Source organism: Kitasatospora sp. NPDC097691, from assembly GCF_040302665.1.
GTDB lineage: Bacteria > Actinomycetota > Actinomycetes > Streptomycetales > Streptomycetaceae > Kitasatospora.
This window is the reverse complement of sequence record NZ_JBEORY010000045.1, coordinates 1-57,671: the sequence shown is the minus strand read 5'-3', so window position 1 is coordinate 57,671 and position 57,671 is coordinate 1. Positions and strand designations below refer to the sequence as shown.

At 73.3% G+C, this 57,671-nt stretch carries 38 protein-coding genes (1 of these 38 running past the window's edge); 8 read left to right on the top strand and 30 right to left on the bottom strand.

Features of this window, described 5'->3' with window-relative positions:
- The 3 genes from ABTY56_RS26730 to ABTY56_RS26720 form a co-directional block, all read right to left on the bottom strand.
- Positions 1 to 2,396, bottom strand: partial view of a helix-turn-helix transcriptional regulator gene (locus ABTY56_RS26730; protein WP_350631719.1) — the 5' portion only. The gene continues 511 nt to the left of window position 1, outside the view; only the first 2,396 of its 2,907 coding nucleotides appear in the window; it begins with the start codon at positions 2,394 to 2,396; the stop codon falls past the left edge of the window.
- A gap of 126 nt (positions 2,397 to 2,522) precedes the next feature.
- Complete coding sequence (locus tag ABTY56_RS26725; RefSeq protein WP_350631718.1) at positions 2,523 to 2,729, bottom strand: hypothetical protein; 207 nt, start codon at positions 2,727 to 2,729, stop codon at positions 2,523 to 2,525.
- A 197-nt stretch (positions 2,730 to 2,926) separates the two neighbouring features.
- A complete protein-coding gene (locus ABTY56_RS26720) occupies positions 2,927 to 5,641 on the bottom strand; it encodes a type 2 lanthipeptide synthetase LanM family protein (RefSeq protein WP_350631717.1) in 2,715 nt (904 codons plus the stop codon).
- Between the two features lie 1,377 nt (positions 5,642 to 7,018).
- Here ABTY56_RS26720 and ABTY56_RS26715 point away from each other — a divergent pair.
- Entirely contained in the window at positions 7,019 to 7,642 is a 624-nt protein-coding gene (locus tag ABTY56_RS26715; RefSeq protein ID WP_350631716.1) for a phosphatase PAP2 family protein, read from the top strand.
- A 2-nt stretch (positions 7,643 to 7,644) separates the two neighbouring features.
- Here the strand turns inward: ABTY56_RS26715 and ABTY56_RS26710 are convergent, their stop codons facing one another.
- From ABTY56_RS26710 to ABTY56_RS26605, 22 genes are all read right to left on the bottom strand, one after another.
- On the bottom strand, positions 7,645 to 8,949 hold the full coding sequence (locus tag ABTY56_RS26710; RefSeq protein WP_350631729.1) for a glutamate-1-semialdehyde 2,1-aminomutase: 1,305 nt from the start codon (positions 8,947 to 8,949) through the stop codon (positions 7,645 to 7,647).
- Between the two features lie 80 nt (positions 8,950 to 9,029).
- Positions 9,030 to 9,593 carry a dTDP-4-dehydrorhamnose 3,5-epimerase gene (gene rfbC, locus ABTY56_RS26705; RefSeq protein WP_350631715.1) on the bottom strand — a complete coding sequence of 188 codons (564 nt, stop codon included), beginning with the start codon at positions 9,591 to 9,593 and terminating at the stop codon, positions 9,030 to 9,032.
- Entirely contained in the window at positions 9,590 to 10,942 is a 1,353-nt protein-coding gene (locus tag ABTY56_RS26700; RefSeq protein ID WP_350631714.1) for a polysaccharide pyruvyl transferase family protein, read from the bottom strand. The genes rfbC and ABTY56_RS26700 overlap by 4 nt, the downstream gene beginning before the upstream one ends.
- Entirely contained in the window at positions 10,939 to 11,886 is a 948-nt protein-coding gene (locus ABTY56_RS26695) for a glycosyltransferase family 2 protein (RefSeq protein WP_350631713.1), read from the bottom strand. Before ABTY56_RS26695 ends, ABTY56_RS26700 begins: the two co-directional genes overlap by 4 nt.
- Entirely contained in the window at positions 11,883 to 13,247 is a 1,365-nt protein-coding gene (locus ABTY56_RS26690) for a hypothetical protein (RefSeq protein WP_502893192.1), read from the bottom strand. Before ABTY56_RS26690 ends, ABTY56_RS26695 begins: the two co-directional genes overlap by 4 nt.
- Positions 13,244 to 14,497, bottom strand: a complete 1,254-nt coding sequence (locus tag ABTY56_RS26685; protein WP_350631727.1) for a DUF4910 domain-containing protein — start codon at positions 14,495 to 14,497, stop codon at positions 13,244 to 13,246. The genes ABTY56_RS26690 and ABTY56_RS26685 overlap by 4 nt, the downstream gene beginning before the upstream one ends.
- 17 nt (positions 14,498 to 14,514) lie before the next feature.
- A complete protein-coding gene (locus tag ABTY56_RS26680) occupies positions 14,515 to 15,540 on the bottom strand; it encodes an NAD-dependent epimerase/dehydratase family protein (protein WP_350631712.1) in 1,026 nt (341 codons plus the stop codon).
- Between the two features lie 4 nt (positions 15,541 to 15,544).
- Positions 15,545 to 16,192: a PIG-L deacetylase family protein gene (locus ABTY56_RS26675; protein WP_350631711.1), complete on the bottom strand. Its 648-nt coding sequence runs from the start codon at positions 16,190 to 16,192 to the stop codon at positions 15,545 to 15,547.
- Entirely contained in the window at positions 16,189 to 17,022 is an 834-nt protein-coding gene (locus ABTY56_RS26670) for a sugar phosphate nucleotidyltransferase (RefSeq protein WP_350631710.1), read from the bottom strand. The genes ABTY56_RS26675 and ABTY56_RS26670 overlap by 4 nt, the downstream gene beginning before the upstream one ends.
- Positions 17,019 to 18,254, bottom strand: coding sequence for a class I SAM-dependent methyltransferase (locus ABTY56_RS26665; protein ID WP_350631709.1), 1,236 nt, complete (start codon positions 18,252 to 18,254; stop codon positions 17,019 to 17,021). The genes ABTY56_RS26670 and ABTY56_RS26665 overlap by 4 nt, the downstream gene beginning before the upstream one ends.
- Positions 18,251 to 19,525: a glycosyltransferase gene (locus ABTY56_RS26660; RefSeq protein WP_350631708.1), complete on the bottom strand. Its 1,275-nt coding sequence runs from the start codon at positions 19,523 to 19,525 to the stop codon at positions 18,251 to 18,253. Before ABTY56_RS26660 ends, ABTY56_RS26665 begins: the two co-directional genes overlap by 4 nt.
- A 2-nt stretch (positions 19,526 to 19,527) precedes the next feature.
- The gene (locus ABTY56_RS26655) at positions 19,528 to 21,000 is read right to left on the bottom strand and encodes an O-antigen ligase domain-containing protein (RefSeq protein WP_502893191.1); all 1,473 of its coding nucleotides are present in this window, start codon (positions 20,998 to 21,000) and stop codon (positions 19,528 to 19,530) included.
- 1 nt (position 21,001) lies between these two features.
- A complete protein-coding gene (locus ABTY56_RS26650; RefSeq protein ID WP_350631707.1) occupies positions 21,002 to 22,489 on the bottom strand; it encodes a right-handed parallel beta-helix repeat-containing protein in 1,488 nt (495 codons plus the stop codon).
- Positions 22,490 to 22,551: 62 nt separating this feature from the next.
- Positions 22,552 to 24,513 (bottom strand): alginate lyase family protein, encoded by a 1,962-nt coding sequence (locus tag ABTY56_RS26645; RefSeq protein WP_350631706.1) that lies wholly within the window; start codon positions 24,511 to 24,513, stop codon positions 22,552 to 22,554.
- On the bottom strand, positions 24,510 to 26,720 hold the full coding sequence (locus tag ABTY56_RS26640; RefSeq protein ID WP_350631705.1) for a bi-domain-containing oxidoreductase: 2,211 nt from the start codon (positions 26,718 to 26,720) through the stop codon (positions 24,510 to 24,512). The genes ABTY56_RS26645 and ABTY56_RS26640 overlap by 4 nt, the downstream gene beginning before the upstream one ends.
- A gap of 35 nt (positions 26,721 to 26,755) precedes the next feature.
- Positions 26,756 to 28,690, bottom strand: a complete 1,935-nt coding sequence (gene asnB / locus ABTY56_RS26635) for an asparagine synthase (glutamine-hydrolyzing) (protein WP_350631704.1) — start codon at positions 28,688 to 28,690, stop codon at positions 26,756 to 26,758.
- A 3-nt stretch (positions 28,691 to 28,693) separates the two neighbouring features.
- Positions 28,694 to 30,223: a Wzz/FepE/Etk N-terminal domain-containing protein gene (locus tag ABTY56_RS26630; protein ID WP_350631703.1), complete on the bottom strand. Its 1,530-nt coding sequence runs from the start codon at positions 30,221 to 30,223 to the stop codon at positions 28,694 to 28,696.
- The gene (locus ABTY56_RS26625; RefSeq protein ID WP_350631702.1) at positions 30,220 to 31,617 is read right to left on the bottom strand and encodes a Wzz/FepE/Etk N-terminal domain-containing protein; all 1,398 of its coding nucleotides are present in this window, start codon (positions 31,615 to 31,617) and stop codon (positions 30,220 to 30,222) included. Before ABTY56_RS26625 ends, ABTY56_RS26630 begins: the two co-directional genes overlap by 4 nt.
- Positions 31,614 to 32,909 (bottom strand): glycosyltransferase family 4 protein, encoded by a 1,296-nt coding sequence (locus tag ABTY56_RS26620; RefSeq protein WP_350631701.1) that lies wholly within the window; start codon positions 32,907 to 32,909, stop codon positions 31,614 to 31,616. Before ABTY56_RS26620 ends, ABTY56_RS26625 begins: the two co-directional genes overlap by 4 nt.
- Entirely contained in the window at positions 32,899 to 34,215 is a 1,317-nt protein-coding gene (locus ABTY56_RS26615) for a nucleotide sugar dehydrogenase (protein ID WP_350631700.1), read from the bottom strand. Before ABTY56_RS26615 ends, ABTY56_RS26620 begins: the two co-directional genes overlap by 11 nt.
- A 73-nt stretch (positions 34,216 to 34,288) precedes the next feature.
- Positions 34,289 to 35,767 carry a sugar transferase gene (locus tag ABTY56_RS26610; protein WP_502893193.1) on the bottom strand — a complete coding sequence of 493 codons (1,479 nt, stop codon included), beginning with the start codon at positions 35,765 to 35,767 and terminating at the stop codon, positions 34,289 to 34,291.
- 614 nt (positions 35,768 to 36,381) lie between these two features.
- Positions 36,382 to 37,713, bottom strand: a complete 1,332-nt coding sequence (locus ABTY56_RS26605) for a cation:proton antiporter domain-containing protein (protein ID WP_350631699.1) — start codon at positions 37,711 to 37,713, stop codon at positions 36,382 to 36,384.
- Positions 37,714 to 38,058: 345 nt separating this feature from the next.
- Here ABTY56_RS26605 and ABTY56_RS26600 point away from each other — a divergent pair, with 345 nt between their 5' ends.
- Entirely contained in the window at positions 38,059 to 39,207 is a 1,149-nt protein-coding gene (locus ABTY56_RS26600; protein WP_350631698.1) for a lactonase family protein, read from the top strand.
- Positions 39,208 to 39,376: 169 nt separating this feature from the next.
- On the opposite strand, the gene ABTY56_RS26595 is transcribed toward ABTY56_RS26600, so the two are convergent.
- Positions 39,377 to 41,551, bottom strand: a complete 2,175-nt coding sequence (locus tag ABTY56_RS26595) for a beta-sandwich domain-containing protein (RefSeq protein WP_350631697.1) — start codon at positions 41,549 to 41,551, stop codon at positions 39,377 to 39,379.
- A 265-nt stretch (positions 41,552 to 41,816) separates the two neighbouring features.
- Between ABTY56_RS26595 and ABTY56_RS26590 the strand changes: the two genes are divergently transcribed.
- Positions 41,817 to 42,131, top strand: coding sequence for a GNAT family N-acetyltransferase (locus tag ABTY56_RS26590; protein WP_350631696.1), 315 nt, complete (start codon positions 41,817 to 41,819; stop codon positions 42,129 to 42,131).
- 108 nt (positions 42,132 to 42,239) lie between these two features.
- Here the strand turns inward: ABTY56_RS26590 and ABTY56_RS26585 are convergent, their stop codons facing one another.
- From ABTY56_RS26585 to ABTY56_RS26575, 3 genes are all read right to left on the bottom strand, one after another.
- Entirely contained in the window at positions 42,240 to 44,054 is a 1,815-nt protein-coding gene (locus tag ABTY56_RS26585) for an alkaline phosphatase family protein (protein ID WP_350631695.1), read from the bottom strand.
- A gap of 249 nt (positions 44,055 to 44,303) precedes the next feature.
- Complete coding sequence (locus tag ABTY56_RS26580; protein WP_350631694.1) at positions 44,304 to 46,718, bottom strand: ricin-type beta-trefoil lectin domain protein; 2,415 nt, start codon at positions 46,716 to 46,718, stop codon at positions 44,304 to 44,306.
- 103 nt (positions 46,719 to 46,821) lie between these two features.
- A complete protein-coding gene (locus ABTY56_RS26575) occupies positions 46,822 to 49,278 on the bottom strand; it encodes an RICIN domain-containing protein (RefSeq protein WP_350631693.1) in 2,457 nt (818 codons plus the stop codon).
- Positions 49,279 to 49,851: 573 nt separating this feature from the next.
- Here ABTY56_RS26575 and ABTY56_RS26570 point away from each other — a divergent pair.
- The 4 genes from ABTY56_RS26570 to ABTY56_RS26555 all read left to right on the top strand — a co-directional run bounded on the left by ABTY56_RS26570 (position 49,852) and on the right by ABTY56_RS26555 (position 54,948).
- Positions 49,852 to 50,901 (top strand): substrate-binding domain-containing protein, encoded by a 1,050-nt coding sequence (locus ABTY56_RS26570; protein WP_350631692.1) that lies wholly within the window; start codon positions 49,852 to 49,854, stop codon positions 50,899 to 50,901.
- 152 nt (positions 50,902 to 51,053) lie between these two features.
- Positions 51,054 to 52,634: a sugar ABC transporter ATP-binding protein gene (locus ABTY56_RS26565; protein ID WP_350631691.1), complete on the top strand. Its 1,581-nt coding sequence runs from the start codon at positions 51,054 to 51,056 to the stop codon at positions 52,632 to 52,634.
- Positions 52,631 to 53,671 (top strand): ABC transporter permease, encoded by a 1,041-nt coding sequence (locus ABTY56_RS26560; protein ID WP_350631690.1) that lies wholly within the window; start codon positions 52,631 to 52,633, stop codon positions 53,669 to 53,671. Before ABTY56_RS26565 ends, ABTY56_RS26560 begins: the two co-directional genes overlap by 4 nt.
- 470 nt (positions 53,672 to 54,141) lie before the next feature.
- Complete coding sequence (locus ABTY56_RS26555) at positions 54,142 to 54,948, top strand: DeoR/GlpR family DNA-binding transcription regulator (RefSeq protein WP_350631689.1); 807 nt, start codon at positions 54,142 to 54,144, stop codon at positions 54,946 to 54,948.
- Positions 54,949 to 54,973: 25 nt separating this feature from the next.
- Here ABTY56_RS26555 and galK read toward each other — a convergent pair whose 3' ends face one another.
- Complete coding sequence (galK, locus tag ABTY56_RS26550) at positions 54,974 to 56,119, bottom strand: galactokinase (protein WP_350631688.1); 1,146 nt, start codon at positions 56,117 to 56,119, stop codon at positions 54,974 to 54,976.
- A 262-nt stretch (positions 56,120 to 56,381) separates the two neighbouring features.
- Between galK and galT the strand changes: the two genes are divergently transcribed.
- A complete protein-coding gene (galT, locus tag ABTY56_RS26545) occupies positions 56,382 to 57,488 on the top strand; it encodes a galactose-1-phosphate uridylyltransferase (protein ID WP_350631687.1) in 1,107 nt (368 codons plus the stop codon).
- Positions 57,489 to 57,671 lie beyond the last annotated feature (183 nt).

Here is a 57,671-nt window from a genome sequence, read left to right as displayed (position 1 = left end):
TGCCGGTTCCACGCCAGGCCGGCGGCCGGCGCCGCCAGGACCGTCGCGTACGCCGGGCGGTCCGCGGTGCCCGCGAGGACGGCGAGCAGCGCGCCGAGACCGTACCGTCCGCTGAGGTAGAACACGTTGGGGTGCCGGTCCTCCCAGGCGGCCGCGGCGGCCAGGTCGGCCAGCGCCTGGGCGCGGTTCTCCTCCAGGAGGGCGCAGAAGGCCCGGCACAGGCCGTGCAGGACCGGCGTGAGGAAGGAGTCGGAGTCGTCGGCCTGCTCGAAGCGGAGCAGTTCCCGCTCCATCTGCCGCCGCCGGCCCTGGTGGGCGGCGAGGGTCGCGGCCACCAGCAGCAGGTAGCGGTGGATGCCGAGGTTGCGCATCCGGGCGCTCGGCTCCAGGCAGCGGTCGATGATCTCCCGGGCGGCCGCGAAGTCCGCACGCTGCAGGGCGTCCATGGCCAGCAGGCCTTCCGCGTGCTGGGCGAGGACGAGGGCGCCCAGGTCGCGGGCGGCGTCCCTGGCCTCCCGGATCCGACGCGCGTCACCGGTACGCATGAAGGCGTTCCCGCCGAGCCGCAGCAGCGCCTCCACCCGCCAGACCGGCAGGGTGTGCGTCTCCGCGACGGCGAGCATCCGCTCCAGGCAGGCGTCCGCGTCGTCGAAGCCGCGTTCCCGGGCCAGCAGGGCGAGCAACTGCCACGCCTGGCAGGCCACCACGGGGAGCTTCTCGCGCTCGGCGACCTCGGCCGCCTCGCGGGCCAGCCGCTCGGTCTCCGCCGTCGCCCCGCCGTAACCGGGCAGCAGCGCCAGGTGTCCCTCGACCACGGCCAGGGCCGCGGTCTGGCGGGGATCGCCGGCGCCGCCGAGCTGCGCGCGGGCCGCGGCGATCTGCGCCCGGGTGTCGGCGGCGCGCTCGGCGATCACCGCCGCCCAGGCGAGCCTGGTGTGCAGGGCGACGCGGCGCTCGATGTCCAGTGCGTCGGCCCCGGCCTCCGGGAGCGACTCGGCCAGCGCGAACACCCGGTCCAGCTGCCCGGCCTCGGCCAGCGCGTAGACCAGCGACTCGATGACGTCGGTACGGTCCGCCGCCCCGGCCAGCTCATGGGCCCGCTCCAGCAGCTTCACCGCGGTGGCCGACGCGCCCGCGGCGAGCGCCCGGCGGCCCGCCTCGGCGTAGAGCAGCGCCGCCCCCGGCCCGTCGCCGCCCAACTCCCGCAGCCGCGCCACCAGCTGGCAGCGCCCGTCGGCGAGTGCCGGGTCGGCCGCCAGGATCGCCTCGGCCGCCCGGCGGGCGATCACGGCCCGCTCGGCCGGCGGCAGCCCGGCGAGCAGGGCCTCCGCCGTGAGCGCGTGCCGGAAGGCGTACTGGTCGACGGCGGAGGCATCGGGGACGACGAAGCCCGAGGCGGCCGCCGCGGCCAGCTGGTCGAGCAGCAGTCGCATGCTGTGGCCGGTGATCAGCTGGAGCGTGCCCAGCGAGAAGCCGGTGCCCAGGGTGGCGGCGAGCAGCAGCAGGTCGCGCACCTGCGGATCGAGCTGCTCCAGCCGGTGCCGCAGGCCGCTGACCACGCTGGCCGGAACGGCGGCCGCCAGGTCGCCGACGACCAGCCAGCCGTCACCGTCCTGGCGCAGCGCTCCGGAGCCGACCATCTCGGTGAGCAACTCTTCGACGAGGTAGGGGTTTCCGTTGCTGATGCTGCTCAGCCGGTCGACCACGGCGGCGGGCACCTGCTCGGAGCGCAGCTCCAGGCAGCCGGCGGCGAGCGCGCCGATCTGCGGCGCGCCGAGCGGCTCCAGGGCGGCCAGCGAGGCGACCCGGCGCCGCTCACCGCCCCGGGCCAGCTCCAGGGCGGCTCCCGGCTCGGGCCGCAGCGTCGCCACCAGGAGGACGGGCAGTCCGGCCAGGTTGTCGACCAGGTAGTCCACCACGGCGATGGTGTCCGAGTCGGCCTCGTGCAGGTCCTCCAGGACGAGCAGGCAACCGCCGTCCCGGCCGAGTACGGCCAGCAGCCGCAGCACGGCCTCGGCCAGCTCGACCGCGCTCTCGGGGTAGCCGGGCACGGCGGTGTACCGCCACTGCGGGATCACCAGGCCCAGGGCCGGACGGTAGGGCTCCAGCTCCGGGTCGTCGGGGACACCGACGACCCGGAAGCGGGAGTTCAACGCCTCGATGAGCGGGCGGTACGGGATCCCGGCACTGGTCGGGCTGCCACGCCCGCGCAGCACCGGCAGACCCAGCGCCTCGGCCCGACCGGCACAGTCCCCCGCCAGCCGGGACTTGCCGATCCCCGCCTCCCCCACCAGGAAGACCGCACGGCCCGCGTGGGACTGAAGGCCGCTCAGGCTGCGGTCAAGCAGCCCGAGTTCGGTCTCGCGGCCTATGGTGGTCGGGGAAGTGTTGCGCACATTCGCAGGCTACTGTGCCGAAGTTGTGATGAATAGTGATCTCCAGAGGAAGATCATGCTGCCCGGACACGCTTCGTCGGGCGCGGTGCCTCGTACCCGCTTCGTTCGGGTGCGCTTCGTCCGGGGTCAGTGACGCTCCTCGCCCACCACCTTGCTGATGGTGGTCCACGCACTGGTGGTGCGGAAGGCCGAGGCCCCGCGCAGCAGTTGGGCGCGCCGGCCGAGCGCGCCGCCGGTCCGCAGCCGGATCTCACCCGCCGGGTGGTCGACGGTGGCGGCGCGGTGCCCGCTGGTGGGCTGCTCCAGGCGCTGCACAAGGGCGGTGGCGTTCATGAATGGTTTCCTTCCACTGCAGATGATCTCGGAGGTCGGCGTCCGACGGGCTCGGAGCCGACCGCATGCTGTGAACGTGAACGCAGGTCGGGCATGGTGGTTCGGCCTGGCACGGTGGTTCAGCCTGGCACGGTGGTTCGGCCGGGCACGGTGGTTCAGCCGGGCACGGTGGTTCGGCCGGCCGGCCGGCGGCGGGTTCAGGGGTTCGGTGCCCGCAGCAACAGCGCCGACGGGACGCGGTCGGCGAAGCCGAGCCGCAGCAGGCCGTGGCCGAGGCCGGCCAGGCCGGTGAGCAGTCCGGGCGATGTGATCCCGCCGGGGGCCGCACAGCGCGGGCCGCGCCGGACCGCGGCGGCGGCACGCTCCTGAAGTGCCGAACGGTCAGGCGTCCGGTGCAGCAGCTCCAGTGCGCCCCACTCGCCGTGGCACAGGCTGTGATCGGGCAACGGTCCGGCGCCCACGAGGCGATCGACCGCCCCGGTGACGACCTCGGCGAGCCCTGGGTCCGTCATCGCCTCGGCCCGGTCGGCGACCGCCAGCGCCACCCCGGCCAGGCCCGTGCACCAGGAGAGGTCCACCTCGACGGACGGCACCGCGGCCACGGCCGACCGCAGCGCGGCCAGCCCCGTACGGCGGAACCGCTCGCCGCCCCCGGCGGAGGCGAAGCCGAGCAGCGCCCAGCCGACCCCGGCCGCGCCGGTGGCGAAGCCCGGCGCCGCCGGGACGGGCGCGGCGGCGAGCCGGTCGGCGCAGGCGCTCGCGCCGCGCCACAGCCCGGCCGACGGGCGCACGCGGTGCGCGGCCAGCAGTGCGACCAGGCCGCCCGCGGTGCCGTCGAGCACACCGACCGGCTGCTCGGCCCCGGCGGCCCGGACGGTCAGGGCGGCCGCCGGCTCGACCAGGGCGCGCAACTCGGCGTCGTCCAGGGCGTCAGCCGTCTGCGTGAGCGCGTACAGGATGCCGCCGAGCCCGGTGAGCCCGCCCGATCCCACCGCGCCCAGGTCCTCGTCCGGGAGCGCCGCGAGCCGCTCCAGCAGCTCCGGCACCGGGTGCAGCGCGGCGAGTGCCGTGTCCGCGTAGCGGTCCGCACCGGTGACCGCGGCGAGTTGGGCGAGGAACAGGGCGACCCCCGCGTAGCCGTGCCCCAGGTCGGCACCACAGGGTCCGAGCCTGCGGTACCGCTCGCCGAGCAGCTCCAAGGCCAGCCAGTTCGCCCGCCCCGGCCCCCGGTGGGCCTGCCCGACCAGCTGGTCGCCGAGCTCCCGGGCGGCGGCGAGCAGCCGCTCGGGGGCGGGCGGTTCGCCCCTGTCACCCCGTCGGGTGGCGCGCGGGCCGGGCACCGCGGCGGGATGAGCCGGTTCCGCGGCGCGACAGGCCAGCGACGCCAGGATGATCCGCTCCTGCCCGGCGAGGTCGGCCTCGTCCATCGCCGCGAGGCGCTCCGTCACCCGGGCCAGCCCGGGCCGGTCGAGGGCGCCGGGGATGCGGGCGCCGGTGCCGCTCCACAGGTCGACGCGGCCCGGGCGAGCGGTGAACACCGGCACGTCGCCGTCCCACAGCTCGGCGACCTCGTGGTCGAGCAGTCCCGGCCAGCCCTGGTCGTCCACGGCGTCCGTACCGAGCAGCCGCAACAGCCCCTCCCGGTCGACCGACTCCCGCAGCACGTCGGGGTGGGTGGCCTCGGCGAGGACCGTCGCGTAGACCTGGGTGGCCCGGGTGACCACCCGGACCTCGTCGTCGGCGAAACGGCGCACCACGTCGCTGAACTCCCGCCGGTCTGCCAGGATCGCACGGTAGCCCGCGCGGAAACCGTCCACCAGTGCCTCGGCGTGAGCGGCGGGCTCGGCCTCGGCACCGCCCAACCGGGGGCGGTTGACGCCGCCGTCGACGACACCGGTCCGGCGGACCAACCGCATCTCGTCGGTACCGGCGGCCTCCCAACCGACCGTCTCCAGCGGCGAGCAGTGTCCGGCGCCGCCCCCAAGGCCGGAGAGGTCGAGCGCGGCCTCGTCCCCCAGCACCAGGTGCGGCAACAGGCCGGTCCGCTGGACGGACGCCTCCAGCGCCCGGCCCGCCGGGTCGTCGGCGGCGGGATCCCCGTCCTCGGGCGACGGCGGATGGAAGAGCGTCTCCACGTCCACCGGCACCGGGTGGTCGCCGCAGGCGATCAGGTTCTCGTGATGCAGGTCGGTGAGGTCGAGCACGTGCGCGATGGCGAGCAACGCACCCTGCCGCCGGTAGAACCGCTCCAGCTCGGCCGGGGAGACGCAGGGCCGGGCCTCGATGAACTCCGCCCAGCCGTACTCCGGACGGGCCAGCAGAGCAGGCGTGCGCAACCCGGGCGTCCCCGGGCGGGCGTTGAACCAGTCGACCAGGCCGCCGAAATGGCGGTCCACCGCGAGCGAACGGGGCTTGTACACCACCCGACTGCCGTCGGCGAAGCACAGGACCGCAACCCGACGGCCACCCCGGTGCGCATCACCGGCAGCCCGGTCCACCGCGACCAACGGCCCCGGGTCACGACCGCCCAACACCCGGGCGACCAGCTCCGAGCGGTCGGCCGCGTACCGGGTGAGCAACTCTGCCATCGCCGCGACGGCATCCACACAGGTCCGGCCGACCAGCAACGCCAGCACCGGGTACTCGGCGAACAGCCGGGCCAATCCGTCACGGGTACCGACACCGGCGACGAAGTCCCGGAACTTGTCCCGCGGACTCGCCCCCGTCAGCCGCCCCTCGCCGCGTGCCACCCGCAGCTCCAGCACCAACGCGCGGGCCGCCAGGCTACCGAGCGCAGCAGCGGTGGCCGCGGTGAACTCTTGTACGATTTGCGGCAGTTCGACCGACTGACCCACCACCGGATCGAGCCCGGCAAGCAGCCGCTGCCCGGCCAGACCGGCGAACGGCGCCATCACAACGGCGAAGCCCGCCGTCCCGGGAAACGGCCCGGACGGAAGTACGGGCCTGCCGGAGGCTGTGGCAAGACCGGCCTCGACGAACTCGGCCGATTCAAGGTGTCGCAGGCCTGCGGACTCCGCCGACGTGACAGTCGGCGACCACCACGGCGAGGCGACCGCATCCGCTACTGCGAGCGCATTGTCACCGATCACAGCGCAGAGACTGTCAGCCCGCGCAACAGCAGCGCAAGAGGCGGAAGACTGCCCGAATTACCCTACCCAGGAGCGGCCTTGAGCCCGTCCGCAAGCCCGCCCGAGCGGCCACCGAAGTCGATCGTTCGGCGGCGGGGCGCGTCGCCGTCCGTCGACCAGGCCCGACCAGGTCCGGCGACTCTACGCCAAGACGTCCAGCCCCCTCGAAGGAGTCGACCATCTCTCCACTCGCCCTCAACCAGCGCGTCGTCCTCCAGTACGCTTCGAGAACGCAGGACATCGCGCTGACAACCCATCCCGACACGAGGAGAGATGAAGACAGCAGATCGACTCCTCTCCGGGATCCATCCCATCGAACTGAATCAACCCAGCACCCTCTGACACCGATCACCCCAGCTCAGCAAGCGTCGGCCCCGCGCTCGCGGGGATTGCTCCAGCTGGGGGGCGGTCCGGCAGGGCAGCTGCTGGTCGGCCCCGCGCTCGCGGGGATTGCTCCGCGCTGTCGGGCGCGTACCGGCCGACAGCGCTGTCGGCCCCGCACATGCGGGGATTGCTCCTCCAAGCCGCTGCTCGGCGCGGGCCTGGCCATGTCGGCCCCGCACTCGCGGGGATTGCTCCGTTCCGGGCAGGATGCCGTCCCCGGTGTAGTGGTCGGCCCCGCGCTCGCGGGGATTGCTCCCCGTGGGTGTGTGGCGGCCTGCTCACCCTGACGTCGGCCCCGCGCTCGCGGGGATTGCTCCTGGTGCAGCGCGATCCCCAATGCCATGGTGGTGTCGGCCCCGCGCATGCGGGGATTGCTCCAGCCCGCCGGTCTGCGTGGTGAACTCAGGCGAGTCGGCCCCGCGCTCGCGGGGATAGTCCCATGCACCTGGGTTCCTACCTGGGCGGCGACCAGTCGGCCCCGCAATCGTGGGGATGGTTCCGTGTCCGGCGCCATCGTTGACGAAGTCCGTGTGTCCGGCCCCGTGTGTGTGGGGATGGTCCCATCTCGCGGAGCGCTTCGTCGTTTCGTAGCGGTCGGCCCTGCGCTCGCGGGGAGGGGCGTGGGGGTTCGGTCTTCCCGGCTTCCTTGTGGATCTCAGTTCGTGGGCGCTGTGAAACGGTATGCGGCTCACGATTTGTGACTGCCTGTCAGACTTGTGCTTGGTCGGGGTCTGTGGGGTGGGGCGGGGTGGGTGGGTGAGCGGGCGGGTGGTGGCTGCGTCGGTGCGGGGGTGGCTCGGGGTGGTGGCGGCCGTGGCTGGGGTGGTGCTGCTGGTGCTCGGGGTTCGGTATGCCGGGGAGGGTGAGCCCGGAGGGGTGGACGCTCGGGTGCAGGCGGTGGTGGAGGGGGTGGGGCAGCCGTGGCGGGGTGTCGCGCTGGTCCTGGACTTCTTGGGGGAGCCCGTGGGGGCGACGCTCCTGGTAGTAGCGGCGGTGGCCGGCTGTCTGCTGGGGCGGCGTCCTCGGGGGGCGGTGCTCGTCGTGGCCGGGGTCTGCTTGACGGTGGGGACGGCGACGGTGCTCAAGCACGTGGTGGGGCGCACCATCCACGGCGACGACAACCTGTCCTACCCGAGCGGGCACACGGCGTTCTTCACGGCGCTGGCCCTCGCGGTGGCGCTGGCCGCGACGCACCGCCGCCGCGGCCCCCTCGTGCTCGGGGCTGCGGCGGTGGCGGCGGTGGCGGCGGGCGCCGCCATGGGGTGGGCGCAGGTGGCTCTGGGCGCGCACTACCCGACCGATGTCCTCGGCGGCTGGTGCACGGCGCTGGTGGTGGTACCGGTGACCGCATGGGTGGTCGACCGGCGGGAGCGGCACTGACGTCAGGCGAAGCGCCGGAACACGGGTTTCACCGGCCGCCCGGCCAGCCAGGGGGTGGGGTCGCCGGCGTCCAGCGCCTTCCTGTACACGGCGCACGCCGCGGCCACCGCCTCCACCGTGCGCTCGATGTCGTCCTCCCCCAGTGCGCTGCTCACCACGAACGACGGGGCCAGTACGCCGCCCGCGAGGAGCCGGCGCAGGAACAGGGTGCGGTAGTGCTGTGACGGCTGTCCCTGCTCGTCGAGGGTGGCGAAGACCAGGTTGCTGGCCCGCCCCCGGACGAGGACGTGGTCGCTGACGCCCGCACCGGCCGCGGCGTCGCGGACGCCGGCGGCCAGTTGCTCGCCGAGGGCGTGCAGTCGCGCGGTGATGCCCTCGTCGACGTAGGTGGCGAGGACGGCCATGGCCGCGGCCAGCGAGTGCGTCTCGGCGCCGTGGGTGGTGGACAGCAGGAACACCCGGTCGCCGGTGTGCCGCAGCCCGCCGTGTTCCATCAGCTCGCGGCGCCCGGCCAGCGCGGAGACGGCGAAGCCGTTGCCGAGGGCCTTGCCGAAGGTGGAGAGGTCGGGGACGACGCCGTAGAGGCCTTGGGCGCCCGCCTCGGACCAGCGGAGGCCGGTGATCATCTCGTCGAAGATCAGGACGCAGCCGTGCCGGTCGGCCAGTTCGCGCAGGCCGGCCAGGTACCCGGGCGGCGGCTCGGTGTGGCCGGCGGGTTCGAGGATCAGGCAGGCGATCTCGTCGCGGTGGCGGGTGAGCAGTTCCTCGGTGGCGGTCAGGTCCCCGTACGGGAAGGCCACGGTGAGCTCGGTGGTCGCGGCCGGGATTCCGGCGGACATCGGGGTGGTGCCGATGAACCAGTCGTCGACGGAGAAGAACGGCTGGTCGGCGCAGATGGCCACCCGTGGCCGCCCGGTGACGGCGCGGGCGAGTCGCACCGCGGCGGTGGTGACGTCGGAGCCGTTCTTCGCGAACTTCACCATCTCGGCGGTCGGCACCGTGGCCAGGAACCGCTCTGCGGCCTCGACCTCCAGGATGGACGGCCGGACGAAGTTGCAGCCGCGGTCGAGTTCCCGCCGCACCGCCTCCAGGACGCGGGGGTGGGCGTGGCCGAGGCTGACCGACCGCAGGCCGGAGCCGTACTCGACGTAGCGGTTGCCGTCGACGTCCCACACGTGGGCACCGCGGCCGTGGCTGATGACCGGGGCCAGGTTCTCCGGGTACTGGTCGTCGCCCTTGGCGTAGGTGTGCGCGCCTCCGGGGATCATGGCGTGCAGCCGCTCGTTCGCCAGCCGCGACCTGGGCAGGACGAACTCCCCGGTGTCCCCGGTGTCCCCGAACTTCCCGGTCTCCCGGGCCCCTTCGGTGCCTACGGTGTTTTCGGTGCTCACGTCGGCCTCTCCTCCTCCTTGTGCTTCAGGGCCTCGGCGAGGCTCGGTGCCTCCCGGTCCCGCTTGGACATCGACACGACCGGCAGCGGCCAGGGGACGGCGAGCTCCGGGTCGTCGAAGGCGATCGTCACGTCCTCGGTCGGGTCGTGCGGACGGTCGATCCGGTACGAGACGTCGGCGGTTTCGGTCAGCGCCTGGAAGCCGTGCGCGCACCCCGCCGGGATGTACACGCTCACCTGGGTCTCGCCGGACAGCTCGAAGTGGGCCTGGTTGCGGTAGGTCGGCGAGTCGGGCCGCAGGTCCACGACGACGTCGAAGACCTTCCCGTACGAGCAGCGCACCAGCTTGGCCTCGCCGGCGCCGGAGCGCAGGTGCAGGCCGCGCAGCACGCCCTGCACCGAGCGGGACAGGCTGTGCTGGACGAAGGCGTCCGGGTCGAGGCCCACCGAGCGGATCACGTCGGCGTCGAAGGTGCGGCAGAAGAAGCCGCGTTCGTCGGCGTACGGCGTCGGCTCGAACAGGAACGCGCCGCTGATCGCCGGGACTCTGGTCACCTTCACTGTGTCTCCCGCAGGTCGTGGGCGTCGGTGTGCACGTCGGTCTGGGTGTGAACGTCGGCGCGAGCGCGGTCGGCCGCCGGGAAGAGGGCCGCGGTCAGGGCGGCGAACTGGTGCCGGCCGCGCCGGGCGGCGGTCACGTTCCGCTCGACGAGGGTCCGCCGCAGCTCCGCCGATCGCTGCTCCAGCGCCCGGAACTGTTCGATCAGCCGGTCGGCGTCGACCTCGCGCGCCGGGTGGCAGTACGCGCCGAGGCCCATCTCCGCCATGAGCGCCTCGCTCTTGGTCGCGTAGCAGAGGGCGAGCACCGGTGTGCCGGTCTTCAGCGCGCAGATCAGGTTGTGGTAGCGGACCGCCACCACGGTGTCGGCGGCGGCCATCTCCTTCATCAGGTCGGCGAGGGAGGCCGGTTCGGCGGCGGTGACCAGCGGCGAGTCCACCGCGTGGAGGATCGCGGCGACGACCGCCGTATCGCACTGGTCGCCGGTGAGCAGCCGGACCGGCCGGTCCTCCTCGACCAGCGTGCGGACGAACCGGATCGTCCCGTCGAGGTAGCGCCGGTGGATCTCGTCGGCCCGGGCCCGGTCGTCGTTGCCCCCGTGGAAGTCCATGACGCCGAGGCAGACCGGGCCCCGCGGACGGGAAGGCGTGCTCTCCGACGACGCCGCCGGCTCGCTCGCCGGCGGCGCCGGCAGGGAGAACGCGAGGTCCGGGTAGACCTCGTCGCGCGAGGTGTCCACGCCCATCGCCCGCATCGCGTCGCGCGACGGGCCGTCCCGGTACGACCGGTACGCGGCCAGCCGTGCCGACCAGCGCACCAGGGCCCGGGTCGGCCGGTTGCCGATCTCGGCGGCGCCGACGCTGACCAGCGCGACCCGGGTGCCCAGCAGCCGGCCGCTCGCGCAGAGCAGGAACAGCGCGTACGGGAAGCCCCACGGCCGCAGCGGCAGCGTGGCCTCCAGGACGCCCATGCCCGGCACGATCACCACGTCGTGGCGGCGCACCCAGGCGGCGGTGCGGACGGCGTCGACGAGTTTGCCCAGGCCCTTCGCCGCGATCGCGCCCGCCCGTGACGCGGTCCGGTACTCCGCGCGGTTCCAGTGCAGGCGCGTGGCGGGGATGCCGAACCGGGTCGTCACGGCCTCGGGCCCCCCGCACAGCGCGTCCACGACCGCGTCCGGGTGCTCGGCGCGGAGGTAGCCGAGCACGGCCTCCAGCGAGCCGTCGTTGCCGAGGTTTCCGGAGCCGAGCAGCCCGAACAGCCCGACGCGCACCGGAGTTCCGGACGCCCCGCCCCGCACCGGAGCCCCGCCCCCGCCCCGTACCGGATCGCCGCCCCGTGCGGACGTCATGCCCGCCTCCCCTCGCGGCCGGCGACGAGGGCGTCGACGGACACGGTGAGCAGGGCCGGGTCGACCGGGGAGCGGTCCTCGACCCGCTCGCCGGCGCCGGGCCGGAGCCGGCTGGTCATCCACGCGGCCAGGTGGCGGTAGCAGGCGCGCCGCTCGTCCGGGGTGAGCGGCGCCCGCCGGATCGCCGAGGCGAAGCCCCAGACGTACTCGGCGAGCAGCCGGGGCGTCGGGTGCAGCGGGCCCGCGCGGCGCGGGTCGAGGTTGACGCACCGGGAGCGCTTGGAGGGGTTCGCCCGCTCGGCGCGGGTGGGGTGGTCGCGGCGGAAGTACAGCAGCTCGGGCACCTGGTGGAAGGGCCCGTGCAGGGTGATCTCGGCGACGTAGGTGCGGTCCGCGTGGTGGTAGCTGTCCATCGGCTTCACCCGGCGCAGCACGTCGGTCCGCATGACCCCGTAGAAGTCGTCGCCGCCGGGCTCGAACAGCAGGCTGCGGAAGCGCTCGGGCGCGTACGGGGAGTCGGTGGCGAGCCCGTACTCGTACGGGACCTTGACCCGGCCGTCGCCGTCGATGACCGCCTGGCCGGTGTGCGCGAGGATGATGTCCGGCCGCTCGTCCAGGGCCTCCACGCAGCGCAGCAGGAGGTCCCGGCCGTACAGGTCGTCGTGCGAGGCCCACTTGAACAGCTCGCCGCGGGCCTCGGCGAGCACGCGGTTGTGGTTGGGCGTGGCGCCGATGTTGCGGGGCAGCCGGAGGTAGCGGATGCGCGGGTCCTTCGCGGCGTACGTGCGGCAGATCTCCTGGGTGCCGTCGGTCGACGCGTTGTCGGAGATGACGAGTTCGTAGTCCTCGTAGGTCTGGCCGAGCAGGGCGTCGAGCGACTCGGCGAGGTACTCCTCGCCGTTGTACACGGGCAGGCCGATGGTCAGCCTGGGTCGGGCGGTCATGAGGTCCTCCCTTCGGGGATGGGTGTGCGGTGGTGCTCGCGCAGGGCGGACCGCAGCTGCAGCCACCACGCGGCCGAGCCGCTGAGGGTCGCGGCGGCGACGCCCCAGGCCGAGCCGACCGTGCCGGCGGCGGCCGCCCCGCCGAGCCCGCCGCCGACGTAGCAGGCGGAGGCGAAGAGTTGGCAGCGCAGGCTGCGCCGGGCCGCGCCGAGCGCGCGCAGCCCGGCCGCCGCGCCGGTGCCGAGGCCGGCGCCGGCGACGCCGAGGGTGATCGGCACGATGAGCTGCGAGGAGGAGTGCCAGACGTCGCCGAGCGCCAGCTCGCCGAGCCGGCCGGGCATCAGCAGCAGCGCCGTGCCCCAGAGCAGCGCGCCGACGGCCTGGCCCCCGCCCAGCAGGAGGCAGAACCCGCCGAGCCGGTGCGAGGCCTGCCGCAGCACGCGTGCCGCTTCCGGGACGGTGACCAGCGAGAGCCCCATGAGGACGGCCAGGAACGGGCCGAGCAGGAGTTCGGCGCCGCGCACCGCGCCCACCGCGCCGACCCCGACGATCACGCCGAGCCCGTACGCCCGCAGCTGGCTGGCGCCGCTGAGGCTGACGTTCTCGACCAGGTACCGGTAGCCGAGGTCGCGCTGTTCGCGGAGCCACCCGCGGGCCTGGGCGATCCGGGGCCGGATGCCGGACTGGAGGTAGCCGTAGCCCGCCGCCACGGTGGCGGACGCGCCCCAGGCGAGCACGAAGGCGGCCACGGTGCCGGCCCGGGCCGCCACCACCATGGCCGGGACGAGCGCGACACCCCACACGACGTCGTTGACGAAGGCCTTCCGCCCGGCGCCGGCGGCGAAGAACGAGAACCGCCAGGCGTCCTGGAGCAGCAGCCCCGGCATCATGACGCCGAGGGCGGCGAACGCGGCCCCCACCCGGCCCCCGAGCCCGAGCCCGGCGACCAGGCACACCGCGCCGATGGCGGTGCCGACGCCGAGGGCGGTGCCCGTCGACCGGGCCACCGCCCCGCGCCAGGACGCCTCGGGCACCCCGCTGAAGCGCACCACGAGCGGGTCGGTGGCCAGCCCGCGGGAGACGTTGAGCACCACGCCGTACGTCACCCAGGCGAGGCTGAACACGCCGAAGGCGGTCACCCCGAGCGAGCGGGCCACGTAGACGCCGACCGCGAAGTTGCTCACGCTGGAGGCCGCCTGGTCGGCCAGTCCCCAGGACAGCCGGCCGACGAGGGCCCGCCGGGCGGTCCGCCGGACGTCGCCGGTCGGGGCCGCCGACGCCGGCGCCCCCTCCCCCTCAACCCCCTCGACGGTCGCTCCCGCCGTCCCTGCCGTCCCCGTCGCTCCCCCCGCCCCGGTCATGGCTTGATCAGCCCGGCCCCGTGCAGGGCGTCGGCCGCGACGGCGACGCTGTCGAACGGCAGCCCGGACCGCTCGGCGACGTCCAGCAGACTGTGCTCACCGTCGGAGAGGCTGAGCACCCAGAGCATGGCCATCTGGGCCTGTTTGGCGTCGCTGCGGCCGCCGAGCGAGTCGTACAGCCCCCGCCGGCCCAGTTGCGGCTCGCCGTACGGGCTGAGGTTGAGGTACCGCCGGTTGCGGTCGAGCACGTCGAACGCCTCGCGGCAGACGGCGAGCGTGTCCGCCATCGCCTCCGGCGAGACCAAGTCCGGGTTGTCCGCCGAGGTGTGGTACTCGGGGTACCCGGCGTACGGGGTCCGGCTGAGCGAGCCCACGCCGAGGTCGAACCCGGGCGAGCAGAACTGCCGCTCGTCGTAGCCGTACGGGGTGAACTCGGTGATGCGGTGCGGGCGTTCGGAGGCGAGCAGCACGTGCTGCAGCACCCGGTCGATCTCCGCGTCGCCGCGCCTGCTCTGCTTGTACGTCAGCCGGCCCGGGTCGCCGGCGCAGGCCAGCACCAGCCCGTGCTTGACCCGGTCCACCCGCTCCGCGTTGCGGGCCAGCCAGGTGATCGCCCCGATGGTGCCGGGCGCGAACAGGAACCGGTAGGTGTACCAGGGCGTCCGCTCCGCCAGCGCCCGGGCCAGGAACGTCGCCACCGCGATGCCCGCCAGGTTGTCGTTGGCCAGCGACGGGTGGCAGACGTGGCAGGAGACGATCACCTCGTCGGGGACCTGCCCGGGGACGACGTGCTCGGCGTAGGTGAGGTGGCCGTCCGCGAGCGTGGAGTCGATGCGCACCTCGTACTCGCCGTCCGGCAGCGCGTCCAGGGTCTCCTGGGCCAGGCAGAACCCCCACTCCGGCGTGTAGTAGCTGGTGCGGTACGGCACCCAGGTCGGGTGCTCCGGCAGGGTGTGCAGGTGTCCGCGCAGTTCGGCCAGCGGCATGGTCGCCGACACCGGCACGCTGTAGCCGAGCACGTGCAGGCTGGACGCGGCGAAGTCGACGACCCGGTTGCCGGCCGGGTCGGCGACGTACGCGTCCCGGATGTTCCACTCCTGCGGCACGGTCCAGTCGAGCACCTGCGTCCCGGTCGGCACCTCGTGCACCTGCAGCGGGACGTACTCGCCGACGATGTCCAGGGTGGCGCGCACGCCGTCGCCGGTGATGCTCCGGCAGAGCGGGTACAGCCGCTCCACCAGCGCGTGCATCTCCTCGCCGACCGTGCTCACCGGCGCCACCGCAGGGTGTCGTCGACGGTGCCGGCCTCGGAGGCCCGGCGCAGCACGGCCAGCCGGGTGAAGCGCTGCTCGAAGTCCTCCCTGGTGAGGCCGAACTCGCGGTAGGCCTGGGCGAGTTCGAGCGCGCCCCGCTGGACGGTCCACTCGCACGCGAAGTCCGGGACGGCGGCCCGGAAGCGGGAGAAGTCCACCCGGTAGGAGCGCGGGTCGGCGCCCGCCTCGCCGGTGATCCGCACCTTGGAGCCCTCCACCGCCTCGGCGACCAGCTCGGCGATCTCGGCGACGGTGACGTTGTTGGTCTCGCTGCCGATGTTGAACGCCTCGTCGTGCACCGCCTCCCGCGGCGCGACCAGCGCGGCCGCGAAGGCCCGGGCGATGTCGGCGGCGTGCACCAACGGGCGCCAGGGGGTGCCGTCGGAGAGCACCAGCACCTCGCCGGTCAGCAGTGCGTGGCCCACCAGGTTGTTCAGCACGATGTCGGCGCGCAGCCGGGGCGAGTAGCCGAAGGCGGTGGCGTTGCGCATGAACACCGGGCTGAAGTCGCCGTCGGCCAGGTCGTGCAGGTCGTCCTCCACCCGGACCTTGGACTCCGCGTACGGCGTCACCGGGCGCAGCGGGGCGTTCTCGGCGACCAGCTCGTCGCCGCCCGCGGCGCCGTAGACCGAGCAGGTGGACGCGTACAGGAAGCGCCGCACCCCGGCGTCGCGGGCCAGTTCGGCCAGCCGGACGGAGGCGTGGTGGTTGATGTCGTAGGTGAGGTCGGGGGCCAGCGAGCCCAGCGGGTCGTTGGACAGCGCGGCCAGGTGGATCACGGCGTCCACTCCGGCCACGTGCTCGGCCGTGACGTCGCGCAGGTCCACCCGGTGCCCGGCCGGGTCGGCGGGCGCCGGGCCCAGCACGCAGTCGGCGAACAGGCCGGCGTCGAGCCCGACGACCTCGTGCCCGGCGGCCGCGAGGACCGGGGCCATCACGGTGCCCAGGTACCCCTGGTGTCCGGTCAGCAGTACGCGCATTGGGTCATCCCCCCAGGTTGAGAGTCAGTTTGGTGACGGCGAACGCCTCGGCGTAGCGGGCGTGGCACTCGATGCCGCGGATCCGTGCCAGTCCGAGGAAGGCCTCCCGGTCGTACCAGGGGCGGTGGCGCTGCGAGGGGTAGTGCTCCTGCAGCAGCCGGACCTTCTCCTCGGCGGTCTCCGGGGTCAGCGGCTGGTACGCCACCGGGCGGCCGAGGTCGCCGTCCCACTTGACGATCTCGTAGCCGAGCACGAGGTGGTCGCGGAAGGCGGTGGTCATCAGCCGCGCCAGGCCCCGGTGGTCCTGGTGGGCGTCCTCGGTGCGCGGGGCGAGGACCACGTCCGGCTCGCTGCGCCCGCGCAGTTCCTCGACGGCGGCCTTGGCCTCGTCCCAGTGCGCGGGCAGCCGACCGTCCGGCAGCTTGAGCACGGTCAGCCGCAGGTCGGCGCCGGGGCAGAAGGCGGCGAGCGCGGCCTGCTCCTCCTGCTCCCGCTCGCTGCCGCCGCCGGACAGCACCAGGGCGTCGACCCGCAGGCCGGGCCGGGCCCGGCACATCGTCAGCAGGGTGCCGCCGGCGCCGATGGCGATGTCGTCGCAGTGCGCCCCCACGGCGACGGCCGCGTCCGGGCGCCCGGTCCCGAGCCGGATCACGCGGTCCCCACCCCCGCGCCGTCGCGGCCGCCGGTCGCACCCGCCGTCCGTGCGGCGTCCCGCTCCCACACGGCCCACGGGCGGTCGCCCCGCGCGTAGGCGGCGTCGAGTGCGGCCCGCTCCTTCACGGTGTCGGTCGGCTTCCAGAAGCCGCGGTGCTGGTGCGCCACCAGCCGTCCGCGCTTCGCCAGTTGGGTGCACCCGTCGGCGACGAGGTCGCCGTTCTCCGGGATGTGGTCGAAGACCTCCTGGCGGAGCACGAAGTAGCCGCCGTTCTCCCACAGCGGCAGTTCGCTGACCGCGGTGATGCCGCCGACCAGGCCGTCGTCGCCCAGCTCCACGCAGTGGAACGAGGACTGCGGCGGCACCACCATCATCGACGCGCCGGCGTCGCGCCGGGCGAACGCGTCGATCATCTCCGGCAGCGGGGCGTCGGTGAGCACGTCGGCGTAGTTGGCGAGGAACATCTCCTCGCCGTCCAGGTGGTGCCGCACCCGGCGCAGCCGTTCCCCGATCGGCGACTCGATGCCGGTCTGCGCGAACGTGATCGTCCAGGAGGCGATGTCGGTGGACAGCAGCTCGGTCTTCCCGCCCCGCAGCACGAAGTCGTTGGACGTCGTCTCCTCGTAGTTGAGGAAGAACTCCTTGATGTGGTGGGCGCCGTACCCGAGGCAGAGGATGAACTCCGTGTGCCCGTAGTACGCGTAGTAGCGCATGACGTGCCAGATCAGCGGCCGCGGCCCGACCATCGCCATCGGCTTGGGCACGTCGTCGGAGGCTCCGCTGCGCATGCGCAGCCCGTAACCGCCGCAGAACAGGACGACCTTCACCGCTTCACCTCGACGATCGTGAGTTCCGGGACGGGGAAGACCAGTCGGCCGCCCCACTCGTGCACGAAGGAGAGCTGCTCGGTCAGCTCGGCCCGCAGGTTCCACGGGAGGACGAGGACGTAGTCGGGCTTGTCGGTGGCGATCCGCTCGGGCGCCAGGATCGGGATGCGGGTGCCCGGGGTGAACCTGCCGTGCTTGTACGGGTTGCGGTCGACCGTGTACGGGAGCAGGTCGGGCCGGATGCCGCAGTGGTTGAGCAGGGTGTTGCCCTTGCCCGGGGCGCCGTAGCCGACGACCGTCTCGCCGCGTTCGGCCGCCTCGATGAGGAACTTCAGGAGGTCCCGGCGCACCTTGGCCACCCGGGCGGAGAACTCGGTGTACCCGGTCAGGTCCTGCAGCCCGGCGGCCTTCTCCCGGTCCAGCACCTCGGCCACCCGCCCGGTCGGCTCGCCGGCGGCCTCGGCCGGGCGGGCCCACAGCCGGATGGAGCCGCCGTGCGTGGGCAGCAACTCGACGTCCACGAGCGTGAGTCCGCCGCTGGCCAGCGCCCGGGTCGCGGACGCGACCGTGTAGTACTGGAAGTGCTCGTGGTAGATCGTGTCGTACTGGTTCTCCTCGATCAGGGTCAGCAGGTGCTGCACCTCGATGGAGACCCAGCCGTCGTCGGCGACCAGGGCGCGCAGCCCCCGGGTGAACCCGACCACGTCGGGGATGTGCGCGTACACGTTGTTGGCGACGACCAGGTCCGCCGGGCCGTGTTCGGCCCGGACGGCCGAGCCGGCGGCCTGGTCCAGGAACGCCGTGAGCGTGGGCACGCCCGCGTCCCGCGCCGCGGCGCCGACGTTCACCGACGGCTCGATGCCGAGGCAGCGGATCCCCCGGTCCACCACGTGCCTGAGCAGGTACCCGTCGTTGCTCGCGACCTCGACCACGAAGGCGTCGGGGCCCAGGCCCAGCCGCTGGACGGCACCGTCGACGAACGTGCGGGCGTGCTCCACCCAGGAGGTCGAGTAGGAGGAGAAGTACGCGTACTGGGTGAACGTCTCCTCCGGGGTGATCAGCGGCGGGATCTGCGCCAGCCAGCAGTCGGTGCAGACCCGCAGGTGCAGCGGGTACGCCGGCTCCGGCCGGTCCAGTTCGTCCGCGGCGAGGAAGCTCTCGCACGGCGGGGTCGCCCCCAGGTCGACGACGCTCCCCAACGCCGTCGAGCCGCAGAGTCGGCATCGTGTCATGTCCTGCCCCCATCCCTGCTCGCGCGGGTGCCCCGGCGCGAGCCAGCGTTTCCGTTCCCTGCCGGCGGCGCGCCGTCCGCGCCGCCGGACCGCGCCGCGATCGCGGTGCGGTACCCCTCCACCAGGCGCTCCAGCCCGACGGCCGGGCTGAAGCCCTGCTCGTACCGGCGCCGGGCCGCCCGGCCCATCTCCTGGTTGCGGTCCGGCTCGGCCGTGATCCGGCGGATGCAGGACGCGAGCGAGGCCGCGTCACCGGGCCGGTGCAGCAGCCCGGTCACCCCGTCCTCGACGAGTTCGGCGAAGGCGCCGTGACCGGCGGCGACGGCCGGGACTCCGGCCGCCATCGCCTCCACGGCCACCAGGCCGAACGCCTCCAGCCACGTCGAGGGCGCCACCACGGCGACCGACCGCGCGACGGCCTGCCGGCACTGGTCCCGGTCGTACAGGCCGACGTACCGCACGTCGTCCCGGCCCGCCGCCCAGGCGGTCACCTCCCGCCCCAGCGGGCCCGCCCCGGCGACCACGAGCGGCACGCCCACCCCGCCGGCCGCGGCGATCCCGTCCCACGCGGCCATCAGCAGCCGCACGCCCTTGGCCTCCGCGAGCCGGCCGAGGTAGAGCAGGTGCTCGCCGGCGCCGGTCCGGCACATGCCGGGCTCGGGCACGAAGTTGTGCTTCACCGCCAGCCGCCCGGCCGGCAGGCCGGCCCGCACCAGGACGTCGCGCTGCGCCGCGGAGATGCAGAAGAACCGCTCCACACCGGACCACCACCGCCGCCGGTTGACCGCCAGGCTGACCGCGAGCGGCACCGTCGCCAGGCGGGAGTTGCGGTAGCAGCCGTGCCGGACGGCGGGCAGCGGTGACCTCCCGACGCACTCGGTGCACGGCCGGCCGTCCCGCTGCAGCGTGCCCGGCGGGCAGACCTGGGTGTAGTTGTGCAGCGTGGCCACGGCGGGCACGCCGGCGTCGGCGCAGGCGGCCAGCACGGCGGGCGACAGCAGCGGGAAGACGTTGTGGACGTGCACCACGTCCGGCCGCTCGGTGCGCAGCCGGGCCGCGAGCTCGGCGCGGACCGCCGGGTTCCACGGCACCAGCAGCGGCACGGCGACCTTGCCCGGCAGGGACCGGGCGGCGATGTCGTCGCTGCGCCGCTCGAACAGCTCGACCCGGTGGCCGGCCTCGCGCAGCAGGGCCACCTCCTGGTCGACGACCTTGTTCTCCCCGCTCGGCTGCGCCGAGGCGTAGCGGTTGTGCACCACGAGGACGTGCATCCTCAGGTTCCCTCCGTTCCGTGGGCCCATGGCGGTGTGCGTCGTCGGGCGGCTCCGGGCGCCGAAGCTCCGGGCACCGTGACTTTGGGCGTCGTGACTCCGGGCACCGGGGCTCCGGGCATCGCTCCGGACGTCAGGGCTCCGGACGTCAGAGCTCCGGACGTCAGGGCTCCGGACGTCAGGGCTCCGGACGTCAGGGCTCCGGCCGTCAGGGCTCCGGCCGTCGGGCCGTGGGCGGCCGCGGCCGGTGCCGCCAGCAGCGCGGCGGCCACGGTCAGGTGCAGCAGGTACGGCGAGGCGTCGCCCAGCCCGGCCTCGGTGTACGACGCGATCGCGCAGTAGCTGATCAGGAAGATCGCGCAGGCCCTGGACAGCGACGGCGGCCGCAGCAGCGCGACGCCGCCCAGCACGATGATGATCGCCGCCACGACGGTGACGCCGGCCAGTCCCTGCTCGTTGTAGACGGCCAGCCAGCTGTTGTCGATCGGCAGCCCGCCGAACGACTTGTCGCCCAGGCCCACGCCGAACAGCTGTTCCGTGGTCGTGCGGGGCGCCGCCAGCAGGGCGTCCCAGACCTTGGCCCGGCCGGTGAGGTTGGAGAAGTTCTCCTGGCTCTGTCCGCGCAGGAACCACGCCTGCAGCAGGGAGCTCAGCCCCACCGCGGCCACGGTGGCGCTCAGCACCGCCCAGGTGAAGAACCGGCGGGCGGCGGCGCTGGTCAGGACGAGCGAGCCGACCGCCAGCACCAGCCCGATGAGCAGGGCGACAGTGGCCGTCCGGGTGTGGGTCAGCGCGAGCAGGACGAGGGACGGCACGATGACGGTCGCCGCGCTCGCCCCGGTGGTCCGGCGGCCCAGCAGGAGCAGCACGGTGAGCCCGATGATCACCGCGGCGTACTGGCCGATCTGCGGCGGGGTGAGCGGCCACAGCGCGCCGACCAGCCGCCCGCCGTAGAGGTCGGGCATGGCCGCGCCGGGTGAGACGACTAGGCCGGCGGCCACCGACGCGAGCACCGCGAAGTACGTCCGGATGTGGTGCCGGACGAACAGCGGGCCGTCCCACCAGCGGCTGAGCAGCCACAGCGTGCCGACGAAGAGGGCCAGCCGGAAGCAGCGGAACAGCGCCCCGAACCCGGACTCCAGGTGCGCGCTGGAGATCACGCTCAGCACCAGCATCAGGGTGAGCAGGAACAGGTAGGCGCTGGTGCGGATGCGCAGCCGGAGGTTGAGGGCGAGCGCCAGTGCGAACGCGGTGACCAGCGCCCCCATGGTGGCCATCTGGATGAGGGAGCGGGGCAGCGGGACGATGGTCTTCGCCCCGGCGGAGCCGAGCGTGTTGAGGACCAGCAGCCCCCAGACCGTCCCGACGGTCCTCGGGGTGCCGGCCGGGCGCGGTTCGGCGTGGGGCCGCGCTCCCGCGGTGCCGTCGGTGTCCGGTGGGCCCGGCGGCCCGGCGCACATCCGGTTCCGGCCCATCTCAACCACCCGCCCGCGGCCGGAAGGTGCTGCCGGTGTCCTGCTGGTACGGCGCGCCCTGCCACTGTGCGGAGTCGAGCGTCCGGCTCGGGTCGTGGGCGACGAAGCTCCACGGTCCGACGTAGGCGTTGTCGTGCCAGTGGTTCTGCTGCTTGCCGGTGATCGCCTCGGCCACCGGTTCGCCCTTGTACGGCGACCAGTCCGGGTAGGTGCCGTAGTTGGCCAGCACCGCCATCCGGCCGCAGCCCGTCGTGCAGCCGACGACGGACGGGTCCAGGACGAAGCGGTTGTCGTGGATGTCCACCCGCTGGGTCTTCCACCGGCAGTCGGCGTAGAGCGGTGCGCCGGCGATGCCCGGCTGTGCGCAGCTGGCGGTGTTCTTCACCAGCAGGGTGCAGTCACCGGACGAGGTGTTGGCCGGGCTGTTGCAGAACCGGTCGGCGTTCTCCCACAGGGTGATGCCGGACCAGTTGTCCTCCAGCACGTTCCGGTCGATCTCGATCTTGTCCGTGCGGGCCGGGATCCGCGGTTCGCCGCCGGACTCGGACAGGTAGACGGTCGCGACCGGGAAGTTGTCGCCGCGGTCGGCGTACTTGCGGCCCTCGACCCAGTCGTTGCGCCGGATCGTGTTGTTCCGGATGACCGCGTTGTAGCTGGTCTCGTAGATCAGCGCGGCACCGTCGTTGGACTCCAGCACGTTGTCCTCGATGCGGAAGTCGTTGTTGTTGGTGTCCGCCCACAGCCCGGTGCCGCGGTTGTCGTGCACCCAGTTGCCGCGTACGTCGGCGCCGTTGACGGCCCAGAACTTGACGCCTCCGGTGCAGCCGCAGCCCGGCTGCCGCCGTTCCCACTCGTCGGTGTCGTTCCCGGTGATCTCGTTGCCCTCCACCACCAGGTCGCTGACGGGGCCGCCGGTCTTGTACGCGTTCATGCCGTACTGCCCGTTGCCGCGCAGGCAGCTGGCGCGGACGCGCTGGTGGGCGCCGGCCATCAGCCCGGCGCCGGAGTTGTTCTGGATCGTCGCGTGCTCGATCACCCACCCGTCGGCCGAGTCGTGGTTGACCACGCCCTCGTTCTGCGGCGCGACGAAGCCCTGCACGGTCAGGTAGCGGATGGTGACGTTGCCGGCGGCGCCGCCGAACGCGTACTGGCTGGTCTTCCCGCCGTCGAGCACCGCGCCCGGCGCGCCGAGGTAGCTGTCCCCCTCCTTGGGGACGACCTGGGCGTACCGGTCCGCCGCGAGCCGGTGCGTCCCCGGGCCGAGCCAGAACGTGGTGTTCGGGGGGCTGCTCCTGGTCTTCGCGGCCAGGTCGCCGACCACCGCGGGGTCGACCGTCACCGCGCCCGCCGGCGCCGTCGCCGGGCCGGCCGCGGGCCCGGCGCACACCCGGGCCACGGCCACGGACGCGGTCGACGTCCCGGTCGGCTTCGCCGGGGCGTCCGACGAGCTCGTACAGCCGGTCGCCGCCAGCAGGGCCAGTGTCAGCACCGCCGCCGATGCCGCCGTGCGTCGCGGTGCCGACGCCCCCCGGTCCGGCCGCCTCGTGATCCTCACGCGCCCCCCTGGCCGCGGAACCTGAGGACGGTGGTGAACCCCTGTGCGCCGTCGGCGAAGCCGGTGCCGACCAGCGTGGTGGCGGGCTCCTTGCGTCCGAAGCCGGCGGAGTACCAGCCCAGCGGCGGGTCGCTCTCGCCGCGGTGCGCCCGCCAGGACAGCTGCCCGGCGAGGTCCAGCTCCGCGGAGCGGTCCTCGCCGTCGCGGGTCCAGCTGAGCACCGCCCGGTTCCCGGTCAGGTCCGCGGTGATCGCCGGGCCGAGGTGGAAGGCCAGCCGGACGGGCCGGCGCGGGCCGCTCACCTCGTCGACCACCCGCAGCTCCCGGCTCGCGGCGGTCAGCTCGACCCGGCGGCGGTGCACGGAGGGCCGGTACCCGTCGTGTTCGGCGCACCAGCGGGCCACGCCCCCGCCGGCCGGGTCCGCGACCAGGACGCGGCTGCGGGCCTGGCGGGTCCACAGGAACGGGCCGCCGGAGCCGGACTGGTCGCCGCCGTCCAGTTCCAGGGTGTTGTGGCCGAGGGTCGAGCGGAAGTACCGCCGCCACTCGGGCTGCCCGTGGTAGCAGAACGTCCCCGGGTCGGCGAGCACGTCGACCCCGTCCTGCCGGACTTCCAGAGACAGCGCGTCGGCGTGGGCGTGCGCGGCGATGGACAGGAACCCGTGCGGACCGCCGTCGCAGCGGCACCAGATCCGGTCCTCCTCGTCGCGCAGGATGGTCATCCCGGCGTCGGCCAGGTGGACGGGCCGGCTCGCCGGGCGGGCCACGCCCGCCCCGTACGGCTTCAGCAGCGCGGCCAGCAGCGGGGTGCGGACGTCGCCGGCCGCCACCTCCGGCCACCAGGGCAGGCGGCCGAACACGGCGCCGCCGGTGGCGAGCAGCGAGGCCCAGCGGTCGGTGCCCGCGCCGTCCACGACCAGGCCGTGCCCGTCGTCCGCGTCGCCCTGGCGCGGGGGCCGCAGCCGGTTGTCGACCACGGCGGCCAGGGCGTCGGTCATGCGCAGCAGCACCAGACGGACCGTCGCGGGGACGGGCACCCCGGCGGCGTCCGCCTCGGCGACCGCGGCCAGGCCGAGCTCCAGGACGAGCCCGTGGTACTCGCTGGCCAGCTCCCGGTTGAGGCCGGACAGGAAGGTGTTGGCGCGCAGGTGCCGGTCCAGCGAGCGCAGCGCCTCCGCGCGCCATCGCTCCGACTCGGGGAACCAGTCGAAGGCGCAGGCGGCGGCGAACTGCCCGGCGGCCTCGGCGATGACGTGGTTGTTCGCGGAGGAGCCCCGGCTGGGGAAGGCCGCCAGCCAGCGCTGGTGGTGCCAGATCTGGTGCAGCGCCGTCGGGTTGGCCTCGAACAGCGCGGCCGCGCCCGACCAGCCGTCCAGCAGCCGGCGCACCCACACCCAGGACAGCAGCCGGATGCCCAGCTCGATGCCGCTGACCCAGTGCACGCCCTCCAGCGGAGGGTTGACCTTCCACCAGGAGCGCAGGTGGTCGGCGACGCGCTCGGCGTAGCGCTCGTTGCCGGTGACGGCGTACGCGGCGGCGAGCACCGTCAGGTACTGGTGCCGGGAGGGCTCCCAGATCTGCTTGATGTCGCCGACGGCGTCCTCGTCCCGGTAGGGCACGTCGAAGGCGTAGCCGGCGGTGGCCCGGCGGCCGGTCTTCGGGTCGAACCACCAGTCCGGGTCGGCCATGTCCTCGCGCTCCACGCCGAAGAACTCGGCGCGGCCGTCCATCAGCCGGTCCGCCGCGGCGACCAGCCGCTTGGCAGCCTCGGCGGGCACCGCCTCGACCGCCCCGGCGGGCAGCACGGCGGTGAACCGGGCGCCGCTGACGGCCGGGCCCGCCGGCGGGGTCTCGTTGCCCCACCGGCGCCGGCGCAGCGTGTCGCCCACCCGGCCGGCGACCTCCTGCGGCCCCATCGCGGACAGGCGCCGCAGGTACCAGCCCGCGCTCATGGTCACAGCGACCTCGCCAGGGCCACCGGGGCGCCGGCGCCCAGGCTGGCCTGCACCGCGAGGGTGGCCGCCGTGGTGGCGACCAGGGACTCCAGCGGCACCGGCATCGGCCCGCCGGTGCGCACGGCCTTGACGAACGAGGCCAGCTCGTTGGACTGGCCCTTGTCCCGGGCCTTGGGCAGCCGCGAGCTGACCCACCGCTTGCGGCCGGCCGTGCTGTTCTCGAAGTACACCGAGGCGCGGACGAAGTCGTCGAGCTTGAGCACCTTGCCGTCGGCGAGCAGGTCCAGCGTCTCCTTGGGGAAGCCGGGCGCCCCGGAGGTGACGTAGCTGATGGTGGCGGTGGAGCCGTCGGGGTAGCCCAGCACGATCTGGAGGTCCTCGTTGCCGGACGGGGCGACGGCGTACACCGAGACCGGGTCCGCGCCGAGCAGCCAGCTCGCGGTGTCGATGAAGTGGCCGCCCTCGCCCTCGAAGCGCGAGCCCTCGGTGCCCTGCTGGAGGTACCAGCTGCCGTGCTGGAGGCGACCCGCGTTGACGAGGTAGCGCAGGCTGGCCGGGCCCGTACGGGCGCCGAGGCGGGCCCTGGCCTCGCGCAGCAGCGGGGCGAAGCGGCGGTTGAACCCGACTTGGAGGCGGTCGTTGCCGGACTCCTCCACCGTGGCGAGCACGGAGGCGAGTTCGTCCTCGGTCAGGGCGAGCGGCTTCTCCACGAAGACGGCCTTGCCGGCCAGCAGCGCCTTGCGGGTCAGGGAGGCGTGCGAGCTGTGCCGGGTGACCACGAAGACGGCGTCGATCGAGGAGTCCCCGAGGACGGCGTCCAGGTCGGTGGTCGCCCGGGCGAAGCCGAACTTGCGCCGGGCGTTGGCCGCGGACAGGGACGTGGTGGTGACGACGGCGGACAGTGCCACGCCCTCGCGCTGGGCCAGGTGCGGCAGCAGCATGGAGGACGCGTAGTTGCCCGCGCCGACGAATGCCAGCCGCACCGGGGCGTGGGCCGGGCGGGCCGCGGCCGTCCGCGCGGCGGGGAGCCTGACGGCAGGGATCTCCAGCTTCGGGGCCTCGGCCTTCGCCGGCGGCTCCGATTCCGCCGGGGCGTAGCGGAACAGCGCGGTGACGGCCCTCAGTTCGCCGTCCTTGAGGCGCCGGTACGTCTCCACGGCGTCCTCGAAGTCGGCGACGTGGGAGATCAGCGGGTCGACGTCGACGCGGCCGCGGGCCATCAGGTCGATGAAGCAGGCCAGGTTGCGCCGCTCCGTCCAGCGCACGTACCCGATCGGGTAGTCGCGCCCCTCCAACTCGTACTCCGGGTCGTAGCGCCCGGGGCCGTAGGAGCGCGAGAAGCGGACGTCCAGCTCCTTCTCGTAGTACGCGTTCCACGGCAGGTCCAGGCGGCACTTGCCGATGTCGACGACCCGGCCGCGGTCCCGGGCCAGGTGCGCGGCCAGCTCCACGGGCTGGTTGCTGCCGCCGCCGGCCGCCAGGTACACCTGGTCCACGCCGTGGCCGTCCGTCAGCTCCGCGACGGCGTTCTCCACGGCCGCCGAGCCCGGGTCGCCGCAGGCCGCCGCGCCCAGGCGCTCGGCCAGCTCGCAGCGCGAGGGGTCCGGGTCGGCGCCGACGACGCGGACGCCCGCCGCGGCCAGGAGCTGCACCACCAGCTGCCCGATCAGCCCGAGGCCGATCACCAGCGCCACCTCGCCGAGCTGCGGCTCGCCCTGGCGGACGCCCTGCAGCGCGATCGACCCGACGGTGCCGAAGGCCGCGTGCCGCGGCGCGAGGCCGTCCGGCACCGGGGTGTAGAGGTTCTTCGGCACCCAGTTCAGCTCGGCGTGCAGCGCGTGCTCGTTGCCGGCGCAGGCCACGAGGTCGCCGACCTTCACGTCGTCGATCCCGGCGCCGACCTGCTCGACCACCCCGCACAGCGAGTAGCCCAGCGGCGTGTAGGAGTCCAGCTTGCCCATCACCTTGCGGTAGGTGGCGGGCAGTCCGTTGGTGGCCACGCTCTGCATGACCTTGGCCACCTGGTCCGGCCGGGAGCGGGCCTTGCCCAGCATCGACATGCCGGCCTCGGACACCTTCATGAGCTCGGTCCCGGTGGAGATCAGCGAGTAGGCGGTGCGGACCAGCACCCCGCCCGGCTTGCACCCCGGCGCCGGCACGTCGAGCACCGCCAGCTCGCCGCTCTTGTAGTTCTGCACGACCTGTTTCACCGAAGTCCCCTAAGTTCTCAGCCTTGAAATGAGCTCTACGCCGTCGGACGAGCGCTGTGGTCGGCCCCGGAGGTCGCACTGCGGTACCAGTACTCCAGGGTCAGCACGTGCCACAGGTGCTTGGAGAAGTCCCGCTGCCCGGCGGCGTCCTCGGCGACGAGCCGCGCCAGCGCGTCGCGGCGCAGGAACCCGGAGCGGACGAGCTCGCCGTCGTTGACCACCTCGCGCACCAGCGGGGCCAGGTCCCGGCTCATCCAGGCCCGCAGCGGGGCGCTGAACAGGCCCTTGGGCCGGTACACGATCTCCCGGGGCAGGATCGAGGTGGCCGCCTCCTTGAGGACGGCCTTGCCCTGTCGTCCGACGATCTTCCGGTCGCCGGGCACGGCGAACGCCGCCCTGACCACCTCGACGTCCACGTACGGCACCCGTACCTCGGTCGACGCGGCCATGCTGGACCGGTCCGTGTAGGCGAGGTTCAGGCCCGGCAGGAACATCCGGGCGTCGCCGAGGCACATCCGGTTGACGAAGTCGTCGAGCTCGTTGTCCCGGTAGACGTCCGCGTGCTCGGTCAGCACGTCCTGGACCGTCCCGGCCAGGTCCGGATCGACCAGGGCGAGCAGTTCGTCCCGGTCGTACATGGTGTAGCTGCGCCGGAACGCGGTCTCCTCCGGCAGGTCGGCGAAGGAGAGGAACCGCTTGGCGAACCGCACCGACCGGTACCCGCGGCGGGCCGAGGCCACCGGCAGCCGGTCCACCGCCGCGGACAGGCCGCGCCGCAGGGGCCGCGGGACGCGCTGGTAGCGCAGCGCGATCAGGTTGGCCAGGTGCTTGCGGTAGCCGGCGAACAGCTCGTCGGCGCCCATCCCCGAGAGCAGCACCTTGACCCCGGCCTCCCGGGCGGCCGAGCAGATCAGGAACGTGTTGATCGCGGCGGGGTCGCCGATCGGCTCGTCCAGGTGGTACGTCATCTTCGGCAGCAGGTCGAGCACGTTCGGGGCGATCTCGATCTCGTGCAGGTCGACGCCGAACCGCTCGGCCACCTGCCGGGCGTAGCGGAGGTCGTCCGGCATCGCCTCGAACCTGGCGTCCTCGGCGCGGAACCCGATCGTGTAGGCGGAGATCCCGGGGTGGTCGCGGGCCGCCAGTGCGGTCAGGTAGCTGGAGTCCAGCCCGCCGGAGAGGAAGGTCGCCACGGGGACGTCGGAGAGGAGGTGACGCCGGGTCGACTCCTCGACGATCGCGGCGATGTCCGGCAGCTCGCCGCTGCGGGCCCGCTCCCGGCCCTCGGCGGCGACGTCCCGCAGGTGCCAGAACCGGCCGCGCTCCACCCGGCCGTCGGGCCGGCACCGGAGCCAGCTGCCCGGCGGCAGCTTCTCCGCCTCGCGGAACGCGCACCGCGAGTCCGGCACCCAGTAGTAGAGCAGTGAGGCGACCAGAGCCGCGTGGTCCACCTGCAGCGACCCGCCGGTGGCGGCGGCCAGCGCCTTGAGCTCGGAGGCGAACACCAGGCCCTCGCCGCGCCGGAGCAGGAAGAGCGGTTTGATGCCGAGCTGGTCGCGGGCGAGGACCAGCTCGCCGGTCCGCTCGTCGAAGATCCCGAACGCGAACATGCCGCGCAGCCGGGGCAGGCAGTCCGTGCCCCAGCGCCGCCAGGCCTCCAGCAGCACCTCGGTGTCGGAGGTCCCGCGGAAGCGCACCCCGGCGGCCGACAGTTCGGCGCGCAGCTCGGGCGCGTTGTACAGCTCGCCGTTGTACGTCAGGACGAGTCCGCCCGAGACCATCGGCTGGGCGCCGGTCTCGGACAGGTCGATGATGGCGAGTCGGCGGTGCCCGAGGTGCACCTCGCCGTCACCGACGGGGTGGCTGTACCGGCCCGCCCCGTCCGGCCCTCGGTGGGCGAGGGTGTCGGTGAGAAGGTCGGTCACGGCCTTCCCGTCCGGCCACCGGTACGTTCCTGCGATGCCGCACATGTCCTACCTCGCCTCCTGGTCGCTGTCCGGGACCATGGCGGTCCACATCGGTAGTCGCTCCGTCCGCCGCCGCCCCGTCCCGATCTGCCGGGCGGGCCGCTCGTTGCGGCCGCGCGGCGCGGTGTGCGGCCCGTCCCAGAGCGTTCCGTCGGTCCGGTCCCGCGGGTCGGGGTCGATCAGCACCACACCGATCACCGGTATGTGCTGGTCCGCGAGTTGTCGCGCCACGGTGTGCAGCCAGGCGGCGCTGCCGTGGCCGGCACGCACCACGAGCACGGTCCGGGTGCCGAGGTGGCGCAAGTCGGTCCACGCCGTGCCGGGCGCCACCGAGCCGACGCCGATCCGGCGCCCCTGGGCCGGCTCGGCCTCGGCCGTCCCGTCGGCGACCACGGTCGGCTCCCCCGGCGCGGCGCGGCGCTTGGCGAGCCGGGAGCCGGGCAGGCCGTCGACCACGACCACCGGCCCCTCCTCCCCCAGTGCCCCCGCGAGGTCCAGGGCGATCACGCTCGTGCTGCGCGCGCAGCCCAGTTCCAGCAGTGACACCGGTTCCGCGCCGTCGCGCACGGTGCGGGCCAGGGTCGCGGTGAGCCGGGTCCGGGCCGCCCTGGCCCGGCGGCCCTGCCATCGTCGGGCCCGGCGGCGGGGCAGGCCGCGCAGCTCCGCGATGACCGAGGCACCGAGGTTCGCCGCGATCTCCCGGCGCAGCACGGGGCGGTCCGCCACCACCACGCCGACCGCGGACACCGCGAGCCCCAGGACGAGCCCGAGGACGAGCCCGACCGCGGCGTCGGTGACGGCGGTCTTCGGCAGCGAGTGCCGCTCCGCGCGCGGGGTGTCCACGATCTGCGTGCCGGCGATCAGCCGGGGCGTGCCGACGCTCGCCTCGGCGGCGCGCTGGCCGAAGTCGGTGATCCGCGAGGTGAGTTCGGCCCGGCTGGCGAAGAGCGACTCCAGGTTCGCCGACGCCTTCGGCCCGCTCTGCGGCGTCGCGTCGCCGATCGCCTTGTTGACCTGGGCGAGTTGGTCCTGCAGCCGGTCGCGCTGGTCGAGCAGCCCCTTGGCCTCGGCGTCCGCGGCCTCCTGGATCCGCCGCACGTGGTCCGCGACGAAGGTCTCGGCGAGTGCCTTGGCCCGGGCCACCGCCTCCGCGTCGCTGCTCCCCTTCGCGGTGATCTGCAGCAGGTTGTTGGTCAGGCCGATGCCCCCGTAGTCCTGCATGAAGTCCTCCGGCTTCTCCGAGGAGCCGAGGGCCTTCAGTGCCTGGCCGGCGATCCCCGTGGTCTGCAGCAGGGCGACGTCGGTGCGGATCAGCGTTCCGGGGTCGTTCGGCTGGTCCGCCTGGTGCGCGACCAGCACCTTGGCCACCGCACTCGGCGGCGCCGGCATCAGTACCGCCGCCGCCGCGCCGGCGAGCAGCCCGAGCAGCGCCATGGCGCACCAGAGGCGGCGCCGCCTGCGCACCGCGACCACCAGCGCCTGCAGGTCCAGCAGCGGGGTGGCGGTCGGCGACTCCGACGTCGTGCTCGTCGTCACCCCGTACCCCTCATCGCCTCGTCGCCGACGGCGGCCGGGGGCGCGAGCACGGGCTCGGCGCTCTCCGGCGTACGGCCGGCCCCCTCTGGCGTACGGCCGGCCCCCCGCGCCGGACGGGCCCGGACCGTGCCGGCGACGACCGTGCCGACGACCTTGTACCTGGCGTCCGCACACGCCTCGGCGATGCCGGCGAGCTCCCCCGCCGTCCAGCTGCCCGCGCTGAGCACGAGCAGGGCACCGGACTCGTCGTCACGGTCCGGCACCAGCGGCCGGGACACCGAGACCCCCACCACCCGCAGCAGCGGATCGCCCCCGGCCTCGGCGACGAGCCGGTCGGCGGCCCGGCGGGCCGTGTCGTCGCCGTCCGGGACGAGGACCAGCAGCCGCTGGGCGGCGGGGAGCCGGTCCCGGAGGCGGGCGCACACCCGCCGGTAGCGGACCTGTCGGCCGGCCTCGTCGCCGGAGGCCTGCGGGGTCGGTACGTCCCACCGGGTGTCGACGCCCAGCAGCCGGCGGAACCGGGCCTGCGGGCCACCGCCCGCCGGCCGCCGCGCGGGCCGCTCACCGGGTACGTCGACGGTTCCGAGGACCACCGCGCCCAGCGCCGCGGCGATCTCGGGCTCGGTGCGCGGTCGGCGGCTCATCCGTGCGGCGGTGAGGTGGCCGATGACCGCGAGCAGGAAGGACAGCACCGCCCCGGCGACGACGAGCTGCATCCGCGTCGGCGGTGCCTCGCCGGTCGGCCGGGCGGCCGGCCCCATGACGACCATGTTGGCCCGGTTCGCGGCCGGGTCGACCTGGTCCAGCTTCTTGACGGCGTCCTGCAGCGCGGTGCGCAGCTTGGCGAGTTCGGTGCGGGTCTGCACGCTCTCCACGGTCTGCGCCGGATCGGCCGCGTCGGCCAGGTCGGTGATGCGCCGGCTGGCCTGTACCACCATCTGCCGCAGCGCCTCGGGCTGGGACGCCGCCGGGTCGGTGCTGTCGCCCGCGATCCGCGCGGCGAAGGTGACGAACTGCTGGGCGACCTGGTCGGAGAGTTGCTGGGCGCGCTCCGGGGTCTCGGCCGTACCCGAGATCTTGATGATGTTCCCGTCGGCGGCCGTGGCGCTCACCCGGTCCTGCAGCTCGGTGCCGGTGACGCCGCTCCAGCCGAGTGCGGCGGCCGCGCGGTCGACCACCACCGAACTGGTCGCGATCTCCGCCTGGGTCAGCAGCTCGCGCTCCTGCCACGCTCCGGGCAGCAGGACCGACGCCGACGTCGTGAAGCGCGGCGGGAACAGGAAGGAGGCGCCGTAGCCGACGAGCGCACCCAGCACGGCGAGGACGGCGAGGAGCCGCCAGCGCCGACGCAGGATCCGACCGATCGTGACCAGACGTATCGTTTCATCGCTCAACGGCGGGGCCTTCTCCCTGCCCGGTTCGGGCTGCCCGCCGACACCGGCGCCTGACCACGGCAGGCGGCGGCGTAGGCGGCGAGTAGCGACCGCTGGGAGTTCCGCCAGGCGAGCGGCCCGTTGATCCGCTCCTGGCCGATCTTGCCCATCCGGGCCCGCTCCTCCGGATCGTCCAGCAGCAGCGCGATGAGCCGGGCGAACTCGGCCTCGTCGTTCGCGGGCGCGTAGACGGCGGCGTCACCGGCGGAGACCCGCGCCTCCCGGAGGTCGAACGAGACGATCGGCCGGCCCATCACCATGTACTCCAGGACCTTGTTCATGGTCGACACGTCGTTGAGCGGGTTGCGCGGGTCCGGGGAGAGACAGACGTCGGCGGTGGACAGGTAGCGCACCAGGTCGGCGTCCGGCACGCGCCCGGTGAACTGCACCTGGTCCGAGAGTCCGAGCCGCCGGGACAGCTCCACCATCGCGTCGAAGGTGTCGCCGCCGCCGACGAACACCGCGTGCCAGTCGGTCCGCCCCTGCTCGTCGCGCAGCTTCGCGAGGGCCCGCAAGGCGTAGTCGACGCCGTCCTGCGGGCCCATCACACCGAGGTAGCACAGCAGATGGGGTTTGCCGTGCTTCAGCTCCGGCTCGGGCGGCACCGGCCGGAACCGCTCGGTGTCGGGCGCGCTGCGCACCACGAAGACGTCCTCCGACCGCCGGCCGCCGCGGCGCAGCGCGACGTCCCGGTAGCTCTCGTTCGTGGAGAGCACGACGTCCGCGGCCCGGTAGGTCCGCCGTTCCAGCGCGCACACGGCACGGTGGAGCAGGTCCGCGCCGCGGTCGAACCGGGAGAGGTACAGCTCGGGCACCAGGTCGTGCTGGTCGAAGACGATCCGCGCCCCGCGCCGCTTCAGCAGCAGGGCCGGCAGGAACAGCAGGTCCGGCGGATTGCAGATGTGGACCACGTCGACCGGGCCGACCCTGCGGGCCAGCCGGGCGGTGTGCCACAACGCCGATCCGTACTCCCGCAGGTAGCCGGCCGGCCCGCCGGTGGCCGCGCGCAGCGGGTAGCGGTGGATCCGCACCCCGTCGATCACCGCTTCCGGCTCGGTGTCCCGCTTGGTCCCGCGCGGACAGACGACGTGCACCTCCCAACCGGCGTCGCGCAGCGTCGTGCACTCCTGCCACACCCGCCGGTCGAACGGCACCGACAGGTTCTCCACCAGGACCAGCGCACGACGGGCCGGCCCGTCGCCGCCGGCCGCGTCACCGGACGACGTGTCACTGAACGATGTGTCACCAAGCAAGGCCCGTGTACCCCGGTTCGGTCCGGCGCACGTCGGCGTCGGGAAGGCGGATGAGGTCGACGATCTCCGGGCCGCCCTCATGGGGCAGCGCCGACAGCACGGCCGGCTCCCTGGTGCCGACCACGCACACCTCGGCGTGTTCGAGCACCTCGTCGACGGACTCCGCGAGCAGCTGCGCGAGGTGCGGCAGCCGGGTCTCGATGTAGTCGCGGTTCGCGCCGAGCAGCCGGGAGAGGTTCACGTTGGGGTCGTAGATCCGCAGGTCGTAGCCCTTGCCGAAGAGCCGCTCCGCCAGCTCGACCAGCGGGCTCTCGCGGAGGTCGTCGGTGCCGGGCTTGAAGGACAGGCCGAACAGGCCCACCCGGCGTTTGCCGGTGCGCTCGACCAACTCCACCGCGCGCTGCAGGTGTTCGGCGTTGGAGGGCAGCACGTGGGCGAGGATGGGCACCGAGACGTCGGCCCGCTGCGCCGCGTGGACCAGGCTGCGCAGGTCCTTGGGCAGGCAGGAGCCGCCGAAGGCGAAGCCGGGCCGCAGGTAGGCGGGGCTGACGTTCAGTTTGCGGTCGGCCAGGAAGACGTCGATCACCTGGTGCGAGTCCACCCCGAGCGCCCGGCACACCGCGCCCAGCTCGTTCGCGAAGCCGATCTTGAGGCCGTGGAACGCGTTGTCCGCGTACTTGATCGCCTCGGCCGTCGGGACCGGCACCCGGAACACCTCGCCGGGCAGCCCCTCGTACAGCGCCGCGACCACGTCGCCGCTCGCCGGGTCGAGCTCGCCGATGACGGTCTTGGGCGGGTCGAAGAAGTCCCGCACGCTCGTGCCCTCGCGCAGGAACTCCGGGTTGACGGCGACCCCGAAGTCCACCCCGGCCGTGCCGCCGGCGTACTTCTCCAGGATCGGGACCAGCAGGTTCAGGCAGGTGCCCGGGAGCATGGTGCTGCGGAACACGACGGTCTGCCGCCCGCCCCGCTCGGCCACCGCGGCACCGATCTGCTCGGTGACCCGCTCCAGGTAGGCGGTGCACAGGCTGCCGTTGGGCTCCGACGGCGTGCCCACGCAGACCAGCGACACCTCGCTGCCCGTGATCGCCTCGCGGACGTCGGCGGTCGCGCGCAACGCCCCGGTCCGCACGACCTCGGCGATGAGCTCGCCGATCCGCTCCTCGACGACCGGGGCCTTTCCCTCGTTGACCAGGTCGACCTTCACCTGGTTCACGTCCACCCCGATGACCTCGTGACCCAGGCTGGCCAGGCACGCGGCCGACACGCAGCCCACGTAGCCGAGCCCCAGGACGCTGATCCTCATGACCCGTTCCTCCCCTCGGGCAGGCCCTTGCGGCCTGCCGTCCGCGCGCCGTCCGGACGACGCCCCCCACCCATCAGTAGGCCCCCTGCCCCTGGAGCACCGCACGCAGCGTCTTCCACAAGATCACCGTGTCCAGGGCGAGCGACCAGTCCTCCACGTACCGCAGGTCCAGCCGCACCGCCTCCTCCCACGGCAGGTCACTGCGACCGCTGATCTGCCACAGCCCGGTGAGCCCGGGCTTGACGAGCAGCCGCCGCCGGATGTCCGGCCCGTACGCCGCGGACTCCTCCGGCAGCGGGGGCCGCGGACCGACGAGCGACATCGAGCCGGTGAGCACGTTGACGAGCTGCGGGAGCTCGTCGAGCGAGTACCGGCGCAGCACCCCTCCCACCCTGGTCACCCGCGGGTCCCGGCGGAGCTTGAACAGCAGGCCGGCGCCCTCGTTGCGGTCGGTCAGCCCGGCCCGGGCCCGGTCGGCGCCGACGACCATGGTGCGGAACTTGACGATGGTGAACTCGCGGCCGTCCTTGCCGACCCGGTGCTGACGGTAGAGCGCCCCGCCCCGGCTGTCCGCCAGCACGAGCAGCCCGACGGACAGCATCAGCGGCGCGAGCAGGACCAGCAGGACCGCGGCGCCCAGCCGGTCGACGACCTCCTTGACCACCCGGCGCCCCCCGGTGAAGGTCGGCATGCTGACCCTCAGCATCGGGATCCCGAGCACCGCGTCGACGTGCAGCCGCGGGCCGGCCACCTCCATCAGCACGGGGGCCACGACCATCTCGGCATCGCTGCCTTCGAGGTTCCAGGCCAGCCGCTGCAGCCGGTCCGGCGACCAGTGCGGGTCCGGCGTGATCGCCACGACGCGGTAGCCGTCGCGGCGGACGTGGTTGGCGACGTCCGTCAGCCGGCCGACGACCGGCACGCCGTCCAGTCGGTCACCGTCGGGCCCGAGACCGTCCGGTGTGCACACCGCCTCCACCCGCCAGCCGAGGTGCGGGAACTTGCGGGTCCGGGCGATCAGGTCGCGCACGGTGGCCACGCTCCCGGCAGCGAGCACCGGGCGCAGGCACAGCCCTGCGTTGCGCTGCTTGTGCAGCCGCAGCCGCAGCAGGTACCGCTCGGTCATGGTGACGAGCGTGATCGCCGGGATCGCGACGAAGATCCAGAGCCTGATGTTGTGCGAGCTGAGGGCGATCCCGCCGAGCGCCAGGACGACGGCCGCCGTGAACAGCGAGCGTCCGAGCCGGCGGAACTCCTCGGCGCCCTGGCCGAGCACGGCCGGAGCCCACGAGCGGGTCACCATCAGCGCGCCCAGCACCAGCAGTTCGGTGCCGAAGGCCAGGATCCCCCACTTCTCGTGCCAGTTGGCCGCGTCCCTGACCCCGAAGAAGCCGCCGATCGCCGCCACGACGAAGGCGGTGGCCACGGTGTCGCTGATGATCACGGTCCGGCGGTACCGCTGCTCCCAGTGGCGCGCGGGCCGCTTGATCGCCCCGCTCCCCGGACGCCCCCGCCCCGGCAGAAACGAGTCGGCTAACTCCCCCTCCTCCACAGCGTTTTCCAAGTCACCAGTGGGTTCGACGTGTTCGCTCCACACGGTTCCTCCCCCCGGGAGGCACCCGCGCCTCCCGCACTGTTCCTCCCCCGGGAGGCACCGCCTCCCGCGCCGCGCTGTTCCCTCCTCGGGGAGGCCCCCGCCTCCCGGACATGGCACACCGGTTCGTTGCAGTGCTACGTGAACATCCCACCCGGGCGGCAACGGCAGCGGACCCGTACGTCCTGCCGGCCCCTCGATGCGCGCGGGAACCCGTCGACGGTTGCTCCCGGCACGCCAAGCGCCCTCTCGGGCTCAAAGAAACTCGATCACCCCCACGACCGGCGCCGGGGCACGGCGGCTGGCCGTCCGCAGGGCCGGGCCCGTAGATCACCATTTGTCCACTCGTGCCCAAACTCGCGAAGCACGGTCAATCTAGAGCATCAGGGCCGCCCGAAGAAGGGGATGTGTGCATCTTGTGCTCGGCTTTCGGAATCGGACCCGCCGGACGGCTGACTGCCCACGGGTGCAAAGGAGTTGACGATATGCCCTGTGACCTGTGACGACGGGAGTTCTCCACCGCGGCCCGCCCGGAACGAGGTGGCGCGACGGAACGGTGAAACGGTTGCGGCTCAGCTGTCCGACCGGTGAACGAGGGTGATCCTGCGACGCCGTCGCACGGCCGGTACGCTCGCGCTCTCCCGCAACCCCGGCAGTGCGCCGGCGGCACGCCGGTACCACCCGCCGTACCGGCCGGCCGCCCACACCGCGGACACGCCGTGGAGCAGCACGCTCAGGCCGACGGTGACCGCGACCACCCGCCCGATCGTCGCCACCGCGGTGATGTGCTCCTCGGCGACCAGCAGCCCGAGCACGATCGAGGCCAGGCCGCGCGGCCCGAACCAGCCGATGTACGCCACCGTGGGCGGCCGCAGACCGCTGCCGAGGAGAGCGAGGGCCACCGGCACCATCCGGACCACGGTGAGGCTGAGCACGGCGTAGCCGACGATCCGCCAGCTGAGGTGCTCCAGCGCCGGGCCGAGCAGCACCGCGCCGAAGAACAACAGGCTCAGCACGGCCAGCAGGCCGCCCAGGTACTCCGCCAGGTCGGTCGTGCGCCCGTCGGCTCCGGCGGGCGCGCCGGGCTCGTCGGCTGCGGCGGACGCGCCCGCCCCCGACGCCTGCGCGAACGCGAGACCGGCCACCCACGCGGCGATGAAGCCGCTCCCGTGCGTGACCACGGCCAGCGCGTACGGGGCGACGGCCACCGCGAGGACGTGGATCTGGCGCCACTCGGCCGTCACCCAGCCGCGCGCCGCCGCCCACCGCAGGAGCCGGCCGCCGGCCCAGCCGAGGACCAGGCCGAGCGCGGTGCTGAGCAGGAGCGCGCGCCAGAACGTCCCGGCCACGCCCTCCTCCGCGTAGGAGGTCCCCGGAACGCCGGCCAGGAACAGGACGAAGAAGGGCAGCACCATGCCGTCGTTCAGTCCGCTCTCCACGTTCAGCGTCTGACGGACCAGTCGCGGAACCCGGGGGTCGGAGATGGCGCTCGCGCCGAGCGCGGCGTCCGTGGGCGCGAGGATCGCACCGACGAGTGCCAGCTCCCATGCCGTCAGCCCCGGCAGGAGCGGCCAGGCCAGCAACCAGCCCGCCCCGATGCTGAGCAGCAGCCCGATCCCGAGCAGCCGGCCGGGCAGCGCTCCGCCGGTGCGCAGATCCCCGAGGCGCACCGACGTGGCGTCGGTGAACAGCACCAGGGTGAGGGCGGCCTCCAGCAGCGCGAGCAACGGCCCGGCGTCGTGCGCCAGGCTCACCAGGTCGAGGCCGACCGGCCCGATCAGGATCCCGCAGCCGACGAACACCATCGCGGCGGACACCGGCGACCGCGCCAGCCGCGCCGACCCGAGCGCGTACACGGCCACGACACCGGCCACCGCCGCACCGGTCCAGGCGGTGTCACTCATGACACCCCGTGCTCCCGCCGCATCCGACCCGGAATCCCATCCCTGCCCACTGTCCCTCGGCGCCGTCGTCCTCCCACTGTCCTGCACCCCGGCGCACGCGCCCCCGAGCGACACGTGCACCGCCGGACTCGTTCGGAGCGCCCTCACGTGAGTACGCCCGCGGGCACCCCGGCTCTCGACCCGTCACCTTCAGCGGTTTCGGACAAAACGTCACATACCGTGTCCCGGGGCGATGTGGCGAGCCTTCTCGCCCGCCACACACCCTCGCCCCCGTCGCTCCGACTTCCGGCCAGGGCGCCACGGCCCGGCCGGGGTCGATCCCGGAACCCTGGAAGGCAGAACCCCATGCAGAAGATCACTCGGCTCGCCGTCGCCGTCGCGACCGCGCTCGCGGCGGCGGCCGCGGGCGCCCCGTCCGTGTCCGCCGCGACGCACGGCGGCGGAGGACACCAGCGCGGCGGGCACCACGCGGTGTTCGTCCAGACCGACGACCCGGCGGGCAATCAGGTCATCGCCTACCGGAGGGCCGACGACGGGCAGCTCACCCAGGCCGGGACATACGACACCCACGGCCTCGGCGGCGTCCTGGACGGATCGGTCGCCGACCACCTCGCCTCCCAGGGCTCGCTCACCTACGACCCGGACCACGCCCTGCTGTACGCGGTGAACGCCGGGAGCGACACCGTCTCCGTGTTCTCCGTGGACGGCGACCGCCTGGAGCTGCGGCAGGTGGTCGGCTCGGGCGGCCGCTTCCCGGTGAGCGTCGCGGTGCACGACGACACCGTCTACGTCCTCAACGCGCTGAACGGCGGCTCGATCCAGGGCTACACCGTCCACCGCGGCCGCCTGGAGGCTCAGGCCGACCGGAACCGTCCGCTGGGGCTCGACCCGAACGCCACACCCCAGTTCACCAACACCCCGGGGCAGGTCGGCTTCACCGGCGAGGGCTCGCAGCTCGTGGTGACCACCAAGGCGAACGGCAGCAGCCTCCTGGTCTTCAACCTCGACCGCTCCGGCTCCCCCGCCGCCACCCCGGTGACCACGAGCCTGCCCGGGGCGGTGCCGTTCGCGTTCGTCCCCAACGGCCGGCACGGCCTGTTCCTGACCGAGGCCGGCACCAACGCCGTCGCCACCTTCACGGTCCACCACGACGGCACCGCGACGCAGGAGGCGTTCGCGGCCACGAACCAGGCCGCCACCTGCTGGATCGTCGCCGTCCGCGACCTGCTCTACGCCTCCAACGCGGGCAGCTCCACCCTCACCGGCCTGCGCACCGCCGACCGCGGCCGCCGGCTGACGGTTCTGGGCAACACGCCCACCGACCCCGGCACCGTCGACGCCGCGGTCTCCTCGAACGGGCACTTCCTGTACGTCCAGACCGGCGTCAACGGCATCCTCGACGAGTTCGCGATCAACGACGACGGCTCACTCACGCCGATCGGCTCGCAGACCGTCCCCGGCGGCATCGGCGGCGAAGGCATCGTCGCGTTCTGACGTCCGTAGGAGCATCCCGCCGAACACCCGCAGTCGGCCCGGGTCCCCCGCCCCGAAAGGTGAGCGACCCGGGCCGACAGCCGTCGGGGCGGCCGGACGGGGCGGGCGGCGTCGGGCACGGTGTGCTGCCCGGCCCGCGGGGCTGCCTCCGCGGGCCGGGCGGCGTGGATCACGGCTGGACGGCCAGCGCGAACACGTGGATCGTGGGGGCGTCGGGCAGCCGGACGGTGCGGACGGTCTTGCCGGGCGTCAGCGGGACGGTGTTGGTGAAGACGCCGTAGCTGATGCCGTAGTTGGCCGGGCCGGTGGGCGTGTTGCGGTGGTCCATGGTGAGCGCCGGCTTCGCGCCGTAGGCGTCGGTCGGGGTGCAGCACCAGTTGGGGAAGCCGAGTTGGCCGGTGCTGGTGGTGCCGTCGGTGTAGGTGACGGTGACCGTGCCGGAGGCGAAGCCCGCCTCGGCTCCGAGGAAGCCCAGCGCCTGGCCCTGGCCGCCGAGGGTGATCTCCTGTCCGGCGGCCGACACGTTGTCGTTGGTGCCGGGGGCCGCGGACGGCCAGGTGAAGCCGAGCCCGTTGGCGTCGATCGTGGCGCCCGGGGTGGCGCCGGCCGCGGCCAGGGCCTGGGTCGAGTAGCTGTCCCCGCTGCCGTCGAAGTTGCCGGGGGCGGTGTCGCTCTCGGAGGTCGCGCCGACGTTGTCGAACGCGGCCGCGAGCGAGGGGTAGGGCACGGTCTGCACGATGGTCTGCTGACCGCTGACCGTGTCGACCGCGGTCGGCCGCGCCCGGTAGCTCGCTGTGGCGGTGACCGCCGTGACCGTGGTGCCGGGTGTGCCCTGGGGAGCGCGCAACGTCACGGTGGCCGACGCGGCCTCGCCCGGCGCGATGCGCGGCAGCGTGACGGTCGCCGGGGTGACGCTCCAGCCGGCGGGGGCGCTGATCTTCAGCCGGGTGTCGTTCAGCGCGACGGAGCCGTGATCGGCCAGGGTGACCCGGTACGTCCCGGGCTCCTGGGCGGTGCTGACGTCGCGCCAGGTGATGGTGGTCGCGGGCGCCAGGTTGCGGACCGCGCCGGGGTGGACCCGGTAGAGCACCGTGGCGTGCGGCGGGACGTTCGCGGAGATCACGCCGGTCGTACCGGTGGCCTGCTTGCCGACCAGGTCGTCGAGCCGGTAGCCGGCGGCGGCGGGCAGGCCGGCCTGGGCGGCGGTCGTGGTGATGGTCTGCGCGGTGTCGGAGGAGTTGAAGAGCGCGACGGCGCGGTCCCCGCCGGCCAGCGGCTTGCTCAGCACGTCGTAGCCGGCCCCGCGCTGGACGACGCGCCCCTGGACACCGAGCCGGTCCTGGTCCACCGCGATGACGTCGCGGTTGCCGAGCACGTCCAGCGCGGCCGGGGAGAGCCGGGTGAGGTCGGTGCTGGAGATCAGCGGCGCGGCCATCATGGCCCACAGCGAGACCTGGCTCTGGATCTCGTCCTGGCTGAGCCCGGAGTCGCCGGCGAGCAGGAAGTCGGGGTCGTTCCACCGCCCCGGTCGCTGCAGGTCGGCCAGGCCGACGTTGTAGCCGTAGTTGTAGGCGATCGACGCCCACTTGGCGCGGCCGCTCTCCTGGCCGAGCGCGATGTCCGCGCCCTCCCGCCACAGGTTGCCGAGCGGCGCGGACCAGCGGATCACGGAGTCCCAGTTCGGGGTACCCTGGAAGTAGGCGGGCGCGGAGATCGAGAAGACCATCGGGCGGTGGGTGTCGAGCAGCGCCCGGCTCATCGCGGTGTAGGTGTCGCGGTAGCTCTGCTCCTCGGTCTCACCGGGCTTGGTGGGGACGTTGCAGCCGTCGAGTTTGACGTAGTCGACACCCCAGGACGCGAACAGGTCGGCGTCCTGCTGCCAGTGGTCGAGGGAGCCGGGGTAGCCGCCGCAGGTGGTCGTCCCGGCGTCCTCGTAGATGCCGAACTTCAGCCCGAGGTCGTGGATTTGGCGGCCGAGGTAGGCCATCCCGTGCGGGAACAGCTGCGGGTCGGCGACCAGGTTGCCCTGGGCGTCGCGCTGATGGGACATCCAGCAGTCGTCGATGGTGACGGTGTCGTACCCCTTCTTCGCCAGCCCGGTGGTGACCAGGGCCTGGGCGTTGCCGAGGATCGTCTTCTCGTCGATCCCGCACTGGTAGTACGACCAGTCGTTCCAGCCCATGGGCGGCGTGGGGGCGTAGTTGGGGTAGTCGGCGACGGCGCCTGGCGGGGAGGGCTCCGCGGCTGCCGCGGGCTGGGCCATGAGCGTCGCCGCGGACACCGCGGCGAGCGTCGTGCAGCAGGCGACGGCGGCGCGGAGCCACCGGGGGAAGGCAGTTGACACGCTTCGACCTCACGGAATCTCGGGGTCAGGGCGGTGGCTGACAGTGCCTCAGCCGGATCATTTGTACGGCGCCCTGCTCATTCCTGACAAGGTCTCGGCAACAACAATCAGAATCGAGCACGGATCGCGCAGGTTGCGCACATGAGCGCCCGACGAGGCGGCGACCCGGACCACAGGGCCGACGATCACTGATGACGAATGTTGATTCTTCAACTATAGTCTTCCTCGTCGGCCCGCCCCGGGCCGCGCCACCGGAGGAGGAACCATGGAGCAGTCCGTCGTCGACAACGCCGAGAAGTCGCGGTTCGAGATCCACGACAACGGTGAACTCGCCGGCTTCGCCGAGTACCACCGCTCCGGCGACGAGATCGCCTTCATCCACACCGAGATCGACCCCCGCTTCGAGGGACGCGGCCTGGGCGGCAAGCTGGCGCGCACCGCCCTGGACACGGCACGCGAGCAGAAGCTCTCCGTCCTGCCCTACTGCCCCTTCATCCGCGGCTGGATCACCAAGCACCCGGAGTACGCCGACCTCGTCCCCGCCTCGCACCGCGCCCGGTTCGGCCTCCCCGCGGCCTGAGCATCCCGCGACCCGGCCACCGGGGCCGGGCCGGGCACGGCCTCGTCGCCCGGTCCGCCCGGTGTGGCGGGCCCGACGAGGACCCGCCACACCGGGGACGACGTCGCGTCAGCCGACGGTCAGCCGGAAGGGGCCGGCCAGCACCGAGTAGCCGTCGTTGGCCATGAAGTACGCGTCGTACGCGCCGGCGCCGCCCAGCTTGCCCGTGGAGAAGGTGACCGCGCCGCTCTGGTTCGGCGTGTAGGACCAGGTCAGCGAGGACCGCGAGCCGGGGGTCACGCCCGCCGGGTAGAAGCCGATCCAGTTCTTCGCACCGGCCTGGGAGGCGTTCGGCAGGCCGTAGCGCAGGGTGACGTTGCCGCCGTTGGCCACCGCATTGAGGTCGCCGGTCAGCGTCGGCGTGGTCGCCCGGGACGGCGCGAAGGCGGCGTTGAGCGGCGTCGCGTACGTGTCGTTGGCGGTCAGGCCGGGCAGGCCGAGGGCCGCGTCGATGGTGCGGCCGACGCTGTAGTGGTCGTAGTGCAGCGGGCTGCTGGTTCCGGCCGGGACGGTGCCCTGCGAGCCGACGACGACGGTGGCGAGGTGGTTGTAGGCCTCGGCGTGGCTCTCGTCCCAGGTGAGCAGCAGCAGCGAGCGCTGCTGGGTCCAGGCCGGGGAGGCGAGCACCGGGGCGAGGGTCTGCTGCAGCCAGCCGTCCTGCACCTTCAGGCTGGTGGCGCTGCCGTTGCCGGAGGCCTCGCCGTCGTAGTAGTCGTCGGCGGCGATCCAGGAGAAGTTCGGCGTGGTGGCCGCGGACTGCAGGTCGGTGGTGAGCTGCGTGGTGTCGAAGAGGTGCGCCGCGCAGCGGGCCGGGTTGCCGCTGATGTCGGTGTAGTTGATGAACGGCGCGTCGTCGGGCTCGTAGTAGCTGTTGCTGCTCTTGCCGGTGTTGCAGGGGGTGCCCATGCCCTGCTCGTAGGCCTTCCAGGCCTTGCCGGCCTCCTCGATGGTGTCGCCGAGGTTGCGCTGGGGGGAGTTGATGTTGGGGAAGTAGGTGGCCCCCTTGGCGTAGGTGTCGCCGCCCGCGATGGCGAGGTAGTTCTCGTCGCTGGGGTGGTAGACGCCGTGGGAGTCGGTGAGGGTGGCGCCCTGGGACATCAGGCTGTGCATGAACGGCGTGTCCGCCGGGTCGTTCATGATCTGGCTGTAGTCGGTGTTCTCCATCATGACGACGAACACGTGGTCGTAGCCCGGTACGGCGGACGCGGGCGGGGTGAGCGGCGCGGGCGGGGTGACCGGGGTGTCGAGGGTGAGCGAGAGGTTGTCCAGGTAGCCGGTCTCGCTGGAGGTGGAGAGGAACTGTGCCTCGACCTGGATCGACCTGGTCCCGGTCGGGACGGCTCCGGTGGTGCTGCGGGAGAGGAACTTGGTGCTCAGGCCGCGGTCGGTCGCGGAGACGGTCGGCAGATTGGCGGTGGCGCCGAGCGGGCGGCCGGCGGCGTCCTGGAAGTGCACGCTGACGGCGACGTAGCCGCTGTTGACGGTCCAGCCGCCCAGCCAGCCGGAGAGGTTGAAGTGCACACCGCCGCCGTCGATCGCCGTGGCGGCCGAGGAGACGTCGACGGTCTGCGCCATCGAGCCGTCGCCGAAGTTGCCCGGCCCGAAGAAGGCCTTGCCGGGCGTCCGGCCGTCGGTCGGCAGGCCGAAGGACGCGACCGAGTGGCACATGGCGTCGATGCCGCCGGCCTGGACGGTCCAGCCGGGGACGGTGCTGGCGGCGCTCCAGTCGCCGGTGCAGTAGCCGCCGGCCTCGGCGTCGCCGTTGACGATCAGGTTGCCGCTGCTGCCCGTGGCCCCGGCGGTGGCGGGGGTGACGACGACCAGGGCGCCGACCAGGGGGAGGGCGGCGAGCAGCCCGCCGATGGTGCTCTTGCGCAGTCGCATGGGGGTACCTCGTCCCGTGTGAGGGTGGGGGCCATGGCTGTTCGCCATGAGCGGGACATAAGTACCGGTCGGCGCTGTCCGGCGGAAGAACGCCGACCAAACTTGACCAGACAACTTCGAGCGCGCGACGCGATCCGGACACGTCGACGGGCGACCGCCCGGACCGGCAGGGTACGACCGAACTGCCCGGCCACGAACGGGGTTTCCGTTCGGGACCGGGCAGTTCGTGGGATCAGGACCGGCCGGGGGCTACGGCAGGGTCCAGCGCTGGTTGGCACCGCCGTTGCAGTCCCAGATCTCCAGCGGGGTGCCGTCGGCGGTGGCCGCCGCCGGGTCGTCGAGGCAACGGCCGGACTGGACGCTCTTCAGGGTGCCGTCCGGCTGGGGCGTCCACTGCTGGTTGGCGCCGCCGGTGCAGTCCCACAGCTCGACCGGGCTGCCGTTGGCGGTGGCGGCACCGGTCACGTCGAGGCACTTGCCGTTGTGGGTGAGGGTGTCGTTGGTGCGGGTCCACACCTGCTCGGCGCTGCCGTCGCAGGCCCAGAGCTGCACGGCGGCGCCGCTGGTGCCGGCGGCGGGGCGGGCACAGGTGCCGGGCAGGGCGGAGGCGATCGGGCCGGTGTGGGTGGTCGGGGTGCCGGGGGTGAGGGCGAAGTTGTCGAACTGGTCGGTCTGGTAGCCCGTCACGCCGAGGCCGGCCCGGCCGTTGGTGTAGCTCGCGTCGGTCGCGGAGCCCACGGCGGTGCCGTCGATGCTCGCGGTGAGGGTCGCGTTGTCCAGGGTGAGCGCGACGGTGTGCCAGCGGCCGGTGCCGAGGGCGGTGGTGGTGCCGCTCGCGAGGGTGGTGAAGTGCCAGCTGGTATCGCTCTTGTCGATGGACCAGGCGCCGGTGTCGCTCACCCGCAGGTGGTAGGCGTTCAGGCCGTTGTTGTTGCGGCCCTGCTGGTTGACCCGGCCGAGGAGCTCGACGGTGCTCGACTGCTCGAACATCGTGTCGGCGGTGACGGTGTAGTTGGACCAGCTGCCGTCGCCCATCATCGTGTACGGCGCGTTGTACGGCTCGTCCGTCCAGCGGATCGGCGTGGTCGGGGCCATCTGGCGCAGGCAGGTGCCGGTGCGGCCGCCGCCGCAGGCCACGGTCTGGAAGGCGCCGTTCATGTCCGTGAAGTACTTCGGCGAGGTGGTCGTGGCCGGGGTGTCGAAGCCGTCCGCGTAGGGCAGCTTCATCGGCGCGGCGGCCGGCGGGGTGGCGGTGCCCTTGCCCTGGCCGGTGGTGGTGGTCACGGTGTAGACCCGGCCGGGCTGCAGGGTGAGGGTGTACGTGCCCTTGGCCGGGGTGACGTCCTGCTGGTGGACGAACCAGTTCGCGGAGTCGGTGGAGTCGAGGTCGGTGGACCAGACGTGGACCTTGCCGGTGGACAGGCCACCGGTGACGGTGAAGCTCGCGGTCTGGGCGGCGGTGGCGTCCAGGGTCTCGATCACGGTGCTGTAGTCGCGGTTGTTCGCGCCCTTCAGCGTGACGTAGCTGCCGTTGGCGCGGGCGCCGCCGAGGTAGCCGCTCGCGGAGTCGATGTAGTGCCAGCCCGGCTTGGCGAACTGGGTGGTGTGCGCGGTGACCCAGGTCGTCTTGCCGATGCTGTAGTTGCCGGACCACGGCTGGTTGGCGATCGACATGCCGTCGGTGGAGAAGAACAGGTCCGGGTAGAGCGCGGCGATGACCGGCCAGTTGAGGAACGACGTCATCTTGCCGTCGAGGTAGCCGCGGTTGATGCCGCGCGCCACCGCCGGGGCGCCGCCGTCGGCGTCCTGGGAGCCGTTCTCGCTCGCCCACAGCGGCTTGCCGAGCGCCTGGGCGTTCGCCGTGCTGGGGCACTCGGTGAAGGAGCTCATGTACCCGCAGGGGTAGTGCACGCCGACGATGTCGACGGCGTTCTTGAACGCCGGGTCGCCGGCCATCGCGTCGGCGACGCCCCAGGTGTCGTCGGCGGCGACGACCTTGGTGGCGCCGTAGCCGCGGGCGACCAGCGTGCTCTTGAGGTTCTCGTACCAGGCCTTGTCGTAGCCACGCTCGTTCCAGCCGCCGAGGTAGGAGACGTTCAGGTGGTGCTGGGTGGCGCAGCCCATCCAGTCCATCAGGTAGTCGACGCTGTCCTGGGACCAGAAGTTGCCGCCGTTGCCGGTGTTGCCGATCCAGCCGGGGGCGCCCCAGGCGAGGCCGTAGAACTTGATGTCGGGGTTGCGGGCCTTGGCCTGTTCGGCCAGCCACCACTCGTAGCCCTGGTTGCAGTCGATGGTGCCCCGGGTGTGCTCGATGCTGGTCTCGGCGCCGTCGGTGGAGTTGGTGTCGCCGCCGATCTCCAGCTTCAGCACCTGCAGCGAGGCGCCGTAGCCGGGCTTGAACAGGTAGTCCAGCAGGCGGCTGCGCTGGGGCTCCGGGTAGTCCACCAGCAGGCGGGAGTTGCCGCCGCCGCCGGAGATCGCGCCGACCCCGTCGAAGGTGAGGCCCGGCTTGGTGCCGTCGATGGTGACGGCGGTGGGGGTGATGGCGGTGGGGGTGGCGGCCTGGGCGGCCGACGGCGCGGTCAGGCCTCCCAGCGCGCCGGCGAGGACGAGCGCCGCGCTCAGCGCGGCGCGCCAGGTCGATGACAGGTGTGGACGGCCCATGGGCGTCTCCTGGGTGGGGAGGGGTGGGGGGGACGGTGCTGCTCCGGGTCGGACACCCGCTCGGGGTGCCCGACCCGGCGTTCGGGGGCAGGAGCTGGTCCGGCTAGGAGACGGTCCACTCCTGGTTGGCGCGGCCGGTGCCGCAGGTCCACTGGACGACCTGGGCGCCGTCGGCGGTGGAGGCGCCGGTGACGTCCAGGCACTTGCCGCTGTTGGCCGACACCAGCTGCACGCGGGAGCCGGTGGCCGGGACGAGGGTCCACTGCTGGTTGGCCTTGCCGGCCCCGCAGGCCCACTGGACGACCTCGGCGCCGTCGGCCGTGGAGGCCGCGGTGACGTCCAGGCACTTGCCGCTGTTGGCCGACACCAGCTGGACGGTGCCGGATCCGGCGACCGGGACGAGGGTCCACTGCTGGTTGGCCTTGCCGGCCCCGCAGGCCCACTGGACGACCTGGGCGCCGTCGACGGTCGAGGCACCCGTCACGTCCAGGCACTTGCCACTGTTGGCGCTGGTCACGGTGTGGACGGCCGGGCCGGCCAGTGGCGTCACGGTGGTGTTGGCGAAGTCGGCGTGCTGGAAGCCGCCGACGCCCAGGCCGATCTGCCCGATGCCGTGGCTCGCGTCGGCGACCGAGGCGACCTGGGTGCGGTCGATGGACGCGGTGATGCTCTGCCCCTGTACGGCGAGCGTGAGGTTGTGCCAGCTGCCCGCCCCGGCACCGGGGTAGCTGCCGCTCGCCAGCACGGTGTCGGTGCCGGAGCGGTTCTCGGTGTACAGGCTCCAGGCGCCGGTGTCGTCGATCTTCAGGTGGTAGCCGGAGCGGTCGTGGTCGACGTGGTCGATGCGGCCGGCCAGTTCGGCGGAGGTGCCGGCCTGTTCGAGGACGACGTCGGTGCTCGCCTGGTAGTGGGCCCAGGACGGGTCCCCCATCAGCGTGAGCGGGGTGTAGTTCATGTCGTCGTGCCACGGGATGGGCGCCCGGGTGATGACCTGGCGCAGGCACATCGGGGTGGTCGCCCCGGCGGGGCAGGGCGCGGTCTCGAAGGCGCCGGCCCAGTCGTGGAAGTAGCGGGCGGTGGCCTTGGCGGAGTAGCCGCCGAGGTCGGCCTGGTAGGGCAGCGGCATCGTGGCGGCGGCCGGCGGGGTGGCGGTGCCCTTGCCCTGGCCGGTGGTGGTGGTCACGGTGTAGACGTAGCCGGGCTGCACGGTGAGGGAGTACGAACCGCCCTTGGGCGTGACGTCCTGGGTGTGGACGAACCACCGCGACGGGTCGGTGGAGTTCATGTCGGTGGCCCAGACGTGCACCCGGCCGGTGGACAGCCCGCCGGCGACCTTGACGTTGACGGTCTGCGCGGCGGTGGCGTCGGTGGACTCGATGACCGTGCTGTAGTCCCGGCCGGACTTGAGCGTCACGTAGCTGCCGCTGTGCGGGTCGCCGTTGGCGCCGGCGCCGGCCAGGTAGCCGCTGGAGGCGTCCAGGTACTGCCAGCCCGGCTTGGCGAACTGGGTGGTGTGCGCCATCACCCAGATGTCGCGGCCCACCGTGTAGTTGCCGGACCAGGGCTGGTCGGCGGCCATCAGCCCGGCGCCCGCGTACGGCAGCTCCGAGGGCCAGGAGCTGACCAGCGCCCACTTGATGTCGGACGTGATCCGGGCGTCGAGGTACTCGCGGTTGACGTTGCGGGCCAGGGCGGCCGGGTCGGCGCCGTAGCTGTCGTTGTCGTCCTCGGAGGCCCAGAGCCGCTTGCCCAGCCCGGTCGCGGTGTCGCTGCCGGGGCAGGCGGTGTAGACCGGGGTCGAGTGCCAGCAGGTGCCGTGCAGGCCGATGACGCCGACGGCCTTGGCGAAGGCGGGGTCGGCCGCCATGTCCGCGGCGATCGACCAGTGCTCGTCGTCGCTGTCGGAGGCGACCAGGGTGACGCCCTGGCGGCCGTGGGCGTCCAGGTCGGCGCGCAGCTTCTCGAACCAGGCCTTGTCGTAGCCGCGCTCGTTCCAGCCGCCGAGGTAGCCGACGGTCAGCCCGTGCTGCTGGGCGCAGCCGAGCCAGGACTCCAGGTAGTCGATGTTGTCCTGGGACCAGACGCCGCCGTTGAGCCAGCCCGGCGCGGCCCACTCCAGACCGTAGAAGGTGATCTTGGGGTTGCGGGCCTTGGCCTGCTCCATGAGCCACCACTCGTACCCGCGGTTGCAGTCGACTTCGGTGGCGGTGCGCATGTGGGACGGCTCGGGGCCGTCGGAGGAGTTGGCGTCGCCGCCGATCTCCACCTTCAGCGTCTGCAGCGCGGCGCCGTAGCCGGGCTTGAACAGGTAGTCCAGCACCTGGCTGCGCTGGGGTTCGGGGTAGTCGACCAGCAGGCGCGAGGTGGCGCCGCCGCCGCTGATCGCGCCGAGGCCGTCGTAGGCCCGGCCCGGCGAGGAGCCGTCCAGGGTCACGGACTGGGTCGCGGGGGCCGGCGCGGCCACCGCGGCCGGCGCGGCCGCGACGGCGGTGGCGACGCCGAGTGCGAGGGCCGCCAGGGCGGTGACGCCCCGGCGGAACGGGTGGGGTGGTGTGCTCATTCGACTGCTCTCCTGCTCCTCTGGCCGGGTCGGCAGGGGATGGGGGGCACCAGGACCGGCGTCGCGGACGGACTGCCGGGACGGGCACTGGCGGGTGCATGCCGACCGCCGGGGAGGACAGTAGACCCAGCTTTCAACAACAATCAACAACTTCGAATGAAATACAACGCAGCTGGGCAGCATGGCAGGAAGCCGACGATCGATCCGCACCGCCGGGCGGGTCCGCCCGCCCACCACCGTCATGACCCTGCCACCTGCCATTGACGCCGATCCGGCTTTGCTCGAAGCTGTCCAGGACGACAACCTACCAACCGGTAAGTTCCCTCGAACACACCGGCGACCTGCCTCGATCCGGGAGATGACACGCGATCCAGCGACTCCGAGCGACCCTTGGCCAAGCCGGGAGCACGGCGGCATAACGAGACGGTCTCAATAGCTCCGAACGGGAAACGTGAGCTTGACTCACCTCAAGGTCAGGCGCTTTCTTTTGATCCATCGCGTTTGATTGCGATGCTTTCTGATCGGTTCTGTTGCTTCTCACCGGTCGGTCCCACACCCTCAGGAGCCCCCACCATGCACCTCTCCCACCGTGCCCGCCTCGCCTCCGTCGCCGCACTCAGCCTGGTCACCTCCTTCGGCCTGGCCGCCTGCTCCACCGGGCAGACGTCCTCCAACAGCGCGGACGCCCCGGTCGCGCCGGTGTCCGGCAAGGTCTCGATCACCTACCTGCAGAAGCAGGGTGACCAGCAGTACTTCGTGGACGAGGCCGCCGGTGCCAAGGCCAAGGCCGCCGAGCTGGGCGCCGACCTGAAGGTGGTGAACCTCGGCAACGACGCGAACAAGACGGTCGGCGAGGTGCAGGCCGCGATCGCGCAGAAGAGCAACGGCCTGATCATCGTGGTGCCGGACCCGGCGGTCGGCCCGCAGGTCGTCCAGACGGCCCGGGACGCCAAGGCCGCGCTGCTCACCTCCGACGACCAGGTCTGCGCGAGCGGCCCGGCCCCGGCGCAGTGCGCGGCGACCGACCTGGTGCCCCGGATCGGGTTCTCCGGGCAGCAGATGGGCCAGCAGGTCGGCCAGCGCGCCGCCGAGGAGTTCACCAAGGCCGGCTGGAACGCGGGCGACACCCGGATCATCTCCGCCTGGAAGCAGGACGTCACCGTCTGCGGCGACCGCGTGAAGGCCGCCAAGGCCGCCTTCGACCAGGCCGTGCCGGGCGTGCAGCTGATCGACGTCGCGACCGACAACACCCCCACCGGCGCGCAGGACAAGGTCGCCGCCACCATCACCGCCAACCCCGGCGTCAAGCACTGGGTGACGTGGGGCTGCAACGACGAGAACGTGCAGGGCGCCGTCACCGCCCTGCAGAACGCCGGGATCAGCCCGAACGACATCGACGGCGTCGGCCTGGGCGCCTACCTGGCGTGCAAGGACTGGGCCTCCGGCAAGCCGTCGGGCATGAAGGCCGCCCTGTTCATCAACGGCAAGGACGTCGGCGCCCTGTCGGTGCAGACCATGGTCGACAAGCTCAAGAACGGCAAGGACTTCCCGAAGGAGGCCTTCGCCCCGACCAAGATGGTCGACGCCGCCACCTGGCAGTCCGCGGGCGTGTCCTGCAGCTGACGCCGCGTCGAGCCGCCGGTGCGGCGGACGGGCACCGACCCGCCGCACCGGCGCCGCTCCCGGAGACCCGTACGCGCGACCGCCGCGCCGCGCCCGGAGACCGTACGCCCGGCTCCCCAGACCGTACGCACCGCACTGCCAGCGAGGCCCCGATGACCACACCCGCACCGTCCCCCCTCCCGCCGCCGAGCGGCTCCCCCGGCCTGAGCGCCGAGGGCGTGTCCAAGCGCTTCGGCTCCGTCCAGGCGCTGAAGGACGTCTCCCTCACCTTCCCGCCCGGCCGGGTCACCGCCCTGATGGGCGAGAACGGCGCCGGGAAGTCCACCCTGCTGCGCATCCTGACCGGCGACCACCTCCCCACCGAGGGGCGCGTCCTGCTCGACGGCGAGGGCGTCGACCTGCACTCCCCGCAGGACGCCCGCCGCGCCGGGATCCGGATCATCCCGCAGGAACCCGAGATCATCCCGCACGTCCCGGTCGCCGAGAACGTCTACGCCGGCTCGCTGCCCCGCACCGGGCTGCGCCGGCTGGACCGCGCCGAGCTGCGCCGCCGGATCACCGCGGACCTGGCGCGCCTCGGCTTCGACAAGGTCCTCGACCCCGATCTGCTCGGCTCCGAACTCACCGCGGCCCAGCGCCAGTTGGTCGAGATCATGCGCGCCCTGACCGGCGCCGTCCCGCCGCGGGCGATCGCCTTCGACGAACCGACCTCCTCGCTCTCCGAGCACGAGGTCGAGGCGCTGTTCGCCCTGATCGGGCGGCTGCGCGACGAGGGCATCGCGGTCGTCTACGTCTCCCACCGGATGAAGGAGATCTTCCGGCTCGCCGACCGCATCGCGGTCCTGCGCGACGGCCAGGTCGCCGGGGTGGTCGAGGCCGCCGACACCGACGAGAGCGAGCTGGTCCGGCTGATGGTCGGCCGGGACCTCTCCTCCCTCTTCGTCCGCCAGCAGGTCGCCACCGACCGCGTCGTCCTGGACGTCCGGGACCTCACCACCGACGACGTGCACGGGGTCAGCCTGACGGTCCGGGCCGGCGAGGTCGTCGCCCTGGCCGGCCTGATCGGCGCCGGACGCTCCGAACTCGCCCTCGCCCTGGCCGGCGACGCCCCGATCCGCTCCGGAACGGTCGCCCTCAACGGCGAGGTCGTGCGACTGAAGGACCCGCGCGCCGCCATCGCCGCCGGCATCGGCCTCGCCCCCGAGGAGCGCAAGGCCCAGGCACTGTTCCTGCAGCGCACGATCCGCGACAACACCTCGCTGGTCAGCCTGCGCCGGCTCAGCCGCCGGCGCTTCGTGAAGCACCGCCAGGAGAAGGCCCTCGCCCAGGAGTACGCCGACCGGCTGCGGGTGCGCGCCCCCTCCATCGAGGCCGAGGTCCGCACCCTGTCCGGCGGCAACCAGCAGAAGGTCGTCCTCGCCCGCTGGCTCGCCCGCAAGCCCGACCTGCTGATCCTCGACGAGCCCACCCGCGGCGTCGACATCGGCGCCAAGGCCGAGATCTACCAGATCGTCGCCGACCTCGCCCGCGAGGGCACCGCCGTCCTGGTCATCTCCTCCGAACTGCCCGAAGTCCTCGGCCTCGCCGACCGGGTCGTGGTGATGCAGAACGGCCGCACGACCGGCGAGCTGAGCCGTGACCAGGCGACGGAAGAGGCCATCCTCGCCCTCGCCATGGCCGACGACCTCGCCGACAGCACCGCCGCCCACGCCCCCACCGGAGACCCCCGATGACCACCACCACGGACCCCAGCACCCGGCAGCCGGAAGCCGCGCCCCAGGCCGGTCACCGCGGCGGCCCGCGCGCCCTGCTCGCCGCGATCGGCGGCCAGAACCTCAGCCTGATCGGCGCCCTCGTCGCCGTCGTCGCCCTGTTCGGCTCGCTCAACTCCAACTTCGTCGGCTGGGACAACATCCAGGTCATCGCGGAGGCCGCCACCATCTCCGGCCTGCTGGCCGTCGTCCAGACCGTCGTGATCATCTGCGGCGGCCTCGACATCTCGGTCGGCTCCCAGGCCGGCCTGGCCTCCGTCACCAGCGCCATGGTCTTCACCTCCACCGGTGCCAACCCCTACCTCGGCATCGGCGCCGCGCTCGCCATCGGCGCCGGCATCGGCCTGTTCAACGGCGTCGTCATCATCTACGGCCGGGTCAACCCGACCATCGCCACCCTGGCCGGCCTCGCCGCCTACAAGGGCGTCGCCCAGCTGGTCTCGGACGGCCGCGCCCAGGGCTACGTGCTCAACGACCCGGTGTTCGTCTTCCTCAGCCGCGGCAAGATCGCCGGCCTGCCCACCATGGTCTGGCTGCTCATCCTCACCGCCGCCGCCGTGCACGCCCTGCTCACCTACACCGACATCGGCCGCAACATCTACGCGATCGGCGGCAACGACACCGCCGCCCGCCTGGCCGGCATCAACCTCAACAAGTACCTGATCGCCGCCTACGCCCTCTCCGGCACCGTCGCCGCCCTGGCCGGCGTCCTGCTCACCGCCCGCACCGGCAGCGGCCAGCCCGTCTCCGGCAGTGAGGGCCTCGAACTCCAGTCGATCACCGCCGCGGCGCTCGGCGGCTGCGCCCTCAAGGGCGGCAAGGGCAGCATCGGCGGCACCCTGCTCGCCGTCGCCCTGCTCGGCGCACTGCAGAACGGCCTCACCGTCCAGGGCATCAACGCCTTCTGGCAGAACGTCGCCCAGGGCACCCTGCTGGTCGCCGCCGTCGTCATCCAGCAGCGCCGCAACCGCGAGCGGGCCGTCGGCCTGCCCGCCTGACCCCATGACCCCAAGACCCCCGTGCGGCGGGGCACCGCACCGCCCCGCCGCACGGGAACCAGCCCCCCATGAACGTCCGCCCCGACCGGATCCCCCTGACCGGACCCGCCGCACAGTGGCAGCGGGTCCGGACCCGGCCGGCGGCGGAACGAGCGGTCGGCCGTTGAGGGTCGGCCGACCGCGACCGGAACTGCCGGTGCCACCCCTGCACGTGGCACCGGCAGTTCCGTGCTTCCGGGCCGGTGCGCGGGGCCCCGCCCCGCGCATCCGCCGACGGGGCGTGGGGCACACCGGCGCCCTGGGATACTGGATCATGTCGCGACCGGACGCGGCCCGGTCGTCGGCGCGGACGCTCCGGCCGCCCCGTCCCACCGGAAGCGGTCGCACACGTTCGTCCACGACCGTGGCAGGGTCGACCCACCGCAAGGAAGCGGGAGCGACCAGGCACCCGTTCGATCGAAAGGGCCTCCGTGGCTGATCAGAGTTTGCTCGCCCCGCAGCGCCAGGCGCTCATCCTGGAGGCCATCCGCAAGGCCGGCGCGGTGCGCGTCGCCGAGCTGGTCGAGCAGTTCGGCGTGTCGGACATGACGATCCGTCGCGACCTGGACGCTCTGGTGCGCCAGGGCGCCGTCCAGAAGGTGCACGGCGGTGCCATCGCGGTGGGCACGGCGAGCACGTACGAACCCGGCTTCGACGTCAAGTCCGAGCTGGAGGAGAGCACCAAGGCCGCCCTGGCGGACGCGGCGGCGCAGCTCGTGGAGCCCGGCAGCGTGGTCGCGCTGTCCGCCGGCACCACCACCTACGCGGTCGCCTCCCGGCTGCTGGAGATCCCCCAGCTGACGGTCGTGACCAACTCCCTGCGGATCGCCGACCTGCTGTGGGCAGCGGAAAGCGACGGGAGGGAGAACGTCCCGTCGCTGCTGGTGACCGGCGGGGCTCCCACCCGCTCCGCGGCCCTGGTGGGGGCCCTCGCGGACCAGACGATCCGCACCCTCCACGTCGACCTGCTCATCCTCGGCGTGCACGGCGTCAGCGAGCAGACCGGGCTCACCACGCCCAACCTGGCCGAGGCCCAGACCAACCGGGCGCTGATCGCCTCCGCCCGCCGCACCGTCGTGGTCGCCGACCACACCAAATGGGGCGTCGTCGGCCTGAGCAGCTTCGCGACCCTGGCGGAGGTCGACTGCTTCATCACCGACGACGCCCTTCCGGCGGCGGCCCGCAGCGCGCTCGCCGACGCCGTCGGGGAGCTCGTCGTGGTGCCGACCGCCGGCTGACCGGGCGGCTGTGCGCCGCGCCCGGTCAGGCCACCCGCCGCGCCCCCGGCGAGGGCACGGCGGTGAAGGCCACCGGGTCGGCGTAGCCCGCCGAGCGGAAGGCCGACCGCACCGCCTCCGCGACCCGGTCCGCATCGGCCGCCCCGACCAGGGCGATGACGGAACCGCCGAAGCCGCCGCCGGTCATCCGGGCGCCCAGCGCGCCGGCGGTCACGGCGGCCTCGACCGCGAGGTCCGTCTCGTCGCAGGAGACCCGGAAGTCGTCGCGCAGCGAGGCGTGTCCGGCCGTCAGGATCGGCCCCAGCGCGGCGATCCGGCCGCCGTCCAGGTGCTCGATCGTCTCGGCCACCCGCCCGTTCTCGGTGACCACGTGCCGCACCAGGGGCGCGAGGTCGTCGGGAAGGCGCTCCAGGGCGGCGGTGAGGCCGGTGGCCGGCAGGTCGCGCAGCGCGTCCAGGCCGAGCAGCTCGGCGGCGCGCTCGCAGCCGGCCCGCAGGGCGGCGTAGGCACCGTCGCCGAGGTCGTGCTTGACCCGGGTGTCGATCACCAGCAGCCGGAACCCGGCCGTCTCCAGGTCGAGCGGGACGTGCCGCTGCTCCAGCGTCCGGGTGTCCAGGAACAGCGCGGCGCCGTCCGTGCAGCAGGCGGAGGCCATCTGGTCCATCACGCCGCAGGGCACGCCGACGAAGGCGTTCTCGGCCCGCTGGGCGAGCAGGGCGAGCTCCGGCGCGGACAGGCCGAGCCCGTACAGGTCGTTCAGGGCCACCGCGGTGGCGCACTCCAGGGCGGCGGAGGAGGAGAGCCCGGCTCCGGTCGGCACGTCGCTGTCGAAGTACAGGTCGGCGCCGCCGACGGCGTGCCCGGCCTCGGCGAGGGCCCAGAACACGCCGACCGGGTAGGCCGCCCAGCTGGTGACCACGCCGGGGCCCAGGCCGTCGAGCGCGAGGTCGCTGATCGTGCCGTCGCCCTGGGCGCTGTACAGCCGCACCCGGCCGTCCTCGCGGCGGCGGGCGGTGACCTTGACGCTGTGCGGGAGGGCGATCGGCAGGACGAACCCGTCGTTGTAGTCGGTGTGCTCGCCGATCAGGTTCACGCGGCCGGGCGCGGCCCACACACCGCTCGGCCGGGAGCCGTGGACGGCCTCGAAGTCGGTGGCGGCCTGGTCGATCATCTGTGCGGCTCCCGTGCGTCGCGCTGGTGTCGTGCCCGCTCCCGCCGGGGCCTGCATCGGCAGGCGGGAGCCTATTTCGACATAATCAAACACGATTGCCACCTACGGTCAACACCAGCAGCTTTGACACAGAAAAGAGTGTGCCCTGAGTTCGGACTTCCTGACCTGCAGATCCGTGTCTGTTGACAAGCGATCGTATATGTTTGATTCTGTTGAAGATCGGCACAGGCTGGCCGACGTCCCCCGCATAAGGAGTACGGCGGTGCACAAGACCGCGACCACGTTGGCCGACGGCCGCGAACTCTTCTACTACGACCGGACGGCCGGCACCGTCCGCGACGCCGTGGACGAACGCCCGCTGGAACGCGCCGCGAGCCTCTCCGAGACCCGGCTCGACCCGGTGCTCGGCGAGTGGGTGACCGTCGCCGCCCACCGCCAGCAGCGGACCTACCACCCGCCGGCCGGCGAGTGCCCGCTCTGCCCCTCCCGGGACGGACGGCTCAGCGAGATCCCGGCCGCCGACTACCAGGTCGCGGTCTTCGAGAACCGCTTCCCCTCCCTCGCCCCGGACTCGGCCGCACACGTCGAGGCCCACGACGACGACCCGCTGCGCACCCTCCGCCCGGGCACCGGCCGCTGCGAGGTGGTCTGCTTCGCCCCCGACCACGACGCCTCCTTCGCCGACCTGGACGAGGCCGGCGCCCGCCTGGTCCTGGACGCCTGGACCGACCGCACGGCCGAACTCTCCGCCCTGCCCGACGTCCGGCAGGTGTACTGCTTCGAGAACCGCGGCGCGGAGATCGGCGTCACCCTGGCCCACCCGCACGGCCAGATCTACGCCTTCCCCTTCGTCCCCTCCCGCACCGCCCGGATGATCCGCCGGGCCGAGGCGCACCGCGCGAGCACCGGCCGGAACCTCTTCGAGGACCTGCTCGCCGCCGAACGGGCCACCCCCGAGCGGCTGGTGCTCCAGGGCGAGCACTGGACCGCCTTCGTCCCGTTCGCCGCCCGCTGGCCGTACGAGGTCCACCTCTACCCCCACCGCCGGGTCCGCGACCTCACCGCACTGGACGAGGCCGAGCGCGCCGAGTTCCCCGGCCTGTACCTCGACCTGCTGCGCCGCTTCGACCGGCTGTTCCCCGCACCCGACGGCACCGCCCCCAACCGGACCCCGTACATCTCGGCCTGGCACCAGGCACCCGAGGACGGCGGCGAGGAACTCGCCCTGCACCTGGAGCTGTTCACCATTCGGCGCGCCCCTGGCAAGCTCAAGTACCTGGCGGGCGTGGAATCCGGACTCGACGCCTTCGTCACCGACGTGAGCCCGGAGGCCGCCGCCGAGCGGCTGCGCGACGCCGCGCCCCACTGAACCGGCACCCAGGAGGAATGCGCATGGCCGTCGATCGAACCGTTCTGACCGGCGCCCGACTCGTCCTGCCCGGCGGCGTCGTCGAGGACGGCCGCCTCGCCGTCGAGGGCGACCGGATCACCGGCCTCGACGGTGCCGCCGAGCCCGGTGACCTCGACCTGACCGGGTACACCGTCGTCCCCG

Bases quoted from the DNA above. Each gene is read 5' to 3' on its own strand.
- ABTY56_RS26615 (WP_350631700.1), bottom strand. From the start codon at position 34,215: ATGAGGATCAGCGTCCTGGGGCTCGGCTACGTGGGCTGCGTGTCGGCC.
- ABTY56_RS26590 (WP_350631696.1), top strand. From the start codon at position 41,817: ATGGAGCAGTCCGTCGTCGACAACGCCGAGAAGTCGCGGTTCGAGATC.
- ABTY56_RS26575 (WP_350631693.1), bottom strand. From the start codon at position 49,278: ATGAGCACACCACCCCACCCGTTCCGCCGGGGCGTCACCGCCCTGGCG.
- ABTY56_RS26700 (WP_350631714.1), bottom strand. From the start codon at position 10,942: ATGACGTCCGCACGGGGCGGCGATCCGGTACGGGGCGGGGGCGGGGCT.
- ABTY56_RS26570 (WP_350631692.1), top strand. From the start codon at position 49,852: ATGCACCTCTCCCACCGTGCCCGCCTCGCCTCCGTCGCCGCACTCAGC.
- ABTY56_RS26585 (WP_350631695.1), bottom strand. From the start codon at position 44,054: ATGCGACTGCGCAAGAGCACCATCGGCGGGCTGCTCGCCGCCCTCCCC.
- ABTY56_RS26580 (WP_350631694.1), bottom strand. From the start codon at position 46,718: ATGGGCCGTCCACACCTGTCATCGACCTGGCGCGCCGCGCTGAGCGCG.
- ABTY56_RS26680 (WP_350631712.1), bottom strand. From the start codon at position 15,540: ATGCGCGTACTGCTGACCGGACACCAGGGGTACCTGGGCACCGTGATG.
- ABTY56_RS26605 (WP_350631699.1), bottom strand. From the start codon at position 37,713: ATGAGTGACACCGCCTGGACCGGTGCGGCGGTGGCCGGTGTCGTGGCC.
- ABTY56_RS26725 (WP_350631718.1), bottom strand. From the start codon at position 2,729: ATGAACGCCACCGCCCTTGTGCAGCGCCTGGAGCAGCCCACCAGCGGG.
- ABTY56_RS26695 (WP_350631713.1), bottom strand. From the start codon at position 11,886: ATGACCGCCCGACCCAGGCTGACCATCGGCCTGCCCGTGTACAACGGC.
- ABTY56_RS26665 (WP_350631709.1), bottom strand. From the start codon at position 18,254: ATGACACGATGCCGACTCTGCGGCTCGACGGCGTTGGGGAGCGTCGTC.
- ABTY56_RS26655 (WP_502893191.1), bottom strand. From the start codon at position 21,000: ATGGGCCGGAACCGGATGTGCGCCGGGCCGCCGGGCCCACCGGACACC.
- ABTY56_RS26560 (WP_350631690.1), top strand. From the start codon at position 52,631: ATGACCACCACCACGGACCCCAGCACCCGGCAGCCGGAAGCCGCGCCC.
- galK (WP_350631688.1), bottom strand. From the start codon at position 56,119: ATGATCGACCAGGCCGCCACCGACTTCGAGGCCGTCCACGGCTCCCGG.
- asnB (WP_350631704.1), bottom strand. From the start codon at position 28,690: ATGTGCGGCATCGCAGGAACGTACCGGTGGCCGGACGGGAAGGCCGTG.
- ABTY56_RS26720 (WP_350631717.1), bottom strand. From the start codon at position 5,641: ATGGCGCCGTTCGCCGGTCTGGCCGGGCAGCGGCTGCTTGCCGGGCTC.
- ABTY56_RS26660 (WP_350631708.1), bottom strand. From the start codon at position 19,525: ATGCACGTCCTCGTGGTGCACAACCGCTACGCCTCGGCGCAGCCGAGC.
- ABTY56_RS26690 (WP_502893192.1), bottom strand. From the start codon at position 13,247: ATGACCGGGGCGGGGGGAGCGACGGGGACGGCAGGGACGGCGGGAGCG.
- ABTY56_RS26600 (WP_350631698.1), top strand. From the start codon at position 38,059: ATGCAGAAGATCACTCGGCTCGCCGTCGCCGTCGCGACCGCGCTCGCG.
- ABTY56_RS26565 (WP_350631691.1), top strand. From the start codon at position 51,054: ATGACCACACCCGCACCGTCCCCCCTCCCGCCGCCGAGCGGCTCCCCC.
- ABTY56_RS26685 (WP_350631727.1), bottom strand. From the start codon at position 14,497: ATGCACGCGCTGGTGGAGCGGCTGTACCCGCTCTGCCGGAGCATCACC.